The 57,671-nt window shown below is 38.8% G+C and carries 52 protein-coding genes (1 of these 52 running past the window's edge); 51 read left to right on the top strand and 1 reads right to left on the bottom strand.

All coding sequences use genetic code 11. The features are described 5' to 3' along the window. Positions 1–407 precede the first annotated feature (407 nt). The 14 genes from ACSU6B_RS05195 to ACSU6B_RS05260 all read left to right on the top strand — a co-directional run bounded on the left by ACSU6B_RS05195 (position 408) and on the right by ACSU6B_RS05260 (position 15,104). Positions 408–1,199 (top strand): DUF3388 domain-containing protein, encoded by a 792-nt coding sequence (locus tag ACSU6B_RS05195; RefSeq protein WP_088086418.1) that lies wholly within the window; start codon positions 408–410, stop codon positions 1,197–1,199. A 21-nt stretch (positions 1,200–1,220) separates the two neighbouring features. Further along, entirely contained in the window at positions 1,221–2,120 is a 900-nt protein-coding gene (locus tag ACSU6B_RS05200; protein ID WP_410883348.1) for a helix-turn-helix domain-containing protein, read from the top strand. A gap of 51 nt (positions 2,121–2,171) precedes the next feature. Next, positions 2,172–2,756 carry a CDP-diacylglycerol--glycerol-3-phosphate 3-phosphatidyltransferase gene (gene pgsA / locus ACSU6B_RS05205; RefSeq protein ID WP_410883350.1) on the top strand — a complete coding sequence of 195 codons (585 nt, stop codon included), beginning with the start codon at positions 2,172–2,174 and terminating at the stop codon, positions 2,754–2,756. Positions 2,757–2,794: 38 nt separating this feature from the next. Then, positions 2,795–4,048 carry a competence/damage-inducible protein A gene (locus tag ACSU6B_RS05210; RefSeq protein WP_410883352.1) on the top strand — a complete coding sequence of 418 codons (1,254 nt, stop codon included), beginning with the start codon at positions 2,795–2,797 and terminating at the stop codon, positions 4,046–4,048. Between the two features lie 267 nt (positions 4,049–4,315). Continuing rightward, complete coding sequence (gene recA, locus ACSU6B_RS05215; RefSeq protein WP_088086422.1) at positions 4,316–5,359, top strand: recombinase RecA; 1,044 nt, start codon at positions 4,316–4,318, stop codon at positions 5,357–5,359. Between the two features lie 323 nt (positions 5,360–5,682). Beyond that, on the top strand, positions 5,683–7,242 hold the full coding sequence (rny, locus tag ACSU6B_RS05220; protein WP_168242803.1) for a ribonuclease Y: 1,560 nt from the start codon (positions 5,683–5,685) through the stop codon (positions 7,240–7,242). A gap of 109 nt (positions 7,243–7,351) precedes the next feature. Next, positions 7,352–8,149 (top strand): TIGR00282 family metallophosphoesterase, encoded by a 798-nt coding sequence (locus ACSU6B_RS05225; RefSeq protein ID WP_168242804.1) that lies wholly within the window; start codon positions 7,352–7,354, stop codon positions 8,147–8,149. Positions 8,150–8,291: 142 nt separating this feature from the next. Further along, on the top strand, positions 8,292–8,552 hold the full coding sequence (spoVS, locus tag ACSU6B_RS05230; RefSeq protein ID WP_026566505.1) for a stage V sporulation protein SpoVS: 261 nt from the start codon (positions 8,292–8,294) through the stop codon (positions 8,550–8,552). A gap of 495 nt (positions 8,553–9,047) precedes the next feature. Continuing rightward, the gene (locus tag ACSU6B_RS05235; protein WP_410883355.1) at positions 9,048–10,784 is read left to right on the top strand and encodes a 2-oxoacid:acceptor oxidoreductase subunit alpha; all 1,737 of its coding nucleotides are present in this window, start codon (positions 9,048–9,050) and stop codon (positions 10,782–10,784) included. Continuing rightward, a complete protein-coding gene (locus tag ACSU6B_RS05240; RefSeq protein ID WP_214714479.1) occupies positions 10,785–11,651 on the top strand; it encodes a 2-oxoacid:ferredoxin oxidoreductase subunit beta in 867 nt (288 codons plus the stop codon). It abuts the gene before it with no gap. A gap of 185 nt (positions 11,652–11,836) precedes the next feature. After that, on the top strand, positions 11,837–13,381 hold the full coding sequence (gene miaB / locus ACSU6B_RS05245; RefSeq protein WP_215000425.1) for a tRNA (N6-isopentenyl adenosine(37)-C2)-methylthiotransferase MiaB: 1,545 nt from the start codon (positions 11,837–11,839) through the stop codon (positions 13,379–13,381). A 1-nt stretch (position 13,382) separates the two neighbouring features. Then, complete coding sequence (locus tag ACSU6B_RS05250) at positions 13,383–13,838, top strand: RicAFT regulatory complex protein RicA family protein (protein ID WP_088086428.1); 456 nt, start codon at positions 13,383–13,385, stop codon at positions 13,836–13,838. Positions 13,839–14,237: 399 nt separating this feature from the next. Then, positions 14,238–14,783 (top strand): outer spore coat protein CotE, encoded by a 546-nt coding sequence (locus ACSU6B_RS05255; RefSeq protein ID WP_088086429.1) that lies wholly within the window; start codon positions 14,238–14,240, stop codon positions 14,781–14,783. 120 nt (positions 14,784–14,903) lie between these two features. Beyond that, the gene (locus ACSU6B_RS05260) at positions 14,904–15,104 is read left to right on the top strand and encodes a hypothetical protein (protein WP_410883358.1); all 201 of its coding nucleotides are present in this window, start codon (positions 14,904–14,906) and stop codon (positions 15,102–15,104) included. Between the two features lie 14 nt (positions 15,105–15,118). Here ACSU6B_RS05260 and ACSU6B_RS05265 read toward each other — a convergent pair whose 3' ends face one another. Continuing rightward, the gene (locus tag ACSU6B_RS05265) at positions 15,119–15,670 is read right to left on the bottom strand and encodes a GNAT family N-acetyltransferase (RefSeq protein ID WP_215000427.1); all 552 of its coding nucleotides are present in this window, start codon (positions 15,668–15,670) and stop codon (positions 15,119–15,121) included. Between the two features lie 246 nt (positions 15,671–15,916). Between ACSU6B_RS05265 and ACSU6B_RS05270 the strand changes: the two genes are divergently transcribed. The 37 genes from ACSU6B_RS05270 to ACSU6B_RS05450 form a co-directional block, all read left to right on the top strand. Continuing rightward, positions 15,917–16,582 (top strand): serine/threonine protein kinase, encoded by a 666-nt coding sequence (locus ACSU6B_RS05270; protein WP_410883360.1) that lies wholly within the window; start codon positions 15,917–15,919, stop codon positions 16,580–16,582. 12 nt (positions 16,583–16,594) lie between these two features. Then, complete coding sequence (locus ACSU6B_RS05275) at positions 16,595–17,059, top strand: flavin reductase family protein (RefSeq protein WP_168242809.1); 465 nt, start codon at positions 16,595–16,597, stop codon at positions 17,057–17,059. A gap of 419 nt (positions 17,060–17,478) precedes the next feature. Then, positions 17,479–18,678: an MFS transporter gene (locus tag ACSU6B_RS05280; protein ID WP_410883362.1), complete on the top strand. Its 1,200-nt coding sequence runs from the start codon at positions 17,479–17,481 to the stop codon at positions 18,676–18,678. Between the two features lie 128 nt (positions 18,679–18,806). Next, positions 18,807–21,110 (top strand): arylsulfatase, encoded by a 2,304-nt coding sequence (locus ACSU6B_RS05285; RefSeq protein ID WP_410883364.1) that lies wholly within the window; start codon positions 18,807–18,809, stop codon positions 21,108–21,110. 95 nt (positions 21,111–21,205) lie between these two features. After that, on the top strand, positions 21,206–22,462 hold the full coding sequence (locus ACSU6B_RS05290) for an anaerobic sulfatase maturase (protein WP_410883366.1): 1,257 nt from the start codon (positions 21,206–21,208) through the stop codon (positions 22,460–22,462). 227 nt (positions 22,463–22,689) lie between these two features. Beyond that, positions 22,690–23,535, top strand: coding sequence for an alpha/beta fold hydrolase (locus ACSU6B_RS05295; RefSeq protein WP_410883368.1), 846 nt, complete (start codon positions 22,690–22,692; stop codon positions 23,533–23,535). Between the two features lie 96 nt (positions 23,536–23,631). Then, a complete protein-coding gene (locus ACSU6B_RS05300) occupies positions 23,632–24,285 on the top strand; it encodes a GntR family transcriptional regulator (protein ID WP_410883370.1) in 654 nt (217 codons plus the stop codon). Between the two features lie 57 nt (positions 24,286–24,342). Next, positions 24,343–25,536 carry an acyl-CoA dehydrogenase family protein gene (locus tag ACSU6B_RS05305; RefSeq protein ID WP_410883372.1) on the top strand — a complete coding sequence of 398 codons (1,194 nt, stop codon included), beginning with the start codon at positions 24,343–24,345 and terminating at the stop codon, positions 25,534–25,536. A gap of 69 nt (positions 25,537–25,605) precedes the next feature. Then, positions 25,606–26,559 carry a VOC family protein gene (locus tag ACSU6B_RS05310; protein ID WP_410883374.1) on the top strand — a complete coding sequence of 318 codons (954 nt, stop codon included), beginning with the start codon at positions 25,606–25,608 and terminating at the stop codon, positions 26,557–26,559. Positions 26,560–26,616: 57 nt separating this feature from the next. Then, complete coding sequence (locus ACSU6B_RS05315) at positions 26,617–27,099, top strand: flavin reductase family protein (RefSeq protein ID WP_410883376.1); 483 nt, start codon at positions 26,617–26,619, stop codon at positions 27,097–27,099. A gap of 50 nt (positions 27,100–27,149) precedes the next feature. Continuing rightward, entirely contained in the window at positions 27,150–27,932 is a 783-nt protein-coding gene (locus ACSU6B_RS05320) for a 2-keto-4-pentenoate hydratase (RefSeq protein WP_410883378.1), read from the top strand. Positions 27,933–28,041: 109 nt separating this feature from the next. Further along, positions 28,042–29,031 (top strand): fumarylacetoacetate hydrolase family protein, encoded by a 990-nt coding sequence (locus ACSU6B_RS05325; protein ID WP_410883380.1) that lies wholly within the window; start codon positions 28,042–28,044, stop codon positions 29,029–29,031. 27 nt (positions 29,032–29,058) lie between these two features. After that, positions 29,059–30,912, top strand: coding sequence for a V4R domain-containing protein (locus ACSU6B_RS05330; RefSeq protein ID WP_410883382.1), 1,854 nt, complete (start codon positions 29,059–29,061; stop codon positions 30,910–30,912). Between the two features lie 189 nt (positions 30,913–31,101). Next, the gene (locus tag ACSU6B_RS05335; RefSeq protein WP_410883384.1) at positions 31,102–32,418 is read left to right on the top strand and encodes an MFS transporter; all 1,317 of its coding nucleotides are present in this window, start codon (positions 31,102–31,104) and stop codon (positions 32,416–32,418) included. Positions 32,419–32,596: 178 nt separating this feature from the next. After that, entirely contained in the window at positions 32,597–33,436 is an 840-nt protein-coding gene (locus tag ACSU6B_RS05340; RefSeq protein ID WP_168242824.1) for an alpha/beta fold hydrolase, read from the top strand. A 26-nt stretch (positions 33,437–33,462) separates the two neighbouring features. Further along, positions 33,463–34,416, top strand: a complete 954-nt coding sequence (locus ACSU6B_RS05345) for a VOC family protein (RefSeq protein WP_410883386.1) — start codon at positions 33,463–33,465, stop codon at positions 34,414–34,416. 60 nt (positions 34,417–34,476) lie between these two features. Continuing rightward, positions 34,477–35,982, top strand: coding sequence for an FAD-dependent tricarballylate dehydrogenase TcuA (gene tcuA / locus ACSU6B_RS05350; RefSeq protein WP_410883388.1), 1,506 nt, complete (start codon positions 34,477–34,479; stop codon positions 35,980–35,982). 127 nt (positions 35,983–36,109) lie between these two features. Next, positions 36,110–37,282 (top strand): acyl-CoA dehydrogenase, encoded by a 1,173-nt coding sequence (locus ACSU6B_RS05355; RefSeq protein WP_410883390.1) that lies wholly within the window; start codon positions 36,110–36,112, stop codon positions 37,280–37,282. A 324-nt stretch (positions 37,283–37,606) separates the two neighbouring features. Beyond that, complete coding sequence (locus ACSU6B_RS05360) at positions 37,607–38,203, top strand: hypothetical protein (protein WP_410883392.1); 597 nt, start codon at positions 37,607–37,609, stop codon at positions 38,201–38,203. Positions 38,204–38,244: 41 nt separating this feature from the next. Continuing rightward, positions 38,245–39,102 (top strand): adenylyltransferase/cytidyltransferase family protein, encoded by an 858-nt coding sequence (locus ACSU6B_RS05365; protein ID WP_410883394.1) that lies wholly within the window; start codon positions 38,245–38,247, stop codon positions 39,100–39,102. 48 nt (positions 39,103–39,150) lie between these two features. Continuing rightward, a complete protein-coding gene (locus tag ACSU6B_RS05370) occupies positions 39,151–40,038 on the top strand; it encodes an isocitrate lyase/PEP mutase family protein (protein WP_410883396.1) in 888 nt (295 codons plus the stop codon). Positions 40,039–40,083: 45 nt separating this feature from the next. After that, entirely contained in the window at positions 40,084–41,505 is a 1,422-nt protein-coding gene (locus ACSU6B_RS05375) for an FAD-dependent oxidoreductase (protein WP_410883398.1), read from the top strand. Positions 41,506–41,539: 34 nt separating this feature from the next. Further along, entirely contained in the window at positions 41,540–42,262 is a 723-nt protein-coding gene (locus tag ACSU6B_RS05380; protein ID WP_410883400.1) for an SDR family NAD(P)-dependent oxidoreductase, read from the top strand. Positions 42,263–42,293: 31 nt separating this feature from the next. After that, on the top strand, positions 42,294–42,731 hold the full coding sequence (locus ACSU6B_RS05385) for a GlcG/HbpS family heme-binding protein (protein ID WP_410883402.1): 438 nt from the start codon (positions 42,294–42,296) through the stop codon (positions 42,729–42,731). 14 nt (positions 42,732–42,745) lie between these two features. Then, positions 42,746–44,122, top strand: a complete 1,377-nt coding sequence (locus ACSU6B_RS05390) for an FAD-dependent oxidoreductase (protein ID WP_410883404.1) — start codon at positions 42,746–42,748, stop codon at positions 44,120–44,122. A gap of 347 nt (positions 44,123–44,469) precedes the next feature. Next, positions 44,470–45,324 carry an aspartate/glutamate racemase family protein gene (locus ACSU6B_RS05395; RefSeq protein WP_215010181.1) on the top strand — a complete coding sequence of 285 codons (855 nt, stop codon included), beginning with the start codon at positions 44,470–44,472 and terminating at the stop codon, positions 45,322–45,324. Positions 45,325–45,458: 134 nt separating this feature from the next. Beyond that, the gene (locus ACSU6B_RS05400; RefSeq protein ID WP_410883727.1) at positions 45,459–46,148 is read left to right on the top strand and encodes an electron transfer flavoprotein subunit beta/FixA family protein; all 690 of its coding nucleotides are present in this window, start codon (positions 45,459–45,461) and stop codon (positions 46,146–46,148) included. A 12-nt stretch (positions 46,149–46,160) separates the two neighbouring features. Continuing rightward, entirely contained in the window at positions 46,161–47,141 is a 981-nt protein-coding gene (locus ACSU6B_RS05405) for an electron transfer flavoprotein subunit alpha/FixB family protein (protein ID WP_410883406.1), read from the top strand. 142 nt (positions 47,142–47,283) lie between these two features. Continuing rightward, positions 47,284–48,093 (top strand): ABC transporter ATP-binding protein, encoded by an 810-nt coding sequence (locus tag ACSU6B_RS05410; RefSeq protein WP_410883729.1) that lies wholly within the window; start codon positions 47,284–47,286, stop codon positions 48,091–48,093. A gap of 524 nt (positions 48,094–48,617) precedes the next feature. Beyond that, positions 48,618–49,625, top strand: coding sequence for a substrate-binding domain-containing protein (locus ACSU6B_RS05415; RefSeq protein ID WP_410883408.1), 1,008 nt, complete (start codon positions 48,618–48,620; stop codon positions 49,623–49,625). 12 nt (positions 49,626–49,637) lie between these two features. Continuing rightward, on the top strand, positions 49,638–51,455 hold the full coding sequence (locus ACSU6B_RS05420) for a cache domain-containing sensor histidine kinase (RefSeq protein ID WP_410883410.1): 1,818 nt from the start codon (positions 49,638–49,640) through the stop codon (positions 51,453–51,455). A gap of 34 nt (positions 51,456–51,489) precedes the next feature. After that, positions 51,490–52,716 carry a response regulator transcription factor gene (locus ACSU6B_RS05425; protein ID WP_410883412.1) on the top strand — a complete coding sequence of 409 codons (1,227 nt, stop codon included), beginning with the start codon at positions 51,490–51,492 and terminating at the stop codon, positions 52,714–52,716. Between the two features lie 286 nt (positions 52,717–53,002). After that, positions 53,003–54,076, top strand: a complete 1,074-nt coding sequence (gene chvE / locus ACSU6B_RS05430; RefSeq protein WP_410883414.1) for a multiple monosaccharide ABC transporter substrate-binding protein — start codon at positions 53,003–53,005, stop codon at positions 54,074–54,076. 79 nt (positions 54,077–54,155) lie between these two features. Next, positions 54,156–55,685 (top strand): multiple monosaccharide ABC transporter ATP-binding protein, encoded by a 1,530-nt coding sequence (mmsA, locus tag ACSU6B_RS05435; protein WP_410883416.1) that lies wholly within the window; start codon positions 54,156–54,158, stop codon positions 55,683–55,685. 121 nt (positions 55,686–55,806) lie between these two features. Further along, positions 55,807–56,922: a multiple monosaccharide ABC transporter permease gene (gene mmsB / locus ACSU6B_RS05440; RefSeq protein ID WP_410883731.1), complete on the top strand. Its 1,116-nt coding sequence runs from the start codon at positions 55,807–55,809 to the stop codon at positions 56,920–56,922. Positions 56,923–56,972: 50 nt separating this feature from the next. Beyond that, positions 56,973–57,098, top strand: a complete 126-nt coding sequence (gene sda, locus ACSU6B_RS05445) for a sporulation histidine kinase inhibitor Sda (protein WP_142292227.1) — start codon at positions 56,973–56,975, stop codon at positions 57,096–57,098. A 262-nt stretch (positions 57,099–57,360) separates the two neighbouring features. Beyond that, on the top strand, positions 57,361–57,671 hold the beginning of the coding sequence (locus ACSU6B_RS05450) for a DMT family transporter (RefSeq protein WP_410883418.1). It continues 607 nt past the right edge of the window; only the first 311 of its 918 coding nucleotides appear in the window; its start codon is at positions 57,361–57,363; its stop codon lies beyond the right edge, outside the window.

Raw genomic sequence — 57,671 nt, forward strand, 5'->3', positions numbered from 1 at the left:
TTGTGTTAAGAGCAGTGTATTATTGATTTTACAGCTCTGTTGATTTGCTCGGAAGGCAGACTCTTGCGGGAGTACGGGGCCGAGGAGGCTCCCCGGCACGCCCGCGGAAAGCGAAGTGCCTGGAGCACAAATCAACAGACATGTTGCAAAGCCTATATATTAATAATATTATAATAAATTAACGCGGTGAATGGTTAAAAGTTATTGTAGAAAATAAGAGGCTGTCGAAAGTTTCTCGACAGCCTGAGAGGAGGTTTCTCCTCTCTTTTTGTATGTATAAATCTATAAACTCCATTAAAGAAACGAATATCTGTGTTTTTACTTTCATCTTCATCCAAAATCATTTATTATAGGGGTTAGATGCTGAAATGCAGAAAAGTGTCGAAACTTCTTTATAGGAGGTTTATATCGTGAAAAAAGAATGGTATTTAGAATATGAGATTCAAAAGAACCGTCCAGGGCTATTGGGTGACATTTCATCCCTATTGGGTATGCTTTCTATTAATATTGTGACGATTAATGGTGTGGATGAAGGAAGACGTGGTTTGCTCATTTTAGCAAAAGACGATGATCAAATTAAACGACTAGAGTCAATTTTACATACTATGGACACAATAAAACTAATTAAACTTAGGGAACCAAAACTGCGTGACAGGCTTGCAGTTAGACATGGCCGATATATTCAAAGAGATGCTGATGATAAAAAAACCTTCCGCTTTGTAAGGAATGAACTTGGCTTATTAGTTGATTTTATGGCAGAATTATTTAAGCAGGAGGGCCATAAACTGATTGGTATTCGTGGAATGCCACGGGTAGGTAAAACAGAATCGTTAGTTGCAGCGAGTGTTTGTGCAAATAAACGTTGGTTATTTGTTTCATCGACACTGTTAAAACAAACAATCCGCAATCAATTAATTGAAGATGAGTACAACGAAAATAATCTATTTATTCTTGATGGAATAGTATCAACAAAACGAGCAAATGAACGTCATTGGCAGCTTGTCCGAGAAATCATGCGTCTGCCGTCAGTAAAAGTAATCGAGCACCCTGATGTCTTTGTACAAAACTCAGAATACACACTCGATGATTTTGATTATATTATCGAGCTTAGGAATGACGCGGAAGAAGAGATTACATATGAAGTCGTTGACCAGCATAACATGTTCTCCGGATCAGATTTTGGTGATTTTGATTTCTAATAAATTGGAAGGTGTTAACAGTTGACTGAATTAGGGAATCGACTAAAAGAAGCCCGATTAGCTAAAGGATTTAGCTTGGATGATGTCCAATCCATGACCAAAATTCAAAAGCGTTATTTAATTGGTATTGAAGAAGGTAATTATGCGAGCATGCCTGGAAATTTCTACGTGCGTGCATTTATTAAACAGTATGCTGAGGCTTTAAGCCTCAATCCTGATGAAATCTTTGAAACCTATAAAGGCGAAATTCCTGCTACCTATAATGATGATTTACCCCAGCAATTGTCTAGAGTGAAAACACACAAAACAATTACTGAAGGTAATTCCAAAATATTTGATATTCTGCCAAAGGTATTAATCGGTGTTTTTGTAATTGGTGCTGCAAGCCTTTTATATTACTTTATATCAAATCATGCTGGTGGAAATTCCAATGAATCAATTAGTAAGCAGAATGAACCCGTTAAAATTGTTACATCGAAGAATCTTGAAAAAGTAAAAGCTGATGATAAAGATAATCAGAAAGTAAATGAGGAACAGAAGGATAATACAGTACAGGAAGAGGAACAAACAACGGTAGAAGAAACACCTAAACAAGAAATTACAGCAGTTCAAAGCAGCGGCAGGAATTCAACCTATGAATTAAAAAATGCAGATAAATTTATTGTGAAGTTGGTTTCTAAAGGTCAAACCTGGGTTAGTATTAAAAATGGAAAAGGGAAATCCTTTTTTCAAGGGCTTCTAAAAACAGGTACAACTGAGAGCCAGACAGAAGATTTATCAGCAGAAAGTATGGCTGTGATCAGGGTTGGAAATGCTGCTGACACTGAAATTTATGTGAATGACCAAAAGCTCGAGTATGCAGTCCCAGCGACTGCGAATGTTCAGAACATAACGATTCAATATGTTCTGAAAGACGAATAGTCATCTGTAGATGACTATTTTTCACTTTTAATAAATAAACGGAGGAAAACTATGAATATTCCGAATAGAATAACGGTATCAAGAATATTATTAATTCCAATATTTTTGATTATTATGCTTGCTCCTTTTAAATGGGGCAACATGCAACTTCTTGGGACCGTACTTCCAGTTACCCATTTTGTCGGTGCATTGATCTTCATTTTAGCCTCTGTAACTGACTGGGTTGACGGCCATTATGCTCGTAAATATAACCTTGTCACCAATATGGGGAAATTTCTTGACCCATTAGCTGACAAATTACTCGTATCGGCTGCACTTATTGTTTTAGTTGAACTGAATGATGTTTATGCACCTTCATGGTTAGTCATTATTATTATTAGCAGGGAGTTTGCAGTAACAGGTTTACGCCTCTTGCTTGCAGGGGAAGGCGAAGTTGTTGCGGCTAATATGCTCGGCAAAATTAAAACATGGGCGCAAATTGTCGCGATATCATCGCTTTTATTACATAATATAATTTTTGCAATGATACCATTCCGTTTTGATATAGTGTCATTATGGGTGGCTTTAATTTTTACTATCTGGTCTGGCTGGGATTATTTTGCAAAAAATAGTCATGTCCTAAAAAATTCAAAGTAAACTTAATTCTATTATGTTGTAAAGGAAGATGAATTGCTATGAATGCTGAGATTATTGCAGTTGGTTCGGAGTTATTGCTCGGTCAAATTGTTAATACGAATGCGAGATTTTTGTCTCAGCAATTAGCTGGGCTTGGTATTAATGTCTATTTTCATACAGTTGTCGGTGATAATCCTGACAGGCTAAAGTCTGCAATTGAAATAGCCCAAAAGCGTGCAGAGATTATAATATTTTCTGGCGGGCTTGGGCCTACAAAGGATGATTTGACGAAGGAAACGATTGCTCGTCAGCTTGGTAAAGAACTCGTTATCGATGAAACGGCGTTAGCATCGATTGAACTTTTTTTTAAGCGGACTAATCGTGTAATGACAGAAAATAACCGAAAGCAGGCACTCGTATTATCAGGATCTCACATTCTCCCAAATGATCATGGGATGGCGCCTGGCATGGTTGTAGAATCCGGCGGTCATACGTATATGCTGCTGCCTGGCCCGCCAAAGGAAATGGAACCGATGTTTCTCCAGTATGGGACCCAGGCTCTTTCTACAAGAAACAAGTCTAACGAGAGAATTGTCTCAAGGGTGTTAAGGTTTTTTGGGATTGGAGAAGCAGCTCTGGAAACAGAAATTATTGATTTAATTGATGCGCAAAGCAATCCAACGATAGCCCCGCTGGCAGGAGATGGGGAGGTTACTTTACGACTGACAGCCAAACATGTGGACGAAAATGCAGCACAGGCTATGCTGGATGAACTAGAAAAGACGATAAAACAGCGTCTTGGTGCATTTTTATATGGCTATGATAATACATCGCTTTTGATAGAAGTAATGAAATCTTTAAAAGAAAGAAACTTAACTATTACTGCCGCTGAGAGTTTAACAGGAGGACTATTCCAGCAAGAGTTAACATCAATTTCAGGTGCAAGTTCAGTGTTTTACGGTGGTATAGTTTGTTATTCAAATGAAGTGAAACGACAGCTATTAGATGTACAGGAAGAAACACTTAAAACACATGGTGCGGTAAGTGAACAATGTGCTAGAGAGCTGGCCGAAAATGCTTCAAAGGTATTTAAAACCGATATTGGGATTAGTTTTACGGGTGTTGCTGGTCCTGAAGAACTTGAAGGCAAGCCAGTTGGTACAATTTATATAGGCATTGCAATTAAGGGAAAGCCGACAATTGTAGAAAAGATTACCCTTGGCGGAACAAGGGAAGCGAACCGGAGCCGTGCAGTGAAATTTGGCTGCTATTTTCTCCTTCGAATTTTAAAAGAGTCACAGAATGCTAATTAGCGTTCTGTGACTTTTTTGGATAAACAAGAATTGGGAAAAAGGTCTGACAATTGACGAAATTATCCTTTTCGGACTACTAAAAATGCAAAATGATACAAAAGGGTGGGGGATTTTCCTTTTTTTACAACGATTTTGTTTTGAAAATAAACGAATGAATGTTCGTTTATTTACTCGACAAATATCCGAAAAGCGGGTATATTATTAGTAGGAATTAATTTAATAGATTATAGCAATTTGCTTGTGTTTATATAAGGGAGGAAAAGATTCGTGAGTAATGATCGTAAAGCGGCCTTAGAAATGGCGTTAAAGCAAATAGAAAAGCAATTTGGTAAAGGTTCTGTCATGAAAATGGGAGAGAAAACAGATACGAGGATTTTAACGAGTCCGAGTGGCTCGTTAGCACTTGATGCAGCACTTGGAGTGGGTGGATATCCTAGAGGGCGTATTATCGAAGTTTATGGTCCTGAGAGCTCAGGTAAAACTACGGTTGCTTTGCATGCGATTGCTGAAGTCCAAGCAAATGGCGGACAAGCAGCATTTATAGATGCTGAACATGCCCTTGACCCAGCGTATGCCCAAAAATTAGGTGTTAACATTGATGAGTTATTGCTATCACAGCCAGATACGGGTGAACAAGCGCTTGAAATCGCAGAAGCATTAGTACGAAGTGGTGCAATTGATATTATTGTAGTCGACTCTGTAGCAGCATTAGTTCCAAAAGCGGAAATTGAAGGCGAAATGGGAGATTCTCACATGGGCTTACAGGCTCGTTTGATGTCGCAAGCCCTACGTAAATTATCTGGAGCCATCAATAAATCGAAGACCATCGCCATCTTTATTAACCAAGTGCGCGAAAAAATTGGCGTTATGTTTGGAAACCCCGAGACAACACCAGGTGGACGTGCATTGAAATTCTATTCCACCGTCCGTATTGAAGTTCGTCGTGCAGAGGCGTTAAAGCAGGGAAATGATATTGTAGGTAATAAGACGAAGATAAAAATAGTTAAGAATAAAGTCGCTCCTCCTTTCCGTACGGCTGAAGTAGATATCATGTATGGTGAAGGAATTTCTAAAGAAGGCGAAATCATTGATCTAGGCGCAGAATTAGATATCGTTGAAAAGAGCGGGTCATGGTACTCCTATAATTCTGAAAGATTAGGTCAAGGCCGTGAAAATGCAAAGCTATACTTGAAGGAAAATCCAGATGTTCGCCTCGAAATTCAAGGGAAAATCCGTGAACATTATGGTTTAGATGGTGAAAAATTTGTCACTGAGAAAGACGATGATGAACAATTTGAATTAATAGACTAATGTAGATGAGCAAAGCTATTTATGGTTTTGCTCTTTTTTTACATAATGTTATTTTTATACCAAGTTTTATTTGTTAAAATCCAATGGATTTTATCATTTAGGATGAATAAATGATGTCCTATTCAAAATATTTCAAAAAGCCAATAGGACTAAGCCTTGACAATGAATATTCCCACCTTTACAATTAACATGTATATTTTACATTTTTGGTATTATTACAATTCGAAAAAAGCCTTGGTGCTTGCTGTATGTTGAGTCTAAACAATGTACATGCCGACACTTAAAAAATGTAACAAAAGTTCATAGCAAGAGGAGGTGTAACGATGGAACCAATTACAATCATCTCCATTTTGCTTGGCCTTATCGTCGGTGCCGTTGTTGGCTATTTTGTTCATAAATCCATTGCTGATGCAAAAGTAGCAGGTGCAAAGAATGCTGCAGAGCAGATTCTTGAAGATGCTAAACGTGATGCTGATTCATTGAAAAAGGAAGCTTTGCTAGAAGCAAAGGATGAAATTCACAAGCTTCGGACTGAAGCAGAGCGTGAGGTTCGTGAACGAAGAAATGAAATGCAAAAACAAGAAAACCGTTTACTGCAAAGAGAAGAGAATTTAGATCGAAAAGAGGAAACGTTAAACAAGCGTGAAAATCTTTTAGAAAAGAAGGATGATTCTCTAAACCAAAGACAACAGCATATTGAAGAGATGGAAAGCAAAGTGGACGAGTTAGTACGAAAACAACAAACTGAACTCGAACGAATATCGAGCTTAACGCGCGAGGAAGCAAAAACAATCATTATTGATCGAATGGAGCAGGAACTTACCCATGACACTGCGATAATGATCAAGGAGAGCGAAAATCGTGCAAAAGAGGAAGCCGACAAGAAAGCAAAGGAAATACTTTCGTTAGCAATCCAGCGTTGCGCTGCTGACCATGTTGCGGAAACGACTGTCTCTGTCGTCAACCTGCCAAATGACGAAATGAAGGGCCGTATTATTGGCCGTGAAGGAAGAAATATTCGTACGCTTGAAACGTTAACAGGAATTGATTTAATCATTGATGATACTCCTGAAGCTGTCATTCTATCAGGTTTTGATCCTATTCGTCGCGAAACGGCTCGCTTAGCACTGGAGAAATTGGTCCAAGACGGGCGTATCCATCCGGCACGCATTGAGGAAATGGTAGAAAAATCACGTCGTGAAGTAGATGAGTATATCCGTGAAGTGGGTGAACAAACCACCTTTGAAGTGGGTGTTCATGGACTTCATCCAGATCTAATCAAAATTCTTGGTCGCTTAAAATTCCGTACTAGTTACGGGCAAAACGTATTAAAGCATTCTATGGAAGTTGCGCAACTGTCTGGTTTACTTGCCGCTGAACTTGGCCAAGATGAAACTTTGGCACGTCGTGCGGGCTTGCTTCATGATATTGGGAAAGCCATCGACCATGAAGTAGAAGGCAGCCATGTTGAAATTGGTGTTGAACTTGCAACCAAATACAAGGAACATCCGGTAGTAATCAATAGTATTGCTTCCCATCATGGGGATACAGAGGCAACATCTATCATAGCCGTTTTAGTTGCAGCAGCAGATGCCTTATCAGCTGCAAGACCAGGTGCACGTAGTGAGACGCTTGAAAACTATATTCGCCGTCTTGAAAAGTTAGAGGAGATTTCGGAATCCTATGAAGGTGTAGAGAAATCCTTTGCCATTCAAGCAGGTCGAGAGGTACGTATTATAGTTAGACCGGATTCAGTTGATGATCTTGCTGCTCATCGATTAGCACGCGATATTCGTAAGCGCATTGAAGAAGAGCTTGATTATCCAGGTCATATTAAAGTGACAGTTATTCGTGAGACACGGGCTGTTGAATACGCAAAATAAAGCGGTGCGCATGCACCGCTTTATTTTTTGCAGCACCTTATCCGATTAAATAAAGTCTGAATGTGATACAATTTATACAATAACAATTTTTTTAACGAAAGGAACAAAAATGAATCTACTTTTTATCGGTGATGTCGTCGGTTCACCAGGCCGGGATATGGTAAAGGAATATTTGCCAAAATTAAAAGAAAAATATCGTCCTCATTTTACTATTATCAATGGGGAGAATGCAGCAGGAGGCAAGGGGATTACTGAAAAAATCTATCGTGAATTCTTAGGGTATGGGGCACAGGCAGTAACACTAGGTAACCACTCATGGGATAATCGTGAAATTTTTGAATTTATCGGTACTGCAAAAAATATGGTTAGACCAGCAAATTTTCCAGAAGGAACACCAGGGAAAGGTATGGCATTTTTTAAAGTCAATGATTTAGAAGTTGCCGTTATTAATCTGCAGGGTCGAACCTTTATGGCTCCATTGGATTGTCCTTTTAAGAAAGCTGACGAATTAGTTGAAATAGCCAGGGAAAGAACCCCATATATTTTTGTGGATTTTCATGCTGAAGTAACAAGTGAGAAACAGGCAATGGGTTGGTATTTAGATGGAAGGGTCTCTGCCGTTGTGGGGACACATACACATGTTCAAACGGCCGATAACCGGGTTTTACCGGGAGGCACAGGATATTTATCTGATGTAGGAATGACAGGGCCCTATGATGGCATTTTAGGGGTGGAGAGAGAAGCAGTCCTTAAAAGGTTCCTAACCAGCCTGCCAGTCCGGTTTGAAGTGGCAACCGCAGGAAGAAATCAGTTAAGTGCAGTTATGATTGAATTAGATCGTAAAACAGGCTTAACAAAAAAGATACAGCCCATTTTAATAAATGATGACCATCCGTTTTACTCTTAAGAGCAAATTTCATTTGCTCTTTTTTTGTCCAAGCCGGAATATGTTTTTTGACAAATGAATATAGTAGCAGTGGAATGTTATAACCTGATTTGTTCATGAAACTGCTCATGCGGGATCGGGATTTTCTAAGGAGGAGCTAGAAATGGATATATTAAAAGTTTCAGCAAAATCTAATCCTAATTCTGTAGCTGGTGCGCTTGCCGGGGTTCTGCGTGAAAGAGGTGCAGCGGAAATACAGGCAATTGGGGCGGGTGCATTGAATCAAGCCGTAAAGGCAGTAGCGATTGCTCGAGGATTTGTAGCACCTAGCGGAGTTGATTTAATCTGTATCCCTGCGTTTACCGATATTTTAATTGACGGGGAAGAACGCACAGCTATCAAACTAATTGTAGAACCACGTTGAAAGAGATAGACTATTTATAGGAGACCAAACAAAAGGACATTTACCTTTACCTGCTTGTTTTACAAGCAGGTATTTTTTAGGTTTTATTTCTCACTAATTGGTATTAAATGATATTGACTTATTAAAGTATTATTCTACCATAACCTTTAATAATTATTAAAATTCAAATCATGAATGTGCATAGCTTGAATTAATATTGCAAAACGCCGTATAATGCGGATAAATCATGTCTTTTTATTTGTTATCTTGTAGAAAGCAAGTATATTTCAAATAATAAAAAAATATTCATATTTTAGACATTATTTCGCTTTTAAGGGTTGCAATTTTTAGTTCATAGGTCTAGAATTGTAAGCGTTTAGTACATAACCTTTCTACTTTTTATTAGTCTTTTTATATAAAATGGGCTAATTTCTAGTGATTTACTCGGAATAGTGCTAAACTAATAAATGGATCATCAAAACTACTTATTTTTACATATCCAAAGGGGTGTAAGTCATGATCAATCAACTTTCATGGAAAGTTGGAGGACAACAAGGGGAAGGTATTGAAAGTACTGGGGAAATCTTTGCTATTGCACTGAATCGCCTGGGATATTACTTGTATGGTTATCGTCACTTTTCTTCACGTATTAAAGGTGGTCATACCAACAATAAAATCAGAGTTAGTACTACAGAAGTTCGTTCTATTTCTGATGACTTAGATATCCTTGTAGCATTTGACCAGGAAACTATTGATGTAAACTACAAAGAATTACACAGTAATGGGGTAATCCTTGCTGATGCAAAATTCAATCCAAAGAAGCCGGAAGATACTGAAGCTTCATTGTATGCGGTTCCATTTACTGAAATTGCGACAGAGCTCGGAACTTCTCTAATGAAAAACATGGTTGCAATTGGTGCAACTTCTGCTGTATTAGACTTAGATATTCATGTGTTTGAAGTAGTAGTTCGCGAGATTTTTGGTAAAAAAGGCGACCAAGTAGTTGCAAAAAATATGGATGCGATCAAAGCTGGCTTTGATAAAATGAAGGAAAATCTTGCAGCTGGCATTCAAACAATGGAGCTTGAAAAGGCTGATGGCAAAAAACGGATGTTCATGATTGGAAATGACGCTATTGCTCTTGGAGCTATTGCAGGCGGATGCCGTTTTATGGCGGCCTACCCAATTACACCAGCTTCTGAAATAATGGAATATTTGATTAAAAAGCTACCTGCACTAGGTGGTACAGTTATTCAAACCGAAGATGAAATTGCTGCATGTACAATGGCAATTGGAGCAAACTACGGCGGTGTTCGTACAATAACTGCTTCAGCAGGTCCAGGATTATCTTTAAAAATGGAAGCAATTGGCCTTTCAGGTATTACTGAAACGCCACTAGTAATTGTTGACACTCAACGAGGCGGTCCATCAACAGGATTACCAACAAAACAAGAACAATCAGACCTTATGGCGATGATTTATGGAACACATGGTGAAATCCCGAAAATTGTAATGGCTCCAAGCACTGTTGAAGAAGCATTCTATGATACAGCTGAAGCATTCAATTTAGCAGAAGAATATCAATGTCCAGTCATTATTTTATCTGACCTACAATTATCCTTGGGTAAACAAACGGTTGAACCATTAAATTATGACAAGGTTGAAATCAGACGTGGAAAATTGGTAACAGAAGACATACCTGCTAACGAAAACAATGCATATTTTAAACGCTATGAAGTAACAGAGGACGGGACTTCCCCACGTGTAATCCCTGGTATGAAAAATGGTATTCATCACGTAACAGGTGTCGAGCATGATGAGACTGGTAAACCATCGGAATCTGCTCCAAATCGAATTGCGCAAATGGATAAGCGTTTCCGTAAGGTAGAAAATATCCGCTTTAATACACCAGTATATAAAAATGTTAAGCACGAAGACGCTGATGTACTATTTGTAGGCTTTAACTCGACTCGTGGTGTTATTGAAGAAGCAATGACTCGTTTAGAGAAAGACGGCTTAAAAGTAAATCATGCCCATATTCGTTTGATCCATCCGTTCCCAACTGACGAAGTTCTTCCGCTTGTTCGTTCTGCGAAGAAAGTTGTTGTAGTGGAAAACAATGCAACTGGACAATTAGCCAATATTATGAAAATGAATGTTGGACATGCTGAAAAAATTACTAAGCATCTTAAATATGATGGTAATCCGTTCCTACCACACGAAGTATATACAAAATGTAAGGAGTTGTTCTAAATGGCCACTTTTAAAGACTTTCGTAACAATGTAAAACCGAACTGGTGCCCTGGCTGTGGCGACTTCTCCGTACAAGCGGCTATGCAACGTGCGGCAGCAAATGTAGGCTTAGAGCCAGAAAACTTAGCTGTAATTTCTGGAATCGGCTGTTCAGGACGTATTTCCGGTTATATTAATTCATATGGCTTCCATGGGATTCATGGTCGTTCACTTCCAATCGCACAAGGTGTTAAAATGGCTAATCGTGATTTAACTGTTATCGCCTCTGGTGGTGACGGTGACGGTTATGCGATCGGGATGGGGCATACGATTCATGCCATTCGTCGTAATCTTGATATAACTTATATCGTTATGGATAACCAAATATATGGTTTGACTAAAGGTCAAACTTCTCCACGTTCAGCTACTGGCTTTAAAACAAAGTCAACTCCGATGGGGTCGATTGAGCAATCAATTTCTCCTATGGAAATGGCGTTGACTGTAGGAGCAACATTTGTTGCACAAAGTTTCTCTACAGATCTAAAAGATTTAACTGCCTTAATTGAAGCCGGTTTAAAACACAAAGGATTTTCTTTAATCAATGTTTTCAGCCCTTGTGTTACCTATAATAAGGTGAACACCTATGATTGGTTTAAAGAAAATCTAACAAAACTAAGTGATATAGAGGGTTATGACCCTTCAAATCGCGAAGATGCGATGCAGACATTAATGAAGCATAATGGTCTTGTTACAGGACTTATTTATCAAAATACTGAGCGTAAGTCTTATCAAGAACTGATCACTGGCTACTCTGAAGCACCGTTAGCAAAAGCTGACCTTAATCTTGACCAAAATTATTTTGATAAATTAGTTTCTGAATTTATCTAATGATAGTAAGAAAATCCCGTGACTTGACGTCACGGGATTTTCTATTGTTTTCAAGCAAGTTAACCTTTATACTATAATAATGTGCGGAGAAAGTCTAGAGTCTTCATTCATCTTTTGCACAGATTAAATCTTAAAAATTTAATAGATAAATTACGTAATATGAAAAGAAAGGGGCATTTGAACAAATGAATGAAAAACAACGTTTAGAAGGTCAGAAAGTCGAGTCTGTTAATTCTTCGGACAAAAAATCCGCCAAGGATTACAGCAAGTACTTTGAACAAGTAATTACTGCACCTTCTTTAACAGAAGCGAAGAAACGCGGAAAAGAAGAAGTAAAGTACCATAATGATTTTTCTATCTCTGAAGAATTTCGTGGAATGGGCGAGGGGCGGAAGTTTTATATCCGTACTTATGGCTGCCAAATGAACGAACATGATACTGAAGTTATGGCTGGGATTTTCTTAGCATTAGGCTATGAACCAACCGACAACACGGAGGATGCAAATGTCATTCTTTTAAATACATGTGCTATCAGAGAGAACGCAGAAAATAAAGTGTTCGGTGAACTGGGCCATTTAAAGTCCTTGAAATTGGAAAAGCCTGATTTACTTATCGGTGTTTGTGGGTGTATGTCTCAGGAGGAATCAGTAGTTAATAAGATTCTCAAAACCTACCATCAGGTCGATATGATTTTTGGTACCCATAATATTCATCGTTTACCAAATATATTGCATGAAGCATATATGTCAAAAGAAATGGTTGTTGAAGTATGGTCAAAAGAAGGCGACGTGATTGAAAACCTTCCAAAAGTACGCCGTGGAAATATTAAAGCATGGGTTAACATCATGTACGGCTGCGATAAATTCTGTACTTATTGCATCGTCCCTTTCACCCGTGGAAAGGAACGAAGCCGTCGTCCAGAAGAAATTATCCAAGAAGTACGTCATCTAGCTGCACAAGGCTACCAAGAAGTTACTTTGCTTGGTCAAAACGTAAATGCCTATGGGAAAGATTTAGAGGACGGAACTTATGGACTTGGTGAACTGATGGATGAATTGCGAAAAATTGATATTCCAAGGATTCGTTTTACAACAAGCCACCCGCGTGACTTTGATGATCGCCTAATTGAGGTCCTTGCCAAAGGCGGCAATTTAATGGATCATATCCATTTACCAGTGCAGTCAGGTTCAACCGATGTGTTAAAAATCATGGCTCGTAAATATACAAGAGAACAATATTTAGAGCTTGTTAAAAAAATCAAAGCGGCCATTCCGAATGTTGCTTTAACAACGGATATTATCGTTGGTTATCCGAACGAAACAGACGAACAGTTTGAAGAAACGATGTCCCTCTATCGTGAAGTTGGTTATGAATTAGCATATACATTTATTTATTCTCCGCGTGAAGGTACTCCAGCTGCAAAAATGGAGGATAACGTTCCGATGGAAGTAAAGAAAGCACGCTTACAACGCTTAAATGCTCTTGTGAATGAGCTTTCATTAGAAGCTATGAAAAAACATGAAGGCCAAATCCTTGAAGTTCTTGTTGAAGGAGAAAGTAAGAACAATCCTGATGTTCTTGCAGGCTATACCTCTAGGAGTAAGCTTGTAAACTTTGCTGCACCAAAATCAGCGATTGGCAAGATTGTAAAAGTAAAAATTACACAAGCAAAAACATGGTCATTAAACGGAGAAATGGTGGAAGAACTAGAACCAGCAGAGGTGAAATAAAGTGGCGAAATATACAAAAGACGATATCGTTGCACGTGCAACTGATTTAGCACGGATGATTGCAGAAACAGAAGAAGTTGACTTTTTTAAACGAGCAGAGGCTCAATTAAATGAAAATAAGAAAGTTCATACCTTAATAGCGGACATTAAGGGATTGCAAAAGCAGGCTGTAAACCTTCAGCATTATGGAAAACCAGAAGCACTAAAAAAGGTAGAAGATAAAATTGCTTCAATTGAGCAAGAGTTGGATGAAATACCTGTGGTTCAGGATTTCAAACAATCACAATTAGAAGTGAATGAATTGCTACAAATCATTGCCTCAACCATTTCGAATACTGTAACCGATGAAATTATCATTTCAACGGGCGGCGATGTATTGTTAGGAGAAACTGGATCTAGCATGCAAAATGGCGGCGGGGCTTGTGAAGGTCACGACGATTGCGATCACGATCATTAATACTCTAGCCAGGCTTTTAACAAAGCCTGGCTTTATTTTTTGGGCTCTGATAAACCTGGCTGTTGATTTCCGCTCCAGGCGCTGCGCTTTCCACGGGCGGTCCGGGGAGCCTCCCGAAGGTCTTCGCGCCTTCCGCTCCAATCAACTTGGTTATAAAATCAATAATAACCTTTAATACAGCCTATTTTTAATAAATCTAATCCACTTTTATATTCCCCTGATTCCTGCCATTTTATTAACCTTCGTTTTAAGTACAGGCCAGGAAGGCACACACCTTTAAATCCCGCATAAAATGAACTATGACTAAACTTTTATCCAGTACTCATCAAAATAAAAATCACACTAGTCTTATATCATGCATACGATGAAATGAAAATGAATGAGGAGGGTTCGCGCGAAATGGGAGACTATAGAGAGATAATTACCAAGGCCGTAGTAGCGAAAGGACGTAAATTCACCCAGTCCAATCATACGATTAGCCCGGCGCATAGTCCAACAAGTATACTTGGCTGTTGGATCATCAACCATAAATACAATGCGAAAAAGGTTGGCAAGACTGTAGAGATACATGGCTCTTACGACATCAATGTTTGGTATTCATTTAATGATAATACCAAAACAGAAGTTGTTACAGAACGTGTCCAATATACAGATGTTATTAAGTTAAAGTATCGTGACCATGACTGCCTCGATGACAATGAAATAAGTGCTCGAGTGCTGCAGCAGCCTAATTGCTGTGAAGCGGTCATTTCCCCTAATGGTAACAGAATCATCGTCCATGTCGAAAGGGAATTCCTTGTAGAGGTGATTGGCGAGACTAAGGTTTGTGTTCGCGTCAGTTCTGAAGGCTGCAAGGACAATGACGATGAGTGGGGAATGGACGTAGACGATGAAGAATTCGAGGAGTTAAATCCTGATTTCTTAGTCGGCTCAGAAGAAGAATAAAACTAACTAGGAGGTTTTTACTTCCTAGTTTTTTTCTTTTTTCGTAAAAAGGATGGAAAAGTTCTGATTTTAGAATGATTAGATGCGAAAATCAGCAAGCTATTTTAAGGAGGTGTTACTATGGAACCGAGACAGCCTGGAAATAAAAATATGCCTGATTTTGAACAATTAAATGACAGAATTATCGCTGAAAGCTCTCCTTCGCCAATGTTAGTTATTAAAACAAATCTTGACCCAAAAGATGTTTCAGAAAATAATCCGTATTATCATAATACGGAAGTAAAAAGCGCTAAAGCAATGAAGGAATACTTTCAGGAATAAGAAAAGCCAGGATATTAAACCTGGCTTTTCTTCCATTCTGGTTTTAATAATGATAATACAAACGTATCATGAAATTGCTCATTTTGATTGATATACCCTCGTAGTAATCCTTCCTTCGAGAAACCTAGCTTAATTAGTAAATTTATGGATGACACATTTTCAGGGTAAACTATAGCTCCAATTCGAAATAAATCCAATTGATTAAAACTAAAGCGGATCACTTCTTTAATCGCCTCTGAACCATAGCCCATCCTCCAATAGTCGGGATGAAGCTCATAACCAATTTCTGCACGCTTATTTTTTAGATGTAAACCATTAAGACCAACAGTGCCGATGATCCTTTGATTTTCCTTTAATTTGATACCCCAGCGGATCCCACGTTTATCAACCAGGTTCTTATGAAACATATCAATTAATCTTGAAGCTTCGACAGGTAAAGTAAAACGATTTGTTCCATAAAAACGGGTCACTTCTTCTAATGATAAAATCTCGTATAGATAATCAACATGCTGATGTGTTAATTCAATTAATTTAAGTCTTTTCGTATTTAAAATGGGAAAAGTCATGGCAACCCTCTCTGTTTATCCCTTTACCCGTATACTCAACAAGAGTGGTAAAAGGGGATTTCCAAATGAATACTAAATTTTACTGTTAACTAATAGTGTATAATGGCTTATAAGAAATTTCCATTAAATTTTGAATAAATTTTTTGAACATTTTATCTTACATAATGGTAAGATGTGTGGAGAAAATCATTTCTTAGATTGACCCTATTTAAAAAATGAATGCCTAATAGATTAGAAGGTGTGCAAATGCAAAAAGCAGAGTATATAAATTTAATAGAAACAGAATTATTACCAAGAATACAATTAACGTCTGACAGTCCGTTTGACCCTATCATTGTAAAAAATATGTCACCGTTATGGAAAACGATCGGGCGCGGCAATTATGCTGGGGTCTTTACACTTGATGCTCATCCAGAGTGGGTGGTAAAAGTTTATGGTAGAAGCCCCGAGGAGCTTAAAAAAGAAATTGATGTTTACCAGAGGTTAGGAAACCATAAAAGTTATTCTTCACTTTATGATTATGGTGAAAATTATTTAATCCTAAAAAAGCTTAACGGTATGACCTTGTTTGATGCTGTGGTAAAGGGAGTTCCAATCCCTGAAGCTGTCATAAAGGATATTGATTCAGGTTTGGATTATGCGAGGTCAGTTGGATTAAATCCCTATGATGTTCACGGCAAGAATGTCGTCATGTTTGAGGGGAGAGGTTATATTGTTGATATTTCTGATTTTTATAAACAAGGGTACTGCAAAAAATGGAAAGATTTAAAAAAAGCTTATTACAAGATTTATTTACCATATATATATAAATATCATCCGCCTATCCCATTTTTTATCGTCGATGCGGTGCGAAAAGGATATCGGATGTATCGTCGTTTGAAAAAAAAGGCAATAAAGAAAAATAAAAATTAGCGAGGTGAAATTATGGATGATCGTCAATTTCGAAACGCAATGGGAAAGTTTGCAACAGGGGTAACGGTGGTCGCAACGGAAGTGGCTGGAAATGTCCATGGAATGACTGCAAATGCATTCATGTCTGTTTCTCTAAATCCAAAACTTGTCGTAATCTCAATTGCTGAAAAAGCACAAATGCTTGAAAAAATAAAACAAAGTAAAAGCTTTTCAGTCAATATACTTGCGGCAGATCAACAAGAATTATCAATGATTTTCGCGGGACAGTCGAAAAATCAACAAGAAATTGTGTTTGACCGCCTCGAGGGTATACCTGTTTTACCAAGAGCAACTGCTCAAATTGTTTGCGAAGTATCAGCGGAGCATGATGAAGGTGATCACACACTTTTTATTGGCAGAGTAACCAATCTTAAAGTTGAAGATTCTGAGCCATTAATCTATTTTAGTGGAAAATACCGATTGTTGGCAGAGGAGTAATTGGTGGGTTAAGCAGATTGGTTAGTTTTTTACTAATTTTTGAAAAGATTATATAAAATAGACTCGATAAGCAAAGATTATCAGTAAAATTTTACTTGATAACGATATGTAAAAAATGCCCTGAAATTTTCAGGGCATTTTTTAGTGTTTTCGCGAAATAACGACTCTAATTCTAAAAATAAATAATATTTAGAATATATTGACAAGTATTTATTAGGTATGTAGAATTACAGTTAGTAAAAGAAAGCGCTTTTTTTACCGTTTTATACAATTAAAAAAGTAATTAACGTAAAATTAAAATTTTAGTTCTGTTGTTTTGATGGCCAACAAAACAACCTGCTCGAAATTTTTGTTTTATTTTGAAAGCGGATTCATTATCTATTTCAAAACATTTATGAAATGATATGGGAGGTTTAACAATGGCAGTAAAGACCATCAGCAGAAATTTTCTTAAGTTTTTGGTTGTTATTCTGGCTTTCCAAGATGTTGCTGCAGGGGTAGCAGGGTCAATAATGGCTGACATCATTAAGGCATTTCCACAATATGACCCCACAATTGTTATGTTAGTTGCTACTTTTCCAGGATTAATACAAATTGTTCCTGCTCTCTTTTATGGTAAACTTTCCAAAATGTTCAAGAAGAGAACACTCTTGTTTGTCGGCTTAAGCCTTTTCATCATCGGGGGTATCCTTCCAACCTTTATTGATAATCTCTGGGTGATTATTGCAATGAGGGGGATTTTAGGTTTAGGTGTCGGGATTACCATGCCGTTGTCAGTAGATGTAATTACAGATTTCTTTGAAGGCAGAGAAAGAGATTTCTTGATTGGATTGGGTACCTCAACAATTGCGTGTATCGGAGCTATTTTCTTCCAATTAGTTGGAGGGATCTTAGCGGATGCTTATGGTTGGCATTATGGTTTCCTAACCTACTTGTTCCCTATTTGGATTCTTGCGATTACTATCCTTTACCTACCCGAGCCTGAGAAGAAACAGGTATCTAAAGTCGATAGTAATCAGGCAGCCGTAAAGATTAAATTGCCAAAAGCAATCTATTGGGTAAGTCTCGGACAGGTCTTTTATTCAGCGCTTATTTTTGGTTATGTAGTAAATATATCAGTTGTCATCCAAGCGGATAAATTAGGCAATGCCACAGAAGCTGGTTTGGCTATATCCATCTTTACCTTTGGTACTTTAATAGCTGGTTTCCTTTTTGGGAAGATAAAACACAAACTTCCAACCATGTATTTACCGCTTGCTGTTTTAATGACCGGTGTTGGAATGGCCATCTGTTACTACTCTCCAACTCTAACAATGATATTAATTGGAAGTGTATTCGGTGGTTTTGCAATGGGAATTGGCATTCCAGGAGTATTTACTAGGGTTTCTGAGTTAACTCCAGTCGGTTCTCCTTCTAGTGTAGGTTTAGTTGTTGCAGGGCAAGGTATTGGAGGGATTTTAGGGCCTTTTGGATTTCAAGTGATTCAAAATATATTTAATCAAGATATAGGTAGATTCCCATTAGCAGTTAGTGCAATTGGATTAGTTGCATTAGCAATCATTTGGGCCATTTCGGTAATGAAGCCGAAAAGGGATATTGAAGCTACTCTAAGTCAATGACAAAGAAAAAGCTAAAATGATGAGTAGAAAATTCATCATTTTAGCTTTTTAAATGATAGATTTGGTTATTAGTTGAAAAGCATCGCTATTATTTGTCACTATGAGAGATTTGAGGAGGAGGAGATACATTGGATAAAGGTTTAAAAGTACTTAATAAGTTACCATTTCAAAAGCTGACTGCGGTAGCTTCTGCATTAGCACTACTTTCAGGGTGTTCCTATAAAAATATTACTGGTCAGGAAGTAAAAGCAGAGGTTTTAAAGCAGAAAACAAATGAACAAAAACAAAAAAGCCAGCAAAAAGAAGGTGAGGACTCACCCAAACCAAATATTGTGTATATTGTCTTAGACGATTCTGGTTTTTCAGATATTGGAAGCTATGGATCCGAAGTCAAAACGCCTAACTTAGATTGGTTAGCGGAAAACGGACTTCGTTATAACAATTCGCATGTAACGCCGGTGTGTTCACCAACCCGTGCAGCTTTACTTACAGGACGGAATCCACATGATATAGGAATGTCAACAGTAGCCAATTTTGATATGGGCCCTGAATTTGAAAACAAACGTGGCAGAATCTATCCGGAAGCGGGAACGATTGCTGAAGTTCTTAGTGAAAATAGCTACAATAATTACGCATTAGGGAAATGGCACTTATCCCCTTCCCACCAAGTAACTCCTGCTGGCCCTTATGAAAATTGGCCGCTAGGCAAAGGCTTTGACCGCTTCTACGGTTTTCTTGAGGACTCTGGTGATCAATATAGACCAGAATTAATACAGGATAACAGTCCGGTTGATGTACCTAAGAAGGAAAACTATCATTTCTCTGAGGATATAGTGGATCGAGCCAATCAATATGTAACCGACCAATCTTCAGTGAATCCAGAAAAACCATTTTTCCTATACTTATCTTTTGGTGCACAGCACCAACCAGTTCAAGTTCCAAAGAAATATATCGATATGTATAAAGGGGTATATGACAAAGGCTGGGATAAAATCCGGGAAGAAAGGTTTAATAAACAGAAACAATTAGGGATTATTCCAAAAGACACTAAATTACCTGGACTTAACCCAGGAATTAAGCCGTGGGAGCAACTTACTAATGATGAGAAAAAAGCGTTTATCCGTTTCCAAGAAACATACGCAGGCTTTTTGACGCATACCGATGAGCAAATTGGCCGCTTTATTGAGAAATTACGCGCCGTCGGGGAATTGGAAAATACAATGATTGTCTTCTTATCAGACAACGGTACCAGCTCCATGGGGAAAAATACAGGATCGATTAATCATACACTCCCATATAACGATGTACCTGAAAAATTAGAAGATGTTGTTAAGCATATCGACGATATAGGAAGTGAACGAGCAGGAGCAGAATCTCCGACTGGCTGGGCTCAAGTAAGTAATACCCCTTTTAAATTCTATAAAGCTACAACCTTTGAAGCAGGAATTCATACACCGCTGATTGTTTATTATCCAAAGGTGATTAAAGATAAAGGAGCGATTCGCAATCAGTATGTACATGTAAGTGATATCACTCCCACTGTTTATGATGTATTAGGAATTGATATACCTAAGGAGATAAAGGGAGTAAAGCAAATGGGCCTTCAAGGCAAGAGTTTTGCCGATTCATTTAAAAGTTCCAAATCATTAGGAAAGAAAACACAGTATTTTGAAAATAACGGGCAGCGGGCCATATATCATGACGGTTGGAAAGCGTTAACACTCCATAAGAAAGGAGACCCTTATGAAAAGGATATCTGGCAGCTTTACCATGTAGCAGAAGACTTTTCTGAAACAAATGACCTTGCGGTAAAATTCCCAGAAAAGGTAAATGAACTGAAGAGGTTATGGGAGGAGGAAGCAAGGAAATATGGAGTATATCCAATGACAGATATCGCTGGAGAAGGATTTTTAACTATCCCTGCGGATTCCATCCGTGCAAGAAATACCTTTACATTTTACCCTGGAATGTCCCGTTTATCAGAGTCAGCTTCACCATTCATTATTAACCGTACCTATTCCATCACGGCCCCAATTGAACGTGACAGCGCAACCGATGATGGCGTCCTCGTTGCTTTAGGAGGTTATGAGAGTGGTTATACGTTATATATAAAAAATTACAAGCTAGTTTATGAATACAACATGGGAAATGCTGTTTATCGAATTGAATCGAAAGAAGATGTGCCTGTAGGAAAATCAACAATCCGGTTTGAGTTTAGTAAAACTGAAGCCAACAAAGGTATTGGAAGTCTATATATTAATGGACAGAAAGTCGGAGAAGGTAGTATTGACAAAACACATCAATATAAAATTGCCTTCGAAGGATTGGATATCGGTAAGGATACACTCTATTCTGTAAGCCCAGCCTACCAAAATGAAGGAACGTTCGAATTTTCAGGAAAGATTGAAAAAGTCGTCTATGAATTGAAGTAGAAAAATGAAATGCGATTAAGTAAATAAAGAAAGAAATATAAGCCAGTGCCAATGGGGTTACTGGCTTATATTCTAAGAAACGAAGGAGAATAAAAATGGAGAAAACCTATGAACAAACAAAAGGATTTTATATTCTAGCCAAACCATCAGGTCCAATTTGTAATCTTGATTGCCATTATTGTTTTTATACAGAGAAAGAAGCTTTCTTTTCCGAAAAAAGTCGTTTTCGGATGTCAGATGAAACGTTAGAGGAGTTTATTCAGCAATACATAAAATCGCAAGATGTTAATGAAATTCCGTTCGTTTGGCAGGGGGGGGAACCCACCTTAATGGGTCTTGATTTTTATAAGAAAGTGATTGAATTGCAAAAGAAGTATGGTAGCGGGAAAAGAATCACCAACTCTCTGCAAACGAATGGTACACTTTTAAATGAAGAATGGTGTCAATTTCTGGCAAAACATAAATTCCTTGTAGGCCTTAGTCTTGATGGTCCGGAATACATTCATAATGAATATAGAGTTGACCGTGGAGGGAAACCAACATTCCATAAGGTTCAGAAAGCTTTGCGTCTATTAAAAAAATATACGGTGAATTTTAATGTGTTAGTCTGTGTGACAAAGTATTCTTCTAAGTATCCTCTTGAAATCTATCATTTCTTTAAAGAGGAAGGAGTAGAGTTCATTCAATTCATTCCTATTGTTGAACGAATGCCGGATATGGAAGCCAAAAAAATTGGGCTTCGACATGCCACACCACCTTCCGTAAATCAGGAAGAAACACAGCAAGCTGTTTCCACTTGGACGGTAGAAGCAGAGAAGTATGGTGACTTTCTTATCACTATTTTTGAAGAGTGGGTAAGAAAGGATGTAGGAAAAATTCTTGTAATGAATTTTGAACAAGCTCTTACCTCTTGGCTTGGACTCCCATCAACAACTTGTATATTTGCAGAAACTTGTGGAAGGGCTGCGATGGTTGAACACAATGGAGATGTGTATTCGTGTGATCATTTTATGTATCCTGAATACCAACTGGGGAATATTTTCGACAATACATTTGTTGAAATGATTGAATCTAACAAACAAAGAGCATTTGGGGAAAATAAAAAATCCTCTCTTCCGAATTACTGCAAAACATGTGAAGTACGTTTTGCGTGCAACGGAGAGTGTCCAAAACACCGCTTTCTTCAAACTCTTGATGGTGAGCAAGGATTAAACTATTTGTGTGCTGGATATAAAAAATATTTTAACCATATTCATCGATATATGAAAGTAATGGTTCAACTGATTGAAAACGGCTTACCAGCGTCTGAAATAATGGAAGTTATTAAAAGACCTCTAATCATAAAAGGGTGATACTAAAATAATTCCCTCGGTGATTATAAAACTATTTAGCTTTTAAAAAAATATTCAGAATTTATTGACAAGGTTAAATAAACCAATGTAAAATTATAGTTAGTTAAAGAAAGCGCTTTTATTACCAATTTAACCACTATAAATGTAGTTGATACCCCGTACTAGAATTTCAGAGAAGGAAATCAATGCAACTTTAAAATTATTTTTACAAAGTGAGGGTAACGAATATGACAGCAGTTGAAACAAAGAAGGTTCAAACAGGAAATTATCAAACCTTTATCCATGAAGGTGGTGACAACTCCTCTGAAACAATCATCTTTCTTCATGGAAGCGGACCAGGGGTAAGTGCTAAATCAAACTGGCAGCACATATTACCACATTTTAATGAGAAATTTCACGTAGTGGCACTTGATATTTTCGGTTTTGGCAATACCGATCATCCTGAGACCTATCCTAAAAATGGTGTGGAATGGATGAACGAGAGACTCAAGCAAGTGTTAACATTAATGGATAATTTGGGGGTTGAAAAAGCCCATTTAGTGGGAAATTCCCTCGGTGGTGTCATTGCCCTTCACCTGCTCATGTATGCACCGGATCGATTTGATAAAGTAGTATTGATGGGTGCTGGCGGCGGTTTAACAGAACCAACCCCAGAACTTGCAAAACTAGCAAACTTTCACAAGGACCCAGATCCAGTTGCATTTAAAAATTTATTAAGTTGGTTTTTATATGATAAAAGTATCCTAGAAGATGAACTGGAAAAGATTGTTGCAGAACGATTAGAGTTATTTTTAAAGCCGGAAGTTCGCAGATCTTACGAAGAGAATTTTTCGAAATCTCATTTATCTGATATGCTTGTCCCGCCTTCAGCACTTAAACAAATGGACCATTCTATTTTACTTATTCACGGACATGCTGACCGTTTTGTACCACTCCAAAGCAGCCTTTACGTCATGGACTATTTGCCAAATGCACAACTTCATATCTTTAAGCAATGCGGACATTGGGCACAAGTGGAGCAAAAAGAAAGATTTATCAAACTAACATCTGATTTTTTCAATGGTTACCTATAAACAAAATCTAGTATACCTTAAGTGGATAATAGACACTCGCTAGCGAATTAACATATTATAGGGATAACTAATCCTAGAAAATAGCAGGTGTATAATATGAAAATTGATAAGGCTTATCGCTATATTAAAAGATTAATTATTGAAGGAATCTGGGAACCAGAAACCTCGATAAATGTGAATGAGATTACCGAAAAACTAAATATGAGCCGGACACCCGTCCACAAGGCATTATCAAAGCTTGAACAGGAAGGGTTTCTCACAATTATTCCACAAGTTGGTGTCTTCGTAAAAAGACCCGACCCAGAAGAGGTTTTAGAACGATTATTGGTTTGTGCCAATTTAGATGCATTAATGACTGAGCAGGCTGCATTAAATCTGAACGAAGAAAAATTTTGTTTTTTGGAAGAAATCTTAACAAAAATGGATAATACCAGGATATCAGCTGATGAATACTCTAGCTTAAATATTGATTTTCATCGCACTATTTATGAAGCCTCCAAGTTAACTTATACCTTTAATCTCGCGAAGACACTTTGGGACTACCTGAATTTTGTAGGAAACCCGGAAGAATTATTCACGGATGAACGTCGGAAACAGTCTCAAACGGAGCATTGGATCATTTTTTATAGTCTACGAGAAAAGGACAGTAAAATGGCCAAAAGATTAATGGAAAAACATATGCGTCGAGTAGCTAAGTTAGTAGGAGAAAAATATCAGGACATTGATTTAAACCAACGTGTGTTTAACTAAAAATTTCCATGGCTAATGAAAGAAGGAACTACCACTATTATTGCGGGGGGTAATCGAATGGAACAAAGCGTGTTGGACACAAAGAAAGAATTGGTAGAAAAGGCCCGATCTCTGATTCCAAAATTACGTGAATATGGGGAAGAAATAGAAAAGACTAATTCCTTACCTAAAGCGATTATTGATGATTTGCAAAATGAAGGTACGTTAAAAGTATTACGTCCACATCTATTTGGCGGTTATCAAACGGATATGCGTACCTATACAGAGGTTGTTACTGAAATATCTCGTGGAAACGGGTCGGCAGGCTGGTTTGTCGCACTTAGTAATATTAGGGATTATATGATTTCATATACGTTTGGAGAAAAAGCATTAAGCGAAATTTACAAAAAAGGGGAAGATGTAGTATTAGCTGGGAACTTTAAACCAATTAAATGTGACATTAAAAAGGTAGATGGCGGCTATTATATCGAGGAAGCACAATGGCCATTCGTTTCAGGAAGTCCACATGCTGACTGGTGTTACTTTGGGTTTCCAATCTTCGATGAAAACGGCGGCGTAGAAATGGCCATTATGGTTATTCCTCGCGACGAATTAGAGGTCCTTGACGACTGGTATGTAATGGGCTTAAAGGGATCGGGCAGTAATAGCTGTCATATTAAAAATGTGTTTGTACCAGATCACCGTGTTTCATTAGATCGTCTCGCAAGTAAAGGCGAGTACCTCATTGAGCCGCTAAAAGAAGTGGCCTTATACAGGTCTTCCTTTGTACCTTCGCTAACCTTGTCGATTGTAGCACCTGCGTTGGGACTCGCAAAGGCCGCAATGGATTTATTTATGGAAAGGCTTCCAAAGGCAGGGATAGGAAATACCTTCTATAACAAACAAGCTGAAGCACCTATAACCCATCACCAGGTGGCCCAAGCACAGCTGAAAATTGATTCAGCTGAGATGCATCTTTATCGAGCTGTAGATAAAATTGATTCCTATGCCGAGCGTGGACAGGTATTGGATAAAAATGAAATTGTCAAAATAAAAGCAGACTTTGGTTATGTAAACCAATTATGTAAAGAAGCGATTGATCTGCTTGTAGCTGGAGTGGGATCTATGTTTACTTACGAAACAAATCCGATTCAAAGAGTCTATCGTGATTTCCTAACCATGCATTTACATGGGTTTATCACACCAACTAGTTTAATTGAAACGTATGGAAGAGTATTGTGCGGTCAAGAACCGAACACTTATTTTGTGTAACAAATCGAAATGAATGTAAGCGATTACGTGTGGATTATTAAATTTAAGGAAAATAGGGAGGTATAAGCTATGAGTTTACCAGAAATCGCAAAATTAGGGCACGTTGCTTTAGTATCAACAGATCTTGAAAAATCACTATGGTTCTTTAAAGAACTAATTGGTCTTGAAGAAACAGAGGTAGTTAACGGAACACATTATCTACGTGCATGGGGTGATTTTGAACATCATACGCTTTCAATTACTGCAGGTGAGAAGTCGTATGTAGACCACATTGCCTGGCGGACAAAACGACCTGAAGATGTTGAAGGATTTGCCCAGTTGCTAAAGGAAGCAGGGACAGAAGTAAATTGGGTTGAAGCTGGTGTAGAAGCGGGCCAAGGCAGAGCTCTTCGCTTTCAATTACCAAGTGAGCATCGCTTTGAAATTTATTATGACATGGAAAAAACATTAGCAGAGCCGTCCAAACGGTCGGTATTAAAGAATCAGACGTATAAATCATGGGCACGAGGCGTATCACCACGAAGAATAGACCATGTTAATCTCCTATCATCATTAAAGGCAAATGTCATTTCTGATTATTTAATAGAAAAGCTAGGTTTTAAAATGAGGGAATGTGTTCAAGCTCCAGATGAATCTTTAATTGGTGCCTGGTTAAGTGTCACACCATTGGTGCATGATATCGCAGTAAGCCATGATCCATTTTCACCATCGACACATCAAATACACCATTTGTCTTACTGGCTTGATAATGCCCAAGATCTTCTTCGGGCGGCAGATATCTTAGCTGAAAATGGGATAAAGTTTAAAGGTCCTGGTAAGCACGGTATTTCGCAAGCTATGTACATTTACGTTGTCGATCCAGGCAGCGGAGTCCGCTTGGAATTGTTCACCAATGGGTATTTAATCTTTGAACCAGACTGGGAGCCTATCGTGTGGACTTTGGATGAAATGGATGTTGGTTTTACCTTCTGGGGTGACCAAACGGACACACTACCAGAAAACAATCCGACGATCGAAGCATAAGAGATTAATAGATAACTTAAGATAACATATTCGGAAAAGCAGAAAGGGGTCATAAGAATGGATGATCGATTATTTAGAACCGCAATGGGGAAATTTGCAACAGGTGTAACCGTTATTGCAACAGATGTCGAGGGTGATGTGCATGGAATGACTGCAAATGCCTTCATGTCCGTGTCACTAAGTCCAAAGCTAGTTGTAATCTCGATTGGGGAAAAAGCTAAAATCCTTGAGAAAATAAAACAAAGTCAAACATTTTCAGTCAATATTTTAGCTGCAGATCAACAGGAACTTTCAATGATTTTTGCTGGACAAATAAAAGAGCCACGGGAAGTCATTTTTGATCGTCTTGATGGGAAACCAGTATTAGCTGGTGCCGTCGCCCAAATTGCCTGTGAAGTATCTGCTGAGCACGTAGAAGGAGATCATACCCTTTTTATCGGCAAGGTGACTGCTATTAAGCTTGAAGATGCTGAACCACTTCTTTTTTATAGCGGACGCTATCGTACTTTATTAGAGGAATCAACTGTTACATCGAATTAAAAAAAATCACAACCATGCTTTAATAGCATCGACATAAAGGAGCAATGGTAATGGATATTCAAAAAGCTGCTACAGCAGTAATGGAAGCGGAAAGTGAGAAACAGCCGATTGCTCCCTTTACTTCATCCACAGAAGAAATTTCTGTGGATGAAGCCTACCAAATTCAGCTGCACCAAATTCATCATAAAGTGGATAAAGGTGCAGTAATTGTTGGGAAAAAAATCGGTCTCACAAGTAAAGCAATGCAGGATATGTTTAATGTGAACGAGCCTGATTATGGGCACCTTCTTAATGACATGATCTATGAGGATGGAGAGACGATTGGACTAAATCAGTTCATCCAGCCAAAGATTGAATTCGAAATCGCCTTTGTCTTAAAAAAAGATTTAAGGGGTCCTGGAGTAACAATGAATGACGTCATCGAAGCTACAGATTACATTGTACCGGCACTCGAAATTATTGACAGTCGGATTAGAGACTGGCAAATTAAGTTCGAAGATACGGTAGCAGACAATGGCTCTTCAGCAGGGGCGGTTATCGGCAAAACAACTGCTAAGATAGATAGACTTGACCTCACCAAAATTGGCATGAATGTATTTAGGAATAATGAATTTTTGGACTCTGCTGTAAGTGCGGCTATAATGGGGAATCCTGCTCAAGCCATTGCCTGGCTTGCTAATGCCCTAGGTAATTACGGTATCTCTCTATATGCTGGTGAAGTTATTCTTGCTGGAGCTCTTTCAAAGGCGATAGTCATAGAGGATGGGGATACATTCACAGCAGAATTCGAACATATGGGTTCAGTTTCAGCGAGTTTTAAAAAAAACCGTTGAAAATAAAAAAACACTAGTACAAATTATGTTTGAAGACTCCTTGTATATCGCTATGTGAGGAGTCTTTATTGTAAGAAAATAAATTTTCATAAAATGAGGGGGAGATAAAATGGGTATTAAAGTTGTTAGATTTGAACATAAACAAAAAGAGCAATGGGGAGTTATATCAGGAGATCAAATCCTCCTTTTATCAGGTACATACCAAAGTTTAGCTGGTTTTTTGGTGCATGGGAAAGAAGAAGCACGTACTATCAAGGCACAAGATCATACAGAATCTGTTTCATTCAATGAAGTATCCATTTTGAGTCCAGTGACAAAGCCAGCACGAATCGTTTGTCAGGGAGTCAATTACTCAGAGCATCGTGCTGAGACGGGAATGGAAGCTGCACGAGCTCCATTTAATATGATTTTTAGCAAAGCTGACAGTTCCCTTTGCGGCGCCACTAGCGAAATTATAAGGCCGCGCGATGTTAAACTACTAGATTATGAATTGGAGCTTGGTCTCGTAATTGGAACAGAAATCTCAGAGGCGTCAGATATAACTGACGAAAACCTTCATCAGTATATCGCCGGGCTCGTGATTGTTAATGATGTTTCTGCGCGGGATGTTCAGCTTTCAGAGGGGCAATGGTTGAAAGGTAAGAGCTACCGAACTTTTTGTCCAACAGGTCCTTATCTTTATTTGCTTGACAAGGAAGAGCTGCCATTGCTTCATGATCTTGAGTTAAATCTCTGGGTGAATGATGAATTAAGGCAATCTGCCAATTCAAATCAACTGCTTTACAAACCGGCAGAAACCCTTACAGAGCTCTCGGGAATTATGGATTTATCCCCAGGGGATCTGATTGTTACTGGAACTGCAGGCGGGGTTGCTCTAAATCTAACTCCGCAAGTATTGGAACTTTTATCAAACATGGCTATTCCTTATCAACAAAAGTTGGATTTACTTGAAGAAGGACAATTAATCAGCGGCAAATACCTGAAGGACGGCGATGTCATTCGCTGCCAAATTCGTAGTTCAAATGGATTAATCGATCTTGGCGAACAAATAAATAAAGTCGTTCCAAGTATAAAGAAAAGCCATGTAAACTCCTTTTAACCCTTAAATTGAGAGGGGGAATTAATATTGAGTAACTTAGCCCAATCATATAAACCTAACTCCACAGAAGATAGAAATAAAAAAATCCTTTCAACTTCTGCTGCTTTTGGACTCCTAAGGAAAGGATTAATAGAGAATCTAGGGACTAAAAGAGCAAAAGGGTTTCTACTTCGTTATGGTTGGAATTTAGGTGTTAGTGATGCAGAAGAAGCAATGAAAACAAGTTCATCGATCAATGACCTTCTTAATCAAGCATCGATTCTTCATTTAAGCACGGGACATTTTAGAGACATGAAGTCCGAAAGAATAATCGAAATGAGTGATTCAGAAACCATTAAATCGATCCTTGGCAAAGGAAAATGGATTGACTCATTTGAAGCAATGGAGCATATCAAGCACCATGGCCAATCAGAAGCACCGGTATGTCATACCTTGACAGGATATGCAAGCGGTTATATGTCAACTGTCTGCAGGAAGAGTGTCATTGTTAAGGAAATTAGCTGTATTGCTATGGGAGATGCTGAATGCTGCTTCGAAGCAAGACTGCAAGAGGATTGGGGAAATGAAATTCAAGAGGAACTTAAATTCTATCATGAAAGTAATATCATTGATGAACTGGAGTATACTTATGAGCAATTGTTAGAGCAGAGGAATTTTATCGAAACCGTATCTAAATTTCATAAGAAATTAACAGAAAGTGTTTCGAATGGAAGCAATCTTCAGGATATTGCTGATAGCACTTTTAAATTATTGAGAATCCCAATTTCTATTGAAGATTTAAGCTTCCAAAAAATTGTTTACTCAGGGCTGGAAGAAGAGCAATATATTAGTCTTAATAACAACCTAAAAGAGAATTTAATTCGAAAAAATAGAAATAATCACAACCTGCTGCCATTATTTAATGAAACGACTAGAATAAAGACAGAAAATCAGGAACGTTTAATTACCCCTATTATTGTCCAAAAAAAAGTAATCGGATATTGTACCTTTTTTTATATAAATGAACTAGGGAAAAGCGCGGAAACGGATGTTATGTTTATTGAGAGGGTTGCCAATGCCGCCTCATTGTACCTTTTAAACGAAAAAACAAGTTTTGAAGCAGTTGAAAAAATGAAGGGGTATTTTTTAGAACAAATCCTTAAGGGTCAATTTTCCTCCAAGGAGGAAATTATCAAGCGTGGCCGGCATATGGGCCTTAACCTTGAGAACCCTTTTTATATTGCCGCTATTGATTATAAAGAAAAGGGAAAGACAACCCAGAATAGCTTTGATCACCATGACCAAATATTAGAGACCATTGCCAAGTATCTCGATATCCAAGGATATAAAGCGTTAATTGGTCAGTATGAGGGTCAGATTATAATGCTCATACCCGAAACAGCAAATATTATCGCTATAATGGAAAAAATCCTGAAACATATTGAAACAACGTATTCATCTTATCAATATAAAGTCGGGATAAGCGATAAATCCGAGGATATTGAGAGTATATTGGATTATTTCGAAGAGGCATTAATTGCCTTACGGATGTCCACAGATAAAAAAATTAATGGTTATAAAGATCTAGGGATAGTTGGTGTCCTAATAAATTCAAAAAATGTAAGCGGGATTAAGAAAATTGCAAAACAAGAATTAGGACCACTATATAAATTAAATGATGTGAAACAAAAAGAGTTACTGAAAACACTCTATGTCTTTTTATCCAATGGTGGAAAACTTCAGCAGACGATGGATGATCTTTCCTTATCTATGAGTGGTCTAATGTATCGAATCAATAAGATTGAAACGCTCATCAATAAAGATTTGCGGGATTCTTCCCAAAGCTATCAGCTCTTGCTAATTCTTGACTCACTGATGGCATTGGGAGAGTTAAAAATATAAACAACTAAGGGCAGTCCTAATCGGATTGCTCTTATTTATGGAGTTCGTCATTGGATAAAAACCAACAAAAACAACTTGAAAATAGCGTAAATTCCAACAGTTTTTACTCTAGATACAATATACAGAATTTTCTAAAATGTAAAAATGTAAGCACTTTCAAATACAAGCTATTTATAGGGAGGAATTAATTTGAATCAAGGACAATCTATTAATCTGATTGAAAAAAGCACGGTGAAGAAAACAATGAAGAGAATTTTACCATTTATTTTGCTTTTGTATGTGGTTGCCTTTTTAGACCGAGTCAATATGGGTTATGCAGCCTTACAGATGAATGCGGATTTGTCATTAACAGCTGAAGTATTTGGCTTGTTGTCTGGTCTATTTTTTCTCAGTTATTTCCTCTTTGAAGTTCCTAGTAATATGATTTTGAATAAGGTGGGGGCACGGTTGTGGATTGCCCGTATTATGATTACTTGGGGAATTGTCGTTGTGTTACAAGGCTTTATCCAATCAGCAACTCACTTATATATATTACGCTTTTTACTGGGTGCAGCTGAAGCGGGATTTGTCCCAGGGATCATACTATATTTAACTTTTTGGTTCAGGGCACGTGAACGCGGGAAAGCAACAGCGCTCTTTTTTGTTGCCTTGCCATTAAGTGCGTTGATCGGTGCTCCGTTGTCTACATGGATTATGGATACAATCACATGGAGTGGTTTAGCGGGTTGGAGATGGATGTTTATCTTAGAAGGCATACCAGCTGTTCTTTTAGGTATTGTCGTTATGTTTTATTTGACCAATAAACCTGCTAACGCAAAATGGTTAACGGCAGAAGAAAAAACCTGGCTTGAGGGAGAATTAGCCAAGGAACGAAAATTAAGTGCCAAGTTAAATAAAACCTCCCATCTCGGCATGTTGAAAGAGTCAAAATTGTGGAAATTAGCTTTATTTAATATCGCTGGTTTTATCGCAGTAAATGCACTTTCCTATTGGATGCCAACCATTATTAAATCTTTGTCTTCATCTTCAACGACGAACTTACAAATTGGCTGGTTAGCGATGATTCCATCGATTGTTGCGATTCCGTCGATTCTTTTTACAGGATGGAATGCAGATAGAACGAACTCACACAAATTGCATTTAGGAGCAAGTGTGTTTATTGCCATGGTTGGATTCATTGGCTGTGCATTTGTATCAAGCGTTCCACTTATGGTCTTAATGCTCTCCATTACTTCCGCTGGTTTATATGGTATATCAGGTACTTTTTATGCATATATCACATTCTTCTTCTCTGAATCTACTGCACCTGTTGGCATTGCTTTAGTAAGCACTCTTTCCTCATTAGGCGGTTTCGTTGGTCCATATATAATGGGTGTTTTCAATTTTAATCAAGCGATGCTTATCATAGCTGGATTCCTGCTTATCAGTTTAATCACACTCACATCACTTAAATTAGCGAAGAAAGATCAGAATGAAATGGAAGATAAAATAGTCGTAGAAATATAATTAAAAAACCAATAAAAACTACCTAAAAATAGTAGGAAGTCAGATGATTTTTTCTCTAGATTAAAATTATTGAATTTTCTAAAATTTAGGTAGGGTTAAAATATAAAGAGATGAAAAGGGTTACATTCTATTGGATGTTCCCATGATTGTTTTTTTACAGAAGGAGGAGAATTTCATAATGGCAAACATTACTCAACAATTAGTTAAAACGGATAACTTTGAAACATTTGTAAATCGCTCGGGTGAGGGGAATTCTGAAACGATATTATTCTTACATGGCTCAGGACCAGGTGTTTTCGCATGGGCTAACTGGCGATATGCATTAAATGCATGCGGTGAAACATATGACTGTATTGCTCCAGACCTGCTTGGTTTCGGACAGAGTGGACATCCTGAGTCAACTCCAAAGAACAGACAGGGATGGATGGACCTTTGGGTAAATCAGCTGATTGAACTGCTGGATCGCTACGGGATACAAAAGGCTCACGTGGTTGGGAATTCGTTAGGCTGTTCCATTGCATTGGAACTATTACTAGAATATCCTGAACGTTTTGGCCGGGTTGTCTTAATGGGACCTGGAGGGACACCGAATACAAAGCTAAGTCCTGAACTAGCTCGGGCAAAGGGCTTCTACGACAATCCATCTGAAAAGAAAATGCGTCAAATTATGGGCTGGTTCGTGTATGATGTGGAAAAACTTGCCCCAGAAATTGACTCACTTGCTGCTACGCGATATGAGACAGCGATGCGTCCAGAAATACATCTTTCCAACGAATCCATCTTTGCAACAGCAGCTGTCCCTGTGCCAGTAACAGCACTTAAACGGATCCAAAACCCAATCTTACTTGTTCATGGCCGTGATGACATGGTTTGCTCAGTTGAATCTAGCTATTACCTACTCTCACATCTCCAGAATGTTCAATTGCATGTATACGGTCAATGCGGCCACTGGACGCAAATTGAGAACCAAGAAAGTTTTAATAATTTAATTCAAAACTATTTCTCTAGTACAATCTAAAAAACATTAGGAGCGGAGGTATAAAGATGACTTTACCAGAGATTGCAAAGTTAGGACATGTAGCACTCGTCACACCGGATTTGGAAAAATCATTATGGTTTTTCAGGGATGTCATTGGATTAGAAGTAACAGAAGAAAAAAACGGAACCTATTACTTACGTGCATGGGGCGACTTTGAACATCATTCCCTCTCATTAACAGCAGGAGAGAAAGGGTACGTTGATCATATTGGATGGAGAACGAAACGACCGGAAGATGTGGAAGGATTTGCCCAGCTGCTTGAAAAAGCCGGAACAGAGGTTAACTGGATTGAAGCGGGCGAAGAAGCCGGACAAGGAAGGGCGATACGCTTTAAACTGCCAAGCCAGCATTCTTTTGAAATTTACTATGATGTAGAAAAACCTAAAGCAGATGAAAAAAGACGTTCTGTCTTAAAAAATCAAGCGTACAAAGCATGGGCGCGCGGCTGCTCCCCAAGGAGATTTGACCATGTAAATATTGCTACTTCCATGGATGTCGGTGAAATACTCGATTACTTAGGCAGCCAATTAGGGTTTAAGCTACGTGAATATGTGAAATACCATAAAACAACGACTGTCGCAGGCTGGATGAGCGTTACTCCTTTAGTGCACGATATTGCAGTTATTTCAAGACCGCAAGCAGAAACACCGAACCAGCTTCATCACATTTCCTATTGGCACGATAATGCCCAAGATATTCTAAGGGCTGCTGATATTCTTGCAGAAGAAGGCATTAAATTCATTGGTCCTGGTAAACATGGGGTATCTCAAGCGTTTTATCTCTATGTATGTGACCCTGGCAGCGGCTGCCGTGTGGAATTATTTAGCGGATCCTATTTAATTTTTGAACCAGACTGGGAACCGGTCGAGTGGACGGAGGAAGAGCACTCGATTGCTAACACCTATTGGGGAGAAACCGTAAGCGATAAGGAACTGAATAAACCAACGATCGAAGCGTGATGTATAAGCTGACTCAGGAAATAGCTTGAGTCAGCTTTTTTGAAAGCGAGGGACAGTCTTATGAAGGAAAACAAAATCTATGAAACTGATATTGTTGTAGTAGGGGCAGGGAATGCAGCAATGTGTGCTGCAATAGCTGCACGGGAAAATGGTGTCAATGTCATTGTGCTTGAAAAAGCTCCAGAGGTTGAAAAAGGGGGCAATAGCACCTTTACCCATGGCTCTATTCGTTTTGCCTACAAGGATGTCAATGAGTTAAAGCAAATTATGCCTGACCTTACACAGGAAGATATAGACATGACAGATTTTGGTTCCTATACGGAGGAAGAATTTTTTGATGATATGTGCCGTATAACGGAATATCGTACCGACCCAGAGCTTGCTTCCCTCTTAACAAGTAAAAGCTTTGAAACGATGAAATGGATGCAGTCCCATAAAGTCAGGTGGGTGCCGATTTACGGTCGCCAAGCCTTTAAAGTGGATGGTATCTTTAAATTTTGGGGCGGAATGATTGTTGAATCTGTTGGTGGAGGTCCAGGGTTAGTCGGTGCACTCCACGAGGAAGCCGAACATTTAGGTGTTCAAGTATTATTTAATGCGATGGCGACCGAACTCATTCACGATGATGATGGAGTACATGGGGTCGTTTTTAAGCATAATGGACAAACAACAGAAGTCCATGCGAAAGCGGTTATCTTAGCATCGGGGGGTTTTCATGCCAACCTGGAAATGAGAACTCGATACTTAGGTCCCAATTGGGATTTAGCTAAAGCAAGAGGGAGCCGTTTTAATACCGGCGAGGGCATTCAAATGGCGCTAAATATTGGAGCTCTTGCAACTGGAAACTGGTCAGGCTGTCATTCAGTTGGTGGAGATCGTTATTTACCAGAATTTACAGAAGGGTTCCAAAAACTCAGCTATCCGTTCGGAGTTCTAGTAAACGCCGAAGGAAAACGGTTTGTCGACGAAGGGGCTGACTTTCGCAATTATACCTATGCGAGATATGGGAAATTAATCCTCAAGCAGCCAGGACAATTTGCATGGCAGATATTCGATGCTAAAGTAGCCGGGCTTCTACGTGACGAATATCGGGGAAGAAAGGTAACAAAGGTGAAAGCGAATACCTTAGAAGAATTGGCTGATAAGCTTGACGGTGTGGATCAGGAAGGTTTTTTAAAAACGATAGCGGAATACAATGAGGCTGTCCGTAAAGATATACCATTCAACCCCAATATTAAGGATGGCCGTTGTACAGATGGGATAGCGGTAAGAAAATCCAATTGGGCAAATACCCTGGATCAAGGTCCATTTGAAGCATATGCCGTTACGTGCGGGATTACCTTTACTTTTGGCGGCTTGAAAATAAACACCAATACGGAAGTGCAAGACGTATTATCACAATCGATTCCAGGGTTATATGCTGCTGGGGAACTGGTAGGCGGCCTATTCTACTTTAACTACCCTGGTGGTGCTGGATTAATGGCAGGGTCGGTTTTTGGCAAAATTGCCGGTGAAAATGCCTCACGCTTTATTTCCCAAGTGAAAGAAACAGAGGAGATGTTTTGAAGGTATAAATAGGGGAGATATAAAAATATACAAAAAATTGAAAAACTTAGATTTTTTACTATTTAGGTAGATCCATTTATATTCATTAAAATAAACGTGTTGATAAAATGAAAAAGGGGTGCAAAATATGGTAAGCAAAGTATTGGATGAAAACAAGGCTGATTTGAACCTGTTATTAAAAGGGGCAGAAAAGGTTGGGAAAATTGCCGAATCGGAAGCACTAGAAGCAGACCAAAACAAAACGGTTTCAAAAAATGTCATTGATGCGATAAAAGAGGCACGATTATCTAAGTTGTTATTGCCAAAAAAATATGGTGAGCCACAAGTAGATTTAAGAGAATATTCCCAGATTATTCGAACGGTTGGAAAATATAATACTTCTGCTGCTTGGTTAACCTTTCTATATTCCATTCATAATAGTTTAGTAGCATTTATGACGAAAGAGGGAGCAGAAGAAGTGATAAATCAAGGAGGATTAATTGCCGATATTTTTGCTCCTATAGGGAAAGTGGAAAAGGATGGGGACGGTTTTCGGATTACAGGTAAGTATAGTTTTGTAAGCGGAATCTTATATAGTGACTGGGTGGCTCTTGCAGTGAAAATGAAACTGGGTGACAGTGAAGAGACTGAACTATGCATGCTAAATATACCGATATCTGATGTGGAAATAGTAGAAAATTGGGATACGTTAGGACTAAGAGGTACGGGAAGCAACCAGGTCATTGTCGATAATGTCTATGTTCCAAAGCACCATCTAATACGGCTTACGGTTGCCGATCGTACTGGCCGACCGCCACAGGGTTATGATAAAGACTATCCTCTTTATGATGTTCCATTTTACTCATCCTTTTGTGTCGGATTCCCAATGGTTGCATTGGGTGGTGCTGAGCGCCTACTGCAGGAATATAAGCACCGTACGGAAAAGCGGGTACGAATGGGAGGAAACTCCGCTAAAGATTCCCGTCATCAGGGAGTATTGGCTGAATTAACAATAAAATATTATGAATCAGAAGGTCTACTAGACAAATATATTTCTTTATTGGAAAACTATGAAATGGGAAAAGAAGATAAGCGTGGTGAATTCGCTGCGATAAGGGCAAAAATCACAAAGAACGTAACGGATATTGCGGTAAAGGTTTTATTGACACTTGGCGGATTTTCCATGTTTAAAGGAGATCCAATTGAAATATTCGTACGCGATCTTTTGGCAGTATGCACCCATCGATCCAATCTTTATGAAGACTCAGTTGAAGCGTTTGGAAAGACACAATTTGGCTTTGATGCTTCGATTAATGGGTAATAAGGAACAACATCATAAAAAAGCACCTAAAACTCTTTTTAGGTGCTTTTTTATGGATTTAAAATGTAAAAAAGTTATTAAATGTGTAAATTAAATACCTCTTTAGATAAAAACCAATAAAAATTGTCTAAAAACTACGTTAACTCAAACGATTTTTACTCTAGATTGAAGTTGCTGAATTTTCTAAAATTACCTTATAAAACAAACTAAACTTAAAAAATAACTAAAATAGATGACCAAATTAAATTGGAAAGGAAGAGATGCAATGATGACGAGTACTATTTTGGATGTACAGACTGCGGCACAGGAAGTAACAGTATAAATATGAAAGATGTTTTTGTTCCAGATCACCGGGTTGTATCCTTTACAGATGCCATTGCTGGAAAGTTTCAATCTGATCATTTTCGAGATATTCCACTCTATAATACAGCACTATTCCCTGCGCTGGCGATGTCAATCGGTGTTCCGGGCTTAGGAATGGCGAAGGCTGCTTTAGAATTATTCATGGAAAAATTGCCAAATCGAAGAGCGGCGAATTTGGGGGTTGAATACCTAAGTGATGCTGTTACCACTCATCATCAAGCTGCAGAAGCATCGCTAAAAATTAAAACCGCTGCCATGCACTTTTATCAAGTCGCTGACCGCCTTGATGCTTGCGCTGTAAGTGGGGAGTACATGAGTAAATTTGAAAGAGTCAAAGCATTGGCCAATATCGGCTATGCGGTGGAATCTTGTAAGGAAGCCATCGATATCTTAATCCTTGCAACGGGGTCGGCCTATGTGGGCAATGGGAACCCGATGCAAAGAATCGGACGTGACTTTGCTGCCTTATACACCCACAGAACAGTTTCGCCAATTACATCCAAAGAAAACTTTGGCCGAGAATTATGTGGTCATTCAAGCAATACGAAAAATATTTAATAATGATTGAGGCTTAGGTTAAATGATTAGGAGGGAACTGCATGGAAACGATTTATTTGAACCCGGAAAATCTAGCGGACTATCAGCAAAAAGCAAGCCTCAGCGTCATGGCCCTAGGATTTTTTGATGGTATTCATAATGGACACCGTGAAGTGATTAAAACAGCTTTTCAGATAGCAAAAGAAAGGAATCTTTCACTATCTGTGATGAGTTTCTTTCCACATCCGAAAACAGTTTTATCCAATGGAAATATACATGTTGATTATCTGATGCCGCTTTCAGATAAGGAAAAAATATTCTGTGAACTGGGGGTCGACATATTTTATATCGTTGAATTCGATAGTGAATTTGCGTCGCTTTCCCCGGAAAAGTTTGCAGCTAAGTATTTAGTTGATCTTGGTGTCGTCCATGCAGTTGCCGGCTTTGATTATACCTATGGTTTTCGTGGAGTTGGAAATATGGACCGCTTGATAAGTGATTCAGGCGGGATCCTCGAAGTGACGAAGGTAGATAAAGTGGAATACCAGGGGGAGAAAATTAGTTCAACCTGCATTCGTGAAAAATTGGCAAGTGGAAATATTGAGGATCTATCAGCATTTTTAGGACGTCTCTATGAAGTGGCATGTGAATGGGACGGTACTTCACTAAGAGTAAGGCCTCATTATACATTGCCTGCTCCGGGAAAGTATGTAGTAACGGTAAGAGGAGCAAATCAATCACAAGTGCTAGAAATGATTGTTACAAAAGAAAAAGAATTGATTCCGCTAAAATCTTTTTCAGAGTTAGCCGCCAATAATAATGGTGTTCTTTCTATCATTTGGCACGAACAAATCCTCGGAAAAGTGAAAAATTCTTCTCAAGAGCATGGGTGGATTCAAGGAGTTGTTCAAATCGGATAACCAGAAGTTTTAATAAAAGATAATTTTAAAAAAGGGGGGCTATAAAAGGTGAATAAAACGAAAGAATTCCAAAAACTATTACACCAACCTGGTTCATTTATTCTACCAGGTGCTTATGATTTAATGTCTGCTAGATTAATAGAAGAAATCGGCTTTCAAGCGATATACGCCACTGGTGCTGGAATATCCAATGCTCAATTAGGGTGGGCGGATGTAGGCCTGACTTCCTTAAAAGAAGTGGTTGACATTGTAGCAAGGATGACGGATGTGACGTCGATTCCGATTGTCGTCGATGCCGATACAGGCTTTGGTAATGCGATTAATGTTATCCGTACTGTAAGAGAGTTTGAGAGAGCAGGTGTAGCAGCGATTCAAATGGAAGACCAGGTTTCACCTAAGAAATGCGGCCACTTCAATGGGAAAGATGTTATTTCAAAAGAAGAAATGGTCGGGAAAATCAAAGCTGCTGTTGACACTAGGAGAGATGAAAATCTAGCAATCATCGCCCGTACGGATGCATTAGCCGTAAATGGCATGGAAGATGCATTGGACAGGGCAAATGCCTATGCGGAAGCTGGAGCCGACATTATTTTTGTTGAAGCGCCGACAACGCTGGAACAATTAAAGCAAATTACCGGCTCATTAAAAGGGATACCACAGGTAATAAATCTGGTAGAAGGCGGTAAAACCCCGCTTATTTCTTTGAAAGAGGCCGAAGAGATTGGTTTTAAAATCATGCTTTGTGCAAATACTGTCCTCCGCTCTGCCATCAAAGGAATCACAGAGTCGTTAAGAATATTAAAAGCCGAAGGTTCACATGAAAATGTTCACGAGTTAATTTGTACGTGGGAAGAGCGACAATCACTCTTTAAACTCAATCAGATTAAAGAGTGGGAAAACAAGTATGGAGAAAGCCAGACATTAATTAAAAAGTGATTTTACTTTTTTAATAAATTAAGAACTTTAAAGGAGGACTTAGTTGTGGGGAGAGAAGTAGATTACGACATCGTAGTCATTGGATGTGGAGTTGCCGGGACCTCAGCCGCATTATCTGCCGCTGAAACGGCTAAAAAGGAAAATAAGAACTTAAAAATAGCTATTCTAGAACGAGCTGATTATGACCATAGGGGTGGAAATTCTCGTTGGACTGCTTCCTATATGCGGATGAAAAATCTCGATGAAGTTGCTGATAACTTCGTAGAAGACATGCTGGCTTTTTCAGACAACTATTCCGATCGGGAGTACATAGAAACTCTCGCCAAAGAGGCTGGCAGCACACTTCGCTGGGTCCAGGAAAAAGGGGTTGAGTTTGACTATCTGCCAACAATGTTTTTGACCGCATCAAGGCCACGTTTGCTTCCAGTAGGCGGCGGTCGTGCCATCGTTGACACACTATCCCGCCGTGCAGGTGGACTTGGCGTAGAGATTATTTACGAGGCCACTGCTTGGAAATTACATCTTGATGACGAGGGCGTAGTGAATGGACTAATGGTGCGTGTCAAAGGTGGAACCTCACTTCAATTAAAAGTGGGAGCTGTTGTGTTAGCGTCAGGTGGATTTCAGGGAAATCAGGAGATGATGGCACAATATGTTGGCAGAGATGCTCATAAAGTTCGGACAGTAGCCGACGGTGGATTGTTTAACAAAGGTGAAGGAATCCGGATGGCAATGGAGCTAGGGGCAAAAACTGCTGGTCAATTTGATTCTTTCCATGCTGAACCGGTCGACCCAAGAAGTAAACGGGAAGAGGCTGCTGTAATGACATACCCTTACTTTATTCTAGTCGATCAGAATGGAAATCGTTTCGTTGATGAGGGGAAAACAACAGTCGATGAGCAATATGAAGAGGTTGCACGGACAATATTCCACGATCTTCCCGGTCATATTGCCTATATGATCGGCGATCAAAAGATGTATGAAATTCCAAACTATGAACGAGCTGTGGAAACCGATAAACCGGCCATTGTTGCTGATACGATCGAAGAACTGGCGGAGAAGATAGGCGTGCCTGTCGGCCAATTAACGGCTACGGTTGAATCCTATAACGCTGCTGTTCAACCGGGTGAATTTCATTGGGATAAAAAAGATGGAAAACAGGCGATTGGAATTACGCCGCCAAAGTCCAATTGGGCGATTCCGATTAATAAGGCTCCGTTTATCGCCTATCCAATTATCTGCTCCAATGTTTTCACCAACGGTGGATTAGCTACCGATACGAATGGGCGTGTTCTGTCTCAAGATCATGATCCGATTCCAGGTTTATATGCAGTCGGTGAAACGGCTGGTCTTTATTACGGGAAATATCCGGGCGGGACATCTGTGCTAAGGGGTCTTGTGTTTGGCCGCCGTGCCGGTGGTCATGCTGTTGCTTACGTAACTGATTCAAAGAAACTAGAGGTTTAAGTAGAATGGTTTTCTTGAGAAAGGGTGAGGTTTTTTGGAATTAAAAGACAAGGTAGCCTTAGTAACAGGGGGAGGCAGAGGGATCGGCAGAGAGACCTGTATTCTCCTAGCGAAACAAGGCGCTAAAGTTGCTGTTTTTTCCGACAATGAATCTGAAAGCAAAGAAACTGCTGCCTATATTTCTGAGGTGGTTGGGAGCGAAGCAATCGCCCTTACCGGGGATGTTCGTTCAGAAGAGGATATAAATCAAGCAGTCCAGACAACACAAGAAAGTTTGGGTTCGATTGATATATTAATCAATAATGCGGGTGTCATGCTCCTTAAGCCGTTCCATGAAATGACGGTTAAAGAATGGGACTTTGTACAAGATGTTAATAATCGTGGAGTCTATTTATGTACTCGGGCAGTCGTGCCGCAAATGATGGAGAAAAGACACGGTGTGATCATCAATCTATCGTCGATTTGGGGAACAAAAGGCGGTCCCGACAGAAGTGCCTACATTGCTTCCAAATACGCATGTCTCGGATTTTCCAAAGCACTGGGTGAAGAATTAAAGCCATACAAAATTAGAGTGAATGCGGTCTGTCCAGGTCCAGTAAATACAAAGATGATGGATGATTTTGATGTGAATAAAGACAATTGGCTGCATCCACGTGACCTTGCTAATGTCATCGTCGATTTATGTTTACCAAAAAGTGTCGCTGTCACTGCTACCGCAATTGAAGCATTTGGTTACGGACGACCTGTCAATTTATAAATATTTCTAAAAGTTGAAAGGGGAAATCATAATGGAAAAATTAATTCCAGCTATTGAATCAAAAAATATCAGTCTAGCACTTGCGAATAAAATGATAGAGGCGGCACTTGTTAAGGGAAAAGATCTAGGTATGCCGTTTAGCATCTCAATCGTTGATCGCGTGGGGAACCTAAAAGCGTTTGCTGCTATGGACGGTGCGCCAGTATTAAGTTTGGAGATTGCACAAAATAAAGCATTTTCTGCTGCCACCTATAATAGAGCTACACACGAATGGTACGACAGACTGAAGGATGATCCACCATTGTTGCATGGGATTGTTCACACTCCAAGATTGATTATTTTTGGCGGCGGTTATCCCATCAAAATCAATAACGAACTGATTGGCGGTGTTGGGGTTAGTGGCGGACATTATACTCACGATATGCAGGTTTGCCAGGCAGCTTTAGAAGTGCTAAATAACCTAGAGTAAGAGGGTGTTGATGGATGGAAACCTATGATTTGATTATTTTAGGCGGCGGACTAGCGGGGATGTGTGCTGCTGTTGATGCAGGTGAAGCGGGTGCACACGTCCTGCTCCTTGAGAAACAGGATGAACTGGGCGGAAGTACGGTTCTTAGCTCAGGGTATATAGCCTTTGCGGGAACAGATATGCAAGAGAAGGCAGGTATCATCGATTCAACCGAGGCCTTATTGGCGGACATGATTGAGGTCGGCGGTGGGGTGAATGAACAGGCACTAGTTGAAGCCTATGGCCAGCACCAATTAGAGACATATAATTGGCTTATTGAGCACGGTGTTGAGTTCCGCTCACTCGAAGCTGTTAGCGGTCACAGTGTTCCCCGCGGACATATTATTGACCCACACCAAGCGATTCAAACACTAAACCGAAGGGTTAAGCAGATGTCAAACGTGACCATTCGATTTAATGCTCCGGCACGAAGACTATTGAAAAATGACGATGGTCGGATTGATCGTGTTTTATATGTGGCCGAAGGGGTAGAGCAATTTGTGCATGCCTCCAAAGGGGTAATCATAGCATCAGGAGGGTTTGCAAAAAGCGAGGATCTTTTAAGGCAGTTTGCCCCCCAATTAAAGGGAGCATTAAGGATTGGCGGCCGTGGAAATCATGGGGATGGAATACGGATGGCATGTGAGCATGGGGCCTGGTTAAAGGATTTACCATACCTGAATGGGACCTATGGATTTCATCCTACAGCTGCAGGACCAGTAAAGTCTCAGGGGTTAGCCTTCTACAAGGGTGCAATCATGGTCAACCAATTTGGTAAACGGTTCGTTAACGAGTCTATTTCTTATAAACTATTAGGAAAGGCCGCTTTCGAGCAGCCTGATCAAGTAAGTTTCCAGGTTTGGGACCAAACTGTTATGGACAAGAGTGTTCACGATGACCCTCTCTATGATTTGGAATTACTGAAGCGGCGCAGGCTTCTATATCAAGCGGACACATTGGAGGATTTGGCTGACTGTATTGATGTACCACTTGAAGTTTTGGAAGAAACGATCTCCAGATACAATCAAGGAATTGAGGATGGAGAAGATCCTGCATTCGGCAGGAAGTCATTAACACATAACTATGGAAAACCAACACCAATTGAGAAGGCACCATTCTATGCATTTGAGTCGACAGTCGCGATGCTGGCAACTTATGCAGGGCTGTCTGTGAACACAGCGGCACAAGTGGTGAATCCATACGATGAGCCCATTTCAGGATTGTTTGCAGCCGGAGAGGTGACTGGTGGATTCCACGGGGCAGGTTACATGACTGGTAGTTCTTTAGGGAAATGTGCGGTGTTTGGACGGATAGCAGTCCAAGAGGCATTGAAAGAGGTAACAGTAAAATAATTGAATTGCATGGGCGTGGAAAGGCTCAGATTAGGATTCGCTCATGGAATGGGTGAATTCGCCCATAAATCTAAAAAATTCGCTCATAAGATTGGTGAATTCGCCCATAAAATGGTTAAATTCGCTCATAAAATTGGATTCGCTGATAGAACTGTGAAATTCGCTGATAGAACCTGAGAATTCGCTGATTTAGCTTGAGAATTCGCTCATAGACTATTAAATTTCACTAACAAACGATGAACTTACGCAAAAATAAACATGGGTACACTTTTTTGAAACAAATCTAATAACAAAAACGAACTTTTTATATATATTTTCGATAAAAGCTCAAAAAGGAGGTAAATTTTATGAAAATCTGGCATCAGAGCCTAACCACGATTGACCGGGTTCCTCAATACCGAGATGCAATCATGAACCATGTGCGGAAGATTGCACGACCAGACGTGGAGGTCGTTCTACATGGCATGTCTGAAGAAACATATCCCACACATTACCCCGGGCATTTTATTACTCATTCCTACCTGCAGAACTTGCATCGGGAGCAGTTCGTTCGTGCTGCATTAATGGCTGAAGCCGCAGGATACGATGCGATGTTTATTGGGACCATTCCTGACGTTGGTCTTTTGGAGGCACGCACGCTCGTTGATATACCCGTGGTTGGTTATGGGCAAGCCTCCTTCCATATGGCATCCATGCTTGGAGACCGTATCGGAGTAGTCAATTTTTTAACCCCATTGGCAGACGAACTTAGACAAAACGCCGCCCGGTACGGCCTCGGCGAAAAGCTCGGACCTATTGTTCCGCTGGAGTCAGGCTTTGATGATGTGCTCGCAGGCTTCAATAATCCTGAGCCAGTTATTGCGGCATTTCGAAGAGCAGCCGAGACTGCCATCTCTCAAGGAGCCGATGTGATTGTCCCAGGAGAGGGGCCGATGAACGTTTTCCTTGCAACCTTCGGGATTTCAAGGATTGGTGACGTTCCTGTCGTTGACTCATTTGGTGCCGGAATCAAGATGTGCGAATCACTAGCGGACCTAAAAAGAGTATCAGGAGTTTATATGACCCGGCGCGGCTACTACAATTCAAAACCACCAGCAGAAGCGGTTGCAAGATTACGAGAAATGTACGGATTAGACCCATACCCAAATCCTAATAACCAGCGAGGGTTAGCAGTAAGAGCAGGAGTAGAAGTAAAAGGTTAACCAAAAAAAAGACAAGAGGTGAACTAGAGATGCATATTGTCGTATGCCTAAAGCATGTTCTTGATCCGGAAATTACTCCACGTTATTTTCAAATTGACCCAGAGACCAATCGTCCGGTGAATGGAGATTCCGACATGGTTTTGGACTCTTTTGCCGAGAACGCGCTTGAATTGGCTATTCAACTTCGAGATAAAACACCGGGTGCTACGGTGACTGCCATCTGCCTGGGTGACGAATCATCGGAGGAGGTACTGCGCAGAGCCTTTGCATTCACGGCTAATGCTGCCGTACGAATTTGGGATTCGGAGTGGGAAAATCTCGACGGTCAGGCCGTTGGACATATCCTTGCGCAAACTATCAAAACCCTTGGTGGTGCGGAGCTTGTGCTGACCGGATATCAAGCAAGTGACATTGAGGAAGGTCTTGTGGGACCAGTAATGGCAGAAGAACTTGGGTTTCCTTGTGTGACGCTTGTCTCCGAACTTGAACTGTATGAAGATAGTGTGAAGTCTACTTGCGAAGCAGAAGGCGGTTATACTGTGGCGAGTGTTCCGTTTCCAGCTGTTTTTACAATTATCAGTTCTGAGGCAAATGTCCCTCGCCTCCCTAAGGTTAAAGATATCCGACTTGCGAGGAGCAAGCCAATTACTCGATTTGAATCAGATGATATTGATTTTGATCATGTGCGGTGTCAGCCGGGCGTTAAATTGGAGCGGGCCTACGTCCTAAACAGAGATGTCAATTGCGAAATCCTTTCTGGCAGCGATGGCTCAGAGCTCGCAGCTGAATTGACTGACAAGCTCTTGGCACTGAAGATTTTATAGGAGGTAGCAATTATGTCCAAAATCCTTATCTTTACAAATCAGCAAGAAGAATCACTAAGCTCGGGTGCAAAGGAAACACTGGCATTCGGCAATCGTTTGGCAAGTGCTACCGCCGGAAGTGTGGAAGCTGTCTTGGTTGGACCCGCGACTGCGGCTGGTGCAAAGGAAGCAATTGCCTTTGGAGCAAGCAAAGTATATACCATTAATAATCCTCTACTTTCTGAATATCAAGTTGAACTGTACGTAGATAGCCTCTTTACAGTGTTCCAACAGTCTGGTGCTGATGTATTACTCCTTTCCTTTGATAGGATGGGAAAGGATCTAGCAGGTCGACTAGCCACACGCATTGGCGCATCTGCCATAACAGAGGTGACTGATTTTAGAACTGAAGGCGGAAAGCTGACATGGGTGCGCCCAATTTATGGTGATAAAGCATATGGGGAGTATTCAACTACACGACTTAAGGTGGTTGTTGGCATTCGCCAAAAGAGTCAGGAACTAGCTGTACCTGATCTAACGCGCATAGGTGAAATTATTTCTGTTGATTACTCCGTTCCAGAGGCAGTTGTTTTAACCAAATTGGTGGTGAAGATTCAGTCGGCCTTGTCAGATATCCGTCTTGAGGATGCTACAATTATTGTCTCCGGCGGTCGAGGTCTTGGCGGACCTGAAGGCTTTCAAGATTTGCAGTCCCTTGCAGAACTACTGGGCGGGACAGTCGGTGCTTCAAGGGCAGCATGTGACGCTGGATGGGTTCCTTCTAACCTGCAGGTAGGACAAACGGGGGCTGTTGTTGCTCCAGACCTTTATATTGCGGTCGGAATATCCGGTGCCAGCCAGCATCTAGCAGGCATTACCAGTGCGAAGACCGTTGTTGCGATCAACACAGATTCAGAAGCACCCATTTTTAAACGGGCCAATCTCGGTATAATCGCCGACTACAAGACAGTGATACCAGTACTTACGGAAAAACTGAAAAAGGTCCTTGTTTAAGGAATACACATCTAAAAGATTCATAGTCCTATTTTAAGTCCTCATTTTGGTGGGACTTATTTTTTGTTTTCTGAAAATTTGGTACAATAGGGTTACCAAAATTTTATATTCAACCTACGAATGATAGAAAGGAGTATTAATGATGGTTTTAAAGCTTGAAAATGTTTCTTTATTACGAGAAGGAAATTGGATTATACAAGATATAAATTGGAAGATTAATAGAGGAGAAAACTGGGTTTTATTTGGATTAAATGGCTCGGGTAAGACAGCCATATTAAATTTAATAAATGCCTATTATTTCCCGACAAAAGGAAAAGTAACTGTACTGGGGATGGAATTTGGGAAAACCTATCTAAGTGAGAAACTGCGTAAACAGATCGGATTTGTCTCTTCATCCCTTCAGGAAAAATTTCATCCAGGGGATAATGCGTTTGAGGTTGTCTTAAGCGGTGCCTTTGCTTCTATCGGTCTTTACGAAACTCCGACAGATGAAATGAGGAAAAAGGCTGTTGAACTATTGGAGACACTTGGTTGTATAAGGTATGCGAACCGAAATTACGAAAAATTATCACAAGGAGAAAAGCAGCGTGTCTTAATTGCTCGTGCGTTGATGGCTGAACCTTCTTTGCTCATTCTCGATGAACCTACGAATGGATTGGATTTTATCGCGCGCGAACAGCTGTTAGAATCGATTGAAAAAATTGCAAAAAATCCCGGTGCTCCGACATTGATTTATGTAACACATCATATCGAAGAGATTTTACCAGTTTTCACTAAAACCTTATTACTAAAAGAGGGACAAGTTTTTGCAGATGGAAAGACAAGTGAATTGATATCTAGTCAAAAACTAACGGCGTTTTTCAATCTTCCTGTTCAGGTGGAGTGGAAGAACAACAGACCGATGCTTTCTAGACTACAGGTTGATGAGAAAGATAAACTCAAGGCCTATTGATGATTGAAAAAGGCGCATGAATCATTCATGCGCCAACTTTGAGTAATTCGAAAAGCGGAGGTAACTACCTTTTCATTTTGAGTGAAACTGTATAAAACTTCACAGTTTTTATGAAGATTGTAGTACACCGTCGTAATGACCTTTACTTATGTGAATTGCGTGGATCCGAATGCTTGTCCGATATTATTGGGCAATTTTAGCAACTTACAGCAGGATTTGAAATCTTTTAATAAGGCCAAAATGTATGCAAGGATAATAGGGTTAGAAAAGCATTTTTTTAAGAAAAAAGTATTGAGAGTTATCGCAGGAAAATGTATGATATGGCAAAGATAAAGAACTTTCTGATCCAAAGTTAGTAAAAAAAAGCAGCTATTAGCTAAGAATTAGTAATGATGCAATATTTGAAACTCATGCTCAATGAATCTTCCAATCATTGAAATGTAAGGGCTTTTATAAAAAATAACACTAGTGATTTTAGTAAACAGAATACATAAGTTGATAGTTTTTTGAAAGGGGATTCATAATTGAAAAAGCTATTACAAATCTATGCCTTCTTATTTTTCGTCTACTTTCTTTACTTATATAACTATCATATTAATGAGTCGCATATATCCCAACTAACACAAGGAGAAGGACAGGAGGAATTTAGTGAGAAGTACGTAATGGTTACATTCCAGTCAGGAATTGATTATTGGAAGAGCTCTTTAAAAGGGTTTGAGGATGCAGCTCAGAAATTGAATGTATCAGTTGAATACCGGGGTGCAACGCAGCATGATATACATGAACAAATTACTGTGATGGAACAGGTGATTGCCAAAAAGCCTGCGGGAATTGCGATATCCGCTATCGACCCTGACGCATTATCTAAAACTTTTGAAAAAGCACGGGAGATGGGTATTCCTGTAGTTTTATTCGATTCAGGTGCTGCATCGGACAAGGTGTCTTCTTTTTTGGGGACCGATAATTATAAAGCTGGTATAACGGCTGCTCATAAGTTAGTTGAATTAATTGGTAGAAAAGGAAAAGTGGCTGTCATTACATCTCCCAATCAATTAAATCATCAGGAAAGAACAAAAGGATTTTTAGACACAATTAAGAAAGAAACCACTGGGGTAGAGGTGATAGCAGTAAAAGATGGAAAGGGGGATCAGCTTGTTTCAAGCAAGGTCGCAATGAACCTCTTAAAGAAGTATCCGGATTTGAAGGGTATTTTTGCTACTGAGGCCAATGGAGGGGTTGGGGTCGGTGAAGCCGTCAGTCTTCTCAAGAAGAATCAAAAAGTGAAAATAGTAAGTTTTGATACAGATAAACAAACTCTGGATCTGATTAAAGATGGTACCATATCTGCAACCTTGGCTCAAGGTACCTGGAGGATGGGTTTTTGGTCTTTACTTTTTTTATTTGATCTCCAACATAAAAATTCTCCAATTAAAAAAAGTGAATTTTCCGATAAACCTCCAATGACTTCATATGTTGATACAGGGATTTCTATTGTTACTAAAGAAAATTTAGAAAATTACTATGCAAAGTGAGCCGCCAAGAAAATGAGAGATTCGAAGAAATTGGACAAAAAAAATTTTTTAAAAATAAGCAACCTTCCAATCCGATTTAAGTTAATTGTTCTTTTAATGTTAATCAGTATTCTGCCATCTATTGGTCTAGGGTTTCTGACAGGATGGACAGTAGACCGCATTATAGAGAGACAAGTGAACCAAAATACACTGCAGTTAATTGGTCAAGTCAATAAAACACTGGATTTCTATGCCGGTAACATGCAAAATATGAGTTATTTGATATCTTTTAACCCGGGAATTAAACAATTTTTGTACGAGAAAAAAAGCCAGCAAAGCCAAGGGGTAAATGATGATTATGAGATACGAACATTTCTGCAAGGGCTTACAACATTGTATCCAGAAGTAGCAGGCATTCTTGTGGTAAACAGCAATGGTCAGTACATCAGTAACGACATGTATACCCGCTCGATGAAAAGCCTCACTGAAGAGTCGTGGTATCAAGCTGCTGTGAAAAGTGAAGGGATTTTCAAAATCTTAGGGCACCCATTCAGCAGAAACATAACTAGCCATATACATTACAAGGATGACGAAGTTGTATCAGTTGTACGAGCAATTTTAGACCCTGAAACCCAGCAAGTGAAGGGTGTAATATTAATTGATATGAAGCTCAGAGTAATATCGGAAGCGACAAAAGATGTTCGCTTAGGTAAAACAGGTTATTTAATGGTGATTGACGATAAAGGCGAAAATATCTACTCACCATCCGAGCCCTTTCTTAACGAGATTCCTATTGAGTGGCTCCATTCGAATGAATCCGGGAATTTCTCTAAACAAGTCAAAGGCAATAAGCTTCAATTCATATATAGAAAATCTCCTTTTACTGGTTGGACAACTGTGGGTGTATTTTCTACAAAAGAATCGGTATTAGAGGTAAGGGAAATTCATTTTTATGTGATTAGTTTTGTCTTCTTCGTTTGTTTGTTTGGCCTTGGAGCCTCCTATTATTTATCCTATTCTATATCAAGACCAATCAGGCAACTCATGTCGTTTATGCGTAAAGCGGAATCTGGAGATTTGTCTGTCCGTTACAAAGGAGAACGAATGGATGAAATCGGGTTACTTGGCCGCAGCTTTAATACGATGCTTGTACAAATAAATAAGCTTATAACACTAAATGAGCTGCAAGAGCGTCAAAAACGTGATGCTGAACTACGAAGTCTACAGGCTCATATTAAACCTCATTTCCTATACAATACGCTAGACACAATTCATTGGCTGGCCCGAAAAAAAGGTGCTGTAGATGTTGCTGAGGTGGTAGAGTCATTATCAAGACTTTTCCGCATTGGGTTAAGTAAAGGTAACGATATAATTCCTCTAAAAGAAGAAATGGAACATATTAACAGTTATTTGAAAATCCAAAAAGCCAGATATCAAGATAAATTAAATTACACCTTAAATATTGATTCCAATGTTGAAAAGATCAATGTATTAAAGCTTGTATTACAGCCAATCGTCGAAAACGCCATATATCATGGAATCAAAGAAAGGAGAGGGCCTGGTCATATTATCGTAAAAGCAGAAGAACATGAAGGAAATATAGTTTTCCATGTAATGGATGATGGGAAGGGAATTCCTCCTGAAAAGCTTGAAGCTCTAAGAAGTAAATTGGGAACGTTATTTTCTCAATCTCAGCAATATAAAGGAAGTGAGAATTTCGGGTATGGGATGCTTAATGTCCAAGCCAGAATTAAACTGACTTTTGGTGATGCCTATGGTATATCAATTGATAGTGAATTAGGTAAGGGTACAACAGTGAAGGTTGTCCTTCCTGCCATCAGAGAAAAATGAAGCGATGAAAGAGTTCGAAAGGGGAGCAAATTGTGTGCTAAATCATTGGAATGTATTGATTGCAGATGATGAGCCGATAATACGTGAAGGAATTCGTGAATCAGTAGATTGGCAAGAGCTTCATATGAAGGTTGTAGCGGAAGCGGAAGATGGAGAAGAAGCATTCGACCTTGCCATCGAATATACAGTAGACATATTGCTGGTAGATTTGAATATGCCAATTATGGATGGGTTGACTTTAATTAAACATGTACGAGAGAGTTTGCCAAACTGTAAAATAATAATTATTTCAGGTCATGACGAATTTACATATGCCCAAGAAGCATTACGCTTAAATGTTAATGATTATATTCTCAAACCCGCAAATCCTGATCAATTACAAAACGTCCTACAGAGTATAAGAAAACAATTGGAAGAAAGAGAACAGCAAAGTGAGTACTTAGCATTAGCGAAAGACCAAATCATAAAAAATATCCCTCTCTTACAGCAAAATTTTTGTCAGGAATGGATAAAAGGGAATATGACAGAATCTGAAATTATTAAACAACTAAAATTCTTACATTTGCCTCTAGAATGCCCGAACCAGTTTGGTCTCATCCAATGTCATGAAATTTATATCAATAAACCTTTATGGAATGAAAATAATAAACAATTATTTAATTTTACTGAAGATATCGTTGCTGAAGCACTTGAACCCTTCCAAAAAGTTGTTTTTCGTGATCCTTCAGGGTTTATATCAGTTTGTATTTGGGGAAATGTACAAGAAAATCTCGAACTATTGTTGTCAAAGAAATTAAAAAATTATTTGAACACGACACCGAATATGCACTTTGAGCAAGTTACTGGAGAAACATTTGCGATTTCTGAAATTTATAAACACTGCGAAACAATGATGTTTGAAAATTTAAAGATCTCACCGATCGTCCGGCGTGCGAGATCCTATCTTAGTGAACATTTTTCAGAAACAGATTTGACATTGGAATCATTGGCACAGTATCTGCAAGTATCCCCTGTTTATCTAAGCAGAATTATGAAGAAGGAATTAGGTACTTCTTTTGTTAGTATGATTACAAATATGCGTATCAGCAAGGCTATTATGCTGCTAAACTCCACAGAACTTTCTATTCTTGAAATTGCCGGAAAAGTTGGATATGACACACAGCATTATTTTAGTACTGCATTTAAAAAAGTAATGGGTGTATCTCCCAACCAGTATCGAAAAAGTGCAGGTTTTTCAAGTTCGATTTTTAGTAAAGAATAGGAGTAATATAGTTTAATTAGCCAAATATGAATGTACTATGGGACAGTCCAAATAAATCATTTGGACTGTTCTATTTTGTTTACGGGGAATTTCGAACAAAAAGTGCTTTCAAGCCTAGAGAGTGATTTTTGTTTTTTTTAAATGAAGTTTTTTTGAAAGCGCTTCAAGTTAAGTTGTATTTTTATAAAAATAGTTGTTTTATTGAAAAGACGAAAAAATGACAGGGTGATATATTCATAGCAAGTAATAAAACTTTAACTATGAAAAAACAAAAGGGGCGATTCAGATGAAAAAGTTGTTGTCAGTAATTATGTTAATTACATTATTATTTTCGTTGGCAGCATGTGGAAGTAAAAGTACAAGTGGAGATAGTGGATTTGTAGGACTTGCGATGCCTACAAAGTCATCGGAAAGATGGGTAAGTGACGGTCAAAATATGAAAAAAGAATTTGAAAAGTTAGGCTATAAAGTGGACTTGCAATATGCAGAAGACGTAGTAGAGAATCAGGTATCTCAAATTGAGAATATGATTACGAAGGGTGTAAGCGTTTTAGTAATTGCGTCAATTGACGGTGAAGCCTTAACAGATGTTTTAGACAAAGCAAACAAGCAAGGAATTAAAGTCATTGCATATGATCGTTTAATTAAAAATAGTAAATATGTCAGCTATTATGCAACATTTGACAACTTTAAAGTCGGTGTTCAACAAGGCACTTATATTGAAGAAAAATTAGGTTTAAAGGCAGGAAAGGGCCCATTTAATATCGAGTTGTTTGCAGGATCACCAGATGATAATAATGCCTATTTCTTCTTTGATGGGGCAATGTCCGTATTAAAGCCTTATATTGAATCGGGGAAATTAGTCGTAAAAAGCGGTCAAAAGTCATTTGAACAAGGTGCCACATTAAGATGGGACGGTGCAGTTGCACAAGCTAGGATGGATAATCTATTAAGTGCCCACTATACCACTGACAAGGTAGATGCCGTTTTATCACCTTATGATGGAATCAGTATCGGAATCATATCATCTTTAAAAGGAGTTGGTTATGGATCAGCTACTAAACCACTTCCTATTATTACTGGACAAGATGCTGAACTAGCTTCTATTAAATCAATAATAAAAGGTGAACAGACACAAACAGTGTTTAAAGACACAAGAGAATTGGCTAAAAAAGCTGTTTCTATGGCTGATGCCGTTTTAAAGGGCAAAAAAGCTGAAGTAAATGATACCAAAACGTACGACAATGGTAAAAAAGTCGTTCCTTCATATCTGCTAGAACCGGTTTCAGTTGATAAAGCAAACTATGAATCTGTCTTAGTTGACTCTGGATATTACAAAAAGGAAGAACTAAGTAAATAATTAGTGATTAAAATGATTTAGTGACAGTTAAAGAACCGTCACTAAATCATTTTATAAAATTGCGAGGTTGTGGTGAAACATGTCAAAGATAATTTTAGAAATGAGGAATATTACAAAAGAGTTTCCAGGCGTCAAAGCACTTCAAAATGTAAATTTAAAGATAAAAGAGGGCGAAATTCACGCTTTATGTGGAGAAAATGGGGCTGGGAAATCCACTTTAATGAAAGTATTGAGTGGTGTCTATCCACATGGTTCATATACTGGGGATATTCTGTTTGATGGGAAAGTTTGTAAATTTAAGAACATCAAACAAAGTGAAGAATTAGGGATTGTTATTATTCATCAAGAGCTGGCATTGATTCCATATCTATCGATTGCTGAAAATATTTTCCTTGGTAACGAACAAGCGAAAAATGGAATTATCAATTGGAATGAAACAGTGTTAAGGACGAGAGAACTGCTGACAAAGGTAGGTTTAAACGAATCACCAAATACAAAAATCGCAGACTTGGGTGTAGGGAAACAACAATTAACGGAAATAGCGAAGGCACTATCTAAAAATGTAAAATTATTAATATTGGATGAACCTACTGCTGCATTAAATGAACACGATAGTGAAAACCTATTAAATCTTTTATTAGAGTTTAAAAAACAGGGAATGTCAGCCATTATTATATCGCATAAATTAAATGAAATTTCCAAAGTAGCGGATTCCATCACAATTTTGCGAGACGGCCAAACCGTAGAAACTCTAGATATGAAAATAGACAAAATTTCAGAAGACAGAATTATCAAGGGTATGGTAGGAAGAGAATTAACGAATCGCTATCCAAAAAGGGATGCGAAAATTGGAAATACTATTTTTGAAGTGAAAAATTGGAATGTCTTTCACGAAATGCATACAAATCAAAAATTAATTGATAATGTGAATATTCATATTCGTAAAGGTGAGATTGTTGGTATTGCCGGCTTGATGGGGGCAGGAAGAACAGAGTTGGCAATGAGTATCTTTGGGAAATCGTATGGAAAGAAAATAACGGGACAAATATATAAAGATAGTAAAGAAATCCATTTGAATAATGTTAGTCAGGCAATCGAACATGGAATCGCTTATGTTTCTGAAGATCGAAAGGTTAACGGGTTAATCTTAATGGATGATATTAAACAAAACATTACATTAGCCAGCCTTAAAAAGATAACCAACAAATTTGTTATTAATAAGAACCAAGAAATTATTGAATCGGAAAAATTCCGTGAAAAATTAAAAATTAAAACTCCTAGTATTCATCAGAAAACTGGAAATCTGAGTGGTGGAAATCAACAAAAAGTTGTATTGAGTAAATGGATCTTTTCAGAGCCTGACATCCTGATTTTAGATGAACCTACTCGAGGTATTGATGTAGGCGCAAAGTATGAAATTTACACAATCATTAACCAGTTGGCTGCAGATGGAAAAGGGATTTTAGTCATTTCTTCAGAGCTGCCAGAAATTCTTGGGATTTGTGATCGAGTGTATGTAATGAATGAAGGCAGAATAACAGGAGAAGTTTTAAAAGAAGAAGCAACTCAAGAACGAATTATGAAATATATGACCAAAAGTATGGTTTAGGGGGTAGCAAAACATGCAATCGTTAACGCATAAAACGGCTGAAAACGAGAAAGTTGCAGTTCGTGAACCAAAAGTAAATCACATTTTACAACTTTTCAAAAATAATTTGAGACAATACAGTATGATTTTGGCACTAGTTTCAATTATGATTCTTTTTCAAGTTCTAACAGATGGTATTTTATTAAGACCATTAAATATTACAAACTTAATCTTGCAAAATAGCTATATTTTAGTATTGGCAATAGGTATGATTTTAGTTATTATTACCGGACATATTGATCTATCGGTTGGTTCAATAGCAGCCTTTGTCGGAGCTATATCTGCTATTTTAATGGTTAATTATGAAGTTCCAATCTCTGCCGCAATAATAATCTCATTATTAATTGGTGCACTTATTGGCGCTTGGCAAGGGTTTTGGGTGGCATATGTCAAAATTCCTGCGTTTATTGTTACTCTAGCAGGAATGCTTTTGTTTAGAGGATTGACCATGGTTGTGTTGGAGGGCAAATCAATCGCCCCATTTCCTGAAACATTTCAAAAAATTAGCTCAGGTTTCATTCCAGATGTGTTTGGTGGAGCGAACCTTCATATTTTAACTCTTGTCATTGGAGCTCTGCTATCTGTCATTCTAATCTTCAATGAATTGAAAATTAGAAAAGCTGGAATAAAATACAATTTAGATGTTTCACCTATAGGAATTTTCATTTTGAAGATTATTGCAATAGTTGCCTTAATTAATGTATTTGTGTATGTTCTTGCTACTTACGAAGGAATTCCTAATATTTTAGTTATCTTGGCTTTATTAATATTGGCTTATCAATTTATTACAACAAAAACAATTGCAGGACGTCACATTTACGCGATAGGTGGAAATGAAAAAGCAGCCAGTTTATCAGGGGTCAAAACAAAGCGGGTTACATTCTGGGTCTTTGTAAACATGGGAGTGTTATCGGCTCTATCTGGGCTTCTATTTGCAGCTCGATTAAATGCTGCAACACCTAGAGCTGGAAATCTTTTTGAACTTGATGCGATTGCAGCATGTTTTATTGGCGGGGCATCAGCATATGGTGGAGTAGGTACGGTTCCAGGGGCTATTATTGGTGGACTTGTTATGGGTGTCATGAATAACGGGATGTCCATCCTAGGTTTAGGAATAGATTGGCAGCAAGGTATTAAAGGGCTTGTATTATTAGCTGCAGTAGCTTTTGATATTTATAATAAAAACAAATCATCATAATATACCTTATTAAATAAGAGTAGACCGCTATCTTTAAATGGTGTTTCTGAATGAAGAAACTAAGCATTGCACAATTGCTGGAAACATTAAATAAAGCCATTGAGTTAAATTTACAACAAGACTTTATTGATTTAATAGTTTATGAGTTAGATAGAAAGCAATTTAAGATTAATTAACAAAAAAGTTGACTCCATAAAAGGGGTCAACTTTTTATCATAACATCTATAAAGTGCTGAGAATAGTTGGATTTATATTGTTTTTTTCCAAGCAATAACAAGTTCACAATCGTGATCCTTTACGCCATCAATCTCTATAAAACGAAGTGTCAGGAAAGATAAATGAAAATTCCCATTGATAAGTATTTCGATAAGCGAAATACCATGCTATACTAATAAAAGTCACCAACAAAAACATTTTGAGAAGGGTTGTCTATGGTAAATGTCGAGTAGTATGATAAAAGCTTTTATTAGTCTCTTTTTGGTTTCTGTTTTATGGGGGTGTAATTATCCGGTCAGTTCCTATTTACTACAAGGATTTTCACCAGTTTTTTTATCAACCGTTCGAATTTGCTTTACCTCACTTTTTTTGATAATCGTTGCCATGATTCATAAAGGAATGAAGCGTCCCACCATTTCAGAGTGGAAATACCTCATTGGTGTGGGAATCTTTGGAACCCTGTTAAATCAAACCTTCTACTTTACGGGTCTCCATCATACAACACCAGCTAACGCCTCATTAATAATTTCCTT

The organism is Neobacillus sp. C211 (assembly GCF_051842875.1).
Lineage (GTDB): Bacteria > Bacillota > Bacilli > Bacillales > Cytobacillaceae > Neobacillus.

Bases quoted from the DNA above. Each gene is read 5' to 3' on its own strand.
- pgsA (WP_410883350.1), top strand. From the start codon at position 2,172: ATGAATATTCCGAATAGAATAACGGTATCAAGAATATTATTAATTCCA.
- ACSU6B_RS05210 (WP_410883352.1), top strand. From the start codon at position 2,795: ATGAATGCTGAGATTATTGCAGTTGGTTCGGAGTTATTGCTCGGTCAA.
- rny (WP_168242803.1), top strand. From the start codon at position 5,683: ATGGAACCAATTACAATCATCTCCATTTTGCTTGGCCTTATCGTCGGT.
- ACSU6B_RS05225 (WP_168242804.1), top strand. From the start codon at position 7,352: ATGAATCTACTTTTTATCGGTGATGTCGTCGGTTCACCAGGCCGGGAT.
- spoVS (WP_026566505.1), top strand. From the start codon at position 8,292: ATGGATATATTAAAAGTTTCAGCAAAATCTAATCCTAATTCTGTAGCT.
- ACSU6B_RS05235 (WP_410883355.1), top strand. From the start codon at position 9,048: ATGATCAATCAACTTTCATGGAAAGTTGGAGGACAACAAGGGGAAGGT.
- ACSU6B_RS05240 (WP_214714479.1), top strand. From the start codon at position 10,785: ATGGCCACTTTTAAAGACTTTCGTAACAATGTAAAACCGAACTGGTGC.
- miaB (WP_215000425.1), top strand. From the start codon at position 11,837: ATGAATGAAAAACAACGTTTAGAAGGTCAGAAAGTCGAGTCTGTTAAT.
- ACSU6B_RS05255 (WP_088086429.1), top strand. From the start codon at position 14,238: ATGGGAGACTATAGAGAGATAATTACCAAGGCCGTAGTAGCGAAAGGA.
- ACSU6B_RS05260 (WP_410883358.1), top strand. From the start codon at position 14,904: ATGGAACCGAGACAGCCTGGAAATAAAAATATGCCTGATTTTGAACAA.
- ACSU6B_RS05265 (WP_215000427.1), bottom strand. From the start codon at position 15,670: ATGACTTTTCCCATTTTAAATACGAAAAGACTTAAATTAATTGAATTA.
- ACSU6B_RS05270 (WP_410883360.1), top strand. From the start codon at position 15,917: ATGCAAAAAGCAGAGTATATAAATTTAATAGAAACAGAATTATTACCA.
- ACSU6B_RS05275 (WP_168242809.1), top strand. From the start codon at position 16,595: ATGGATGATCGTCAATTTCGAAACGCAATGGGAAAGTTTGCAACAGGG.
- ACSU6B_RS05280 (WP_410883362.1), top strand. From the start codon at position 17,479: ATGGCAGTAAAGACCATCAGCAGAAATTTTCTTAAGTTTTTGGTTGTT.
- ACSU6B_RS05290 (WP_410883366.1), top strand. From the start codon at position 21,206: ATGGAGAAAACCTATGAACAAACAAAAGGATTTTATATTCTAGCCAAA.
- ACSU6B_RS05295 (WP_410883368.1), top strand. From the start codon at position 22,690: ATGACAGCAGTTGAAACAAAGAAGGTTCAAACAGGAAATTATCAAACC.
- ACSU6B_RS05300 (WP_410883370.1), top strand. From the start codon at position 23,632: ATGAAAATTGATAAGGCTTATCGCTATATTAAAAGATTAATTATTGAA.
- ACSU6B_RS05305 (WP_410883372.1), top strand. From the start codon at position 24,343: ATGGAACAAAGCGTGTTGGACACAAAGAAAGAATTGGTAGAAAAGGCC.
- ACSU6B_RS05310 (WP_410883374.1), top strand. From the start codon at position 25,606: ATGAGTTTACCAGAAATCGCAAAATTAGGGCACGTTGCTTTAGTATCA.
- ACSU6B_RS05315 (WP_410883376.1), top strand. From the start codon at position 26,617: ATGGATGATCGATTATTTAGAACCGCAATGGGGAAATTTGCAACAGGT.
- ACSU6B_RS05320 (WP_410883378.1), top strand. From the start codon at position 27,150: ATGGATATTCAAAAAGCTGCTACAGCAGTAATGGAAGCGGAAAGTGAG.
- ACSU6B_RS05325 (WP_410883380.1), top strand. From the start codon at position 28,042: ATGGGTATTAAAGTTGTTAGATTTGAACATAAACAAAAAGAGCAATGG.
- ACSU6B_RS05340 (WP_168242824.1), top strand. From the start codon at position 32,597: ATGGCAAACATTACTCAACAATTAGTTAAAACGGATAACTTTGAAACA.
- ACSU6B_RS05345 (WP_410883386.1), top strand. From the start codon at position 33,463: ATGACTTTACCAGAGATTGCAAAGTTAGGACATGTAGCACTCGTCACA.
- tcuA (WP_410883388.1), top strand. From the start codon at position 34,477: ATGAAGGAAAACAAAATCTATGAAACTGATATTGTTGTAGTAGGGGCA.
- ACSU6B_RS05355 (WP_410883390.1), top strand. From the start codon at position 36,110: ATGGTAAGCAAAGTATTGGATGAAAACAAGGCTGATTTGAACCTGTTA.
- ACSU6B_RS05360 (WP_410883392.1), top strand. From the start codon at position 37,607: ATGAAAGATGTTTTTGTTCCAGATCACCGGGTTGTATCCTTTACAGAT.
- ACSU6B_RS05365 (WP_410883394.1), top strand. From the start codon at position 38,245: ATGGAAACGATTTATTTGAACCCGGAAAATCTAGCGGACTATCAGCAA.
- ACSU6B_RS05385 (WP_410883402.1), top strand. From the start codon at position 42,294: ATGGAAAAATTAATTCCAGCTATTGAATCAAAAAATATCAGTCTAGCA.
- ACSU6B_RS05390 (WP_410883404.1), top strand. From the start codon at position 42,746: ATGGAAACCTATGATTTGATTATTTTAGGCGGCGGACTAGCGGGGATG.
- ACSU6B_RS05395 (WP_215010181.1), top strand. From the start codon at position 44,470: ATGAAAATCTGGCATCAGAGCCTAACCACGATTGACCGGGTTCCTCAA.
- ACSU6B_RS05400 (WP_410883727.1), top strand. From the start codon at position 45,459: ATGGTTTTGGACTCTTTTGCCGAGAACGCGCTTGAATTGGCTATTCAA.
- ACSU6B_RS05405 (WP_410883406.1), top strand. From the start codon at position 46,161: ATGTCCAAAATCCTTATCTTTACAAATCAGCAAGAAGAATCACTAAGC.
- ACSU6B_RS05410 (WP_410883729.1), top strand. From the start codon at position 47,284: ATGGTTTTAAAGCTTGAAAATGTTTCTTTATTACGAGAAGGAAATTGG.
- ACSU6B_RS05420 (WP_410883410.1), top strand. From the start codon at position 49,638: ATGAGAGATTCGAAGAAATTGGACAAAAAAAATTTTTTAAAAATAAGC.
- chvE (WP_410883414.1), top strand. From the start codon at position 53,003: ATGAAAAAGTTGTTGTCAGTAATTATGTTAATTACATTATTATTTTCG.
- mmsA (WP_410883416.1), top strand. From the start codon at position 54,156: ATGTCAAAGATAATTTTAGAAATGAGGAATATTACAAAAGAGTTTCCA.
- mmsB (WP_410883731.1), top strand. From the start codon at position 55,807: ATGATTTTGGCACTAGTTTCAATTATGATTCTTTTTCAAGTTCTAACA.
- sda (WP_142292227.1), top strand. From the start codon at position 56,973: ATGAAGAAACTAAGCATTGCACAATTGCTGGAAACATTAAATAAAGCC.